We start from the raw sequence: 57,671 nt of genomic DNA, 5'->3' as shown, positions 1-57,671 counted from the left end.
TAAGGGTTTGGAGGTTATTGAGGCTAAGTGGCTATTTGATTTAGATTATGAACAGATAGATGTTGTAGTCCATCCCCAGAGTATAATCCATTCTTTGGTAGAGTATAAAGACCATTCAATACTTGCAGAACTGGGTCTGCCAGATATGAAGGTTCCGATTCAATATGCATTGACCTATCCCCAGAGAAATACTAATAATTTAGAGAGCCTTAATTTGGCTAAGGTTGGAGAGCTGACCTTTGAAGAGCCTAGAAAGGAATTATTCCCATGTTTAGACTATGCCTATGAGGCTGGGAAAAGGGGTGGAACGATGCCGGCGGTTTTAAATGCTGCTAATGAGGTTGCTGTTAGTAAGTTTTTAGCAGGAAAGATTAAATTTATAGATATTCCTAAGTTGATTAAGATGGTGATGTCTGCTCATGAGGTTGTAGATGATCCAACTTTAGATCAGATTATAGAAGCAGATACTTGGGCTAGAGTAGAGGCTCAGAAAGAAGGTGAGAAAGTTTGTTAACAACTATTGTTTCATTCATAATTGTTTTAGGAATTCTGGTCTTCTTCCATGAATTAGGGCATTTCATGGTAGCTAAATATGTAGGGGTTCAGGTAGAGGAATTTGCTATTGGAATGGGACCAAAACTTTTTGGCAAGCAATATGGAGAGACGTTATACTCTATTAGATTATTACCTTTAGGTGGCTATTGTAAGATGACAGGAGAGATGCCTGTTGATGATGACGAGGTTAAGCAAGAAGAGGTAGAACTTTATCAGAAGGCTTTTAGAGAAGAGAGATGTTTATTTCAAAAGAGTGTTTGGGAGAGGTTTTGGGTAATTTTTATGGGACCAGTTATGAACTTCCTATTGGCAGCACTCTTCTTTACTCTAATTTTTAGTATCTATGGTGTTGAAGTAAATACTTCGGATAGTACGGTAATAGGTCAAGTGTTCCCTGAGCAACCTGCTTATGAGGCTGGCTTAAGAGATGGGGATAAGATATTGGCTGTTAATAATCAAAAAGTAAGCAATTGGGAAGAGTTAGCTGGGATGATAAATAAGAATCCTAATCAAGAAATTACTCTACAGGTAGAGAGAGACGATCAAACCTTTGATTTAAATGTTGTTCCTAGACTTGATGAGAGTAGAGAAGTTGGTGTTATTGGAATTATTCCTGTCTATAATAGAAAGTCGGTTAATATCTTTGAAGCTATTTGGCTGGGTATTCAAAGAACTGGTATATATATATATGGTCTTATTTTGGGATTATGGAAGATGGTCACTGGTCAGATGGCTAGTGATGTTAGTGGACCAGTTAAGATAGCCCAGTTTGTTGGAGATGCAGCTCGTGCAGGTATGTTAAGATTAATGGAGTTTGCTGCATTAATTAGTATAAATTTAGGTATAATGAATTTATTACCTATACCTGCTTTAGATGGAGGTAGGCTGGTCTTTTTGGGGTGGGAATTAATCACAGGTAAACCTATTGACCCTGAAAAAGAGGGGATGGTTCATTTAGTAGGCTTTGTATTATTAATGGTTTTATTTGTTGTAATTATGATTAAAGATATAAGATCGATAATATAAGTTTAAGCCTGAGTTTAAGGTTGAGTTCAATTAATTTTTACTTAGGCTCGGGCTTATACTTAAACTTAAACTCAGTTGAGGTGATAGATATGGCTAAACAGAAGAATAGACGTGGTAGCAAATGGTTAGACCCTAATAGGGTTACAGGTCGGAGGGCAAAAAGGTATTGCAAATTATGTGGAACAGAGGCTACACAGGTTAGAATTCTAAAGAATGAAAATATCTGTGAGAATTGTGTGAAAGAATTGGAGAAGAAAAAAGGTGGCTATTATGCGTGTAAAGCATGTGGAAAGGTAGCCCCTAAGCAGGTGCAAGAGAACAAAGGGTATTGTAAAGATTGTGTCTGCCGTGCTTGCGGTAAAGCAGACCCTAAATTTGTACAAAAGCATGGTTTTTGTGAAACTTGCTTTGAAATTATGGGTACAAATTGTCGTAAATGCGGTAAAGAGGCTTATGCTCAAGTCCAGAGAAATGATGGACTTTGTGATAAATGTGCAGGGAAAGAGTGAAGAAGCTTAATAATGATTATTATTAGTCTCTTGCTTATTATTCCTCACTTGTTAATTTACTGTTTATCAAAGGAGGGGTACTATGTTTGATAGGCATGTAACTTTAGAATCTTTGATTACTGATAGTGTTGCTAAGAAACATCTTCCTAAAGCGGGTTATGCCCATGTGGTGGCAGCTACGGAATATGCTTTTGAGTTGGCAGTTAAAAGGAAGGTCTGTGTAGATTTGGCTACTAAAGCCACTTTATTACATGATATAGGGCATACTAATTGGGAAAGGCATGGTGAATGGGATTTTGAATCCTATAATGAATTCGATATTCATACCATTAAAGGTGCTGAACGAGCCCATGAGCTCTTAATTTTAAAGGGGGAAGACTTGGGCAAAGCTAGGGAGATAGCTTTGGCTATATTATTTCACAGTGGTTCTAGCCCTGTTAGTAAGAATGTAAAGTTAACCCCTTTACAGAAGTTGGTTTCTGATGCTGATGATATGGATGAACAAGAGGATGGAGCCCATCATAGAGTTAAGATTGATTTTGGAGAGGCTTTACAGAGAATTAGAAGACTAGATATGTTAGTACACCCTTATAGAAAAGACTGTAATGAGAATTGTGAAAATTGCGATAGCTTAAAGTAGGTGAATTGATAGTGAGAAGAGAGTCAAAAGCAGTAAAGATGGGAAATGTACAGATTGGCGGAGATGCACCTATCTCCGTCCAGTCTATGACAAATACAGATACAAGAAATGTAAAAGCAACTGTTGAGCAGATTAAAAGACTAGAAGAGGCAGGTTGTGAACTGGTTAGAGTAGCTATTCCAGACCAAGAGGCTGCATCTAAGGTCGGTGAAATTAAGAGTCAGATAAAAATACCTTTAATTGCTGATATACACTTTGATTATAGATTAGCTTTAGAGGTATTAGAACAAGGAATTGATGGTTTAAGAATCAATCCTGGAAATATTGGTAATGAAGAGAAGGTAAAATTGGTAGCTCAAAAGGCATTGGAGAAGAAGGTTCCAATTCGAGTAGGGGTAAACGCAGGCTCATTGGAGAGAGAATTGTTGAAAAAATATGGACATCCAACAGCCAAAGCAATGGTAGAGAGTGCTTTAAAGCATGTTCAGTTATTGGAGAAATATGGATTTGAGGATATTATCATCTCTTTAAAAGCCTCCAATGTCATGAAAACTTTAGAGGCTTATCAGTTGATAGCTACAGTGGTTGATTATCCTTTACATATTGGAATTACTGAGGCTGGAACTATCAAATCTGGTACTATTAAGTCTGCTGTAGGTATAGGAGCAATCTTAGCACAAGGTTTGGGGGATACTATTAGAGTCTCTTTGACAGGAGATCCTGTAGAGGAGATAGAGGTTGCTTATAGTATCCTTAAAGCTTTGAATTTAAGAAGGGGTGGGGTAAATATCATCTCTTGTCCAACCTGTGGACGAACTGAGATTAATTTGGTTGAAATTGCAAACCAAGTAGAAGAGAAGATTAAAGATTTAGATAAGGATATTGAAGTTGCTATTATGGGTTGTGTAGTTAATGGTCCAGGGGAGGCTCGTGAAGCTGATTTAGGAATTGCTGGAGGTAAGGATGTAGGACTGATCTTTAAAAAGGGAGAGGTTATTAAAAGAGTACCAGCAGAAGATTTAGTAGATGAACTGATGAAGGAGATAGAGAATTTAGATTAAATATTAAGTTTTAATTTTAAGTATAAGTCTAAGCGAAGATTAGACTAGTATTTTTATTGTTTATTTAGCCTTAGCCTTAGTACTAAAAATTTGATTAAAAGAATATATGGATATTCAACTACGTTGACAATAAAATATATACTTGATAAAATTTAAGTTAGTCTTATAGAATTTTAAGAGCTACTTAGGATAATAGAGGAGGATTTTTGTTATGAAGATGTCACAGATGTATATACCAACATTAAAGGAGACACCAGCTGATGCTGAGGTTATTAGCCATCAATTGATGCTAAGAGCTGGTTTGATGAGAAAATTAAGTTCAGGAATCTATACATATTTACCTTTAGGATATCGTGTTATTAGAAAGTTTGAGGATATTGTCCGAGAAGAGTTGAACAAGGCTGGAGCACAAGAGTTATTATTACCAGCTTTACAACCAGCAGAGTTGTGGGAAGAGTCTGGCAGGTTCCAAAATTATGGTCCAGAATTGATGAGATTAAAGGATAGACATGGCAGGGACTTTTGTTTAGGACCAACTCATGAAGAGGTAATCACGGATTTGGTACGTGATGAGGTAAGATCTTATAAAGAATTACCGCTAAATCTTTATCAAATTCAGAGTAAATATAGAGATGAAATTAGACCTCGCTTTGGAGTTTTACGAGGTCGAGAGTTTATTATGAAGGATGCTTATAGTTTTGATATCGATGAAGATGGTTTACAAGAGAGCTATCAGAAGATGTATGATGCTTATTGTAATATTTATAGTAGATGTGGTTTGGAATATAGGCCTGTAGAAGCAGATACTGGAGCAATTGGGGGAAGCGACTCCCATGAATTTATGGTATTAGCTGATGCTGGAGAGGATATTGTAGTCTATTGTGAAGACTGTAATTATGCAGCCAATTTAGAGTTGGCCAAATCTAAAAGTGATACGATTGAAATTGATGAAGAACTTAAAGAATTAGAAGTAATTGACACTCCAGCAATTACTACAATTGAAGAGTTGGTAGCAGAGTTAGATATACCGGCAGAAAAGATGATTAAAGCTGTATTATATCAAGGAAAAGATGAAATAATATTAGCATTAGTAAGAGGAGATTATCAAGTTAATGATATTAAGCTAGGAAATTTACTAGACATAGTTAATTTAGAGCTTATAAATGATGATGCTTATGAGGGTCTAGATACAGTTAAAGGCTTTACTGGTCCAGTTAACCTTGGTGATGTCAGAATTATTGCTGATGAATTGGTAATGGAAGTAGTAAATGGGGTAGCTGGAGCCAATCAAACTGATAAACATCATATCAATGTCAACCCTCAGCGTGACTTTAAAGTAGCAGAGGTTGCTGATATTCGAGAGGTGAAAGAAGGAGAGAAGTGTATCCATTGTGATGGACACTTGAGCTTAACTCCAGGTATTGAGGTTGGTCAAGTATTTAAGCTTGGTACCAAATATAGTGAGCCTTTGGGTGCAACCTTCTTAGATGAGAATGGTAAGAGTAAGCCAATGGTAATGGGATGTTATGGAATTGGAATTACTCGAACTGTGGCAGCAGCAATTGAACAGAACTATGATGAGGATGGAATTGTTTGGCCTAAAGCTTTAGCTCCTTTTTTAGTAGAAATTTTGGTTTTAGGGAAGAATAATGAAGTAAGTGAAAAAGCTGAACAAATTTATAATCAATTAACTTCAGAAGGAATAGATGTGTTATTAGATGATAGAAAAGAAAGAGCTGGTGTTAAATTTAATGATGCCGATTTAATTGGATGCCCAATTAGAATCACTATTGGAGGGCGTTCATTAAAAGAAGGAGCCTTAGAGGTTAAGCTTCGAAAAACTGGTGAAGAACTTAAAGTTGAAATCGATCAGTATTTATCTCAAATTAAAGAATTGATTGCCAAGTTGGATTAATCTTTTAGGAGGAAAATATTTGATGAAAATTACTGCTGTTATCCCAGCATATAATGAGGAAAAAACGATTAAAGAGGTAGCTACTATAGTTAATAGGCATAGATTAGTAGATGAAGTGATTGTTGTCAGTGATGGCTCAACAGATAATACTGTCAAAATAGCTACTAAAATAGGAGTCAAGGTGATTGACTTAACTACTAACAAAGGTAAGGGAGCAGCTATGAAGGCAGGGGTTGAGCAGAGCCAAGCTGATATTATCCTCTTCTTAGATGCCGATTTATTGGGGCTTAAGGAGGAGCATATTGATAAATTATTAATCCCTGTAATCAAAGGGGATGCTGAGACGACTATAGGTATCTTTGCAGAAGGTAGAATGTTTACTGATTTAGCTCAGAAGATAGCGCCTTTTTTATCGGGACAACGAGTAGTAAGGAGAAGAATATTGGATGATATTCCTGACTTGGATATGACCCGTTTTGGTGTGGAAATGGCCTTAACCCAGCATATCAAAGGTAATAATATTAGGCTAAAAGAGGTTGTGTTAGAGGATTTATCCCATGTGATGAAGGAAGAAAAAAGGGGATTTATCAAAGGCTTTATGTCAAGATTAAAGATGTATTGGGAGATATTAAAGAACTTATCTACCACTAGAAAGGTTAGATAATATTATTGTTGACAACTTATTATAATGATTAATTTATAATGTTGGTTATTAATAACCAACATTATAAATTTTTAGGGATGTGATAAGTCTGTGTCAGAAAAAGAGATTATATTGAGATTAGTTTTATCATGTATTTTAGGTGGAGCAATTGGTTTTGAGCGGGAAAGAAATGCTAGACCTGCTGGTTTTAGAACCAATATTTTAGTATCCTTAGGTTCAACTTTAGCTATGATAGTTTCTATTAGATTATTTTTAGAGTTTAATCATATACAGCCTGTAGATCCAGGCAGAATTGCCGCTCAAGTTATCAGTGGTGTTGGTTTTTTAGGGGCTGGTACAATAATTAGAGAAGGTTTTTCTGTAAAGGGTTTAACAACTTCAGCAGGGTTATGGGCTGTAGCTGGTATTGGCTTATCATTAGGAGCGGGGTTTTATTTAAGTGCTCTGGTGGCTACTTTATTGGTTATCCTAACTTTAACTCTATTAAGCAAAGTAGAGAAGACTATATCTAATGTCCATAGAAAGTATTTAATCAGAGTCAAAGCCTTTGATCAGCCAGGTCCTTTAGGGAAGGTTGGTTCTGTTTTAGGAGATAATGATATAATTATTAGGGATATAAGTATAGAGCACTGTTATAATGAACCGAATATATATATAAATTTTAGGGTTAAGAAGCCAAAACATATAGAGGTCAATTATTTATTTGTTCTGTTAACGGAGATATCGGGTATAATTGAGGTGCAGATTAAAGAGCTAGATTGAAGGGGAGATAAGGATGCCGAAAGTATTAATTAAGGCTGAAGATACTAATGTTTTTAAAAATAAATTAAAGGAAAGGTTGGATATTTCTGAAGGCTTATTAGAGACAATTAAGATTAGAAGAGTAGAAGTTGACCTCACAGACAATCATTGTAAAGTTGATCTTAAGGTTCCTGAAAGTATCGATTTAGACCCTATAGTTAAGGATATAGGCGATGAACTATTTGCTGAGGGTGAATTTCAATATACTCTCAATTATTATGATCCTGACTTGCCTCTAGAATTAATTTTAAAAAATTATTGGGAAGAGATAATACAGAGGGTAAGAGAACAAGTGCCTCAGACCAATGGCTGGTTATCTTTATGTCGTTGGAACTTACAAAGTGATGTTTTAACTGTTGAGGTTAAAAATAAAGTAGCTATTGAGGTTTTAAATAATAAGAAATGTGATAATATTTTGCAGGAGATTATTAGAGAAGAGTATGAAAAGAGAATCAAAGTTAACTTTGTATTAGGAGATTTTGAGCAAGAGTTATCAGAGATGGAAGATAAGATGGCTAAAGAGAAGGATGAATATATGAATAGTTTGATGCAAAGTATTAGTAACATTGAAAAGAGTAGTAACTCTAGTAATAATAACTCTAATAATTTCAATAATTCATCCTATAATTATAAATCTAGGTCTAAAAGTAGCAATGATCCTAATGTCTGGCTAGGTAGAAAATTTGATGGAGATCCTATGGCTATCTCTGAGATTGTTGGAGAGAATAATAATGTTATCTTACAAGGTAAGATATTTGAAATAGATATTAGAGAGCTAAAAAGTGGTAGAAATCTAGTAATCTTCTCAATTAGTGATCAAAGTGATTCGATTACTATTAAAGTTTTTGAAAATAAAGGTGATAACCTATCAGAGAAGATAAGTAAAGGAAAATGGGTCAAAGTAAGAGGTAGAGTACAACATGATAAGTATGATCAGGAGCTATCGATGATGGCTAACGATGTGATTCCAATTAATGTTGAAGGTAAGAAGGATGAGGCAGAAGAGAAACGGATTGAGCTTCATCTCCATACCAAGATGAGTGCTATGGATGCTATAGTCGATGTTAAAAGTGTTGTTAAGCGGGCTATTGAGTGGGGGCATCCTGCTATCGCTATTACTGATCATGGAGTTGTCCAGAGCTTTCCTGATGCCTATAATGCTGCTAAAGGTGAAGATATTAAGGTTATTTATGGCTTAGAGGCTTATCTAGTTGATGATGGTGAACCAATTATCATTAATCCAGTCGATAAGGCTTTAGATGATGAGACTTATGTGGTTTTTGACTTAGAGACAACTGGTTTTAATCCCCATAATAATGAGATTATAGAGGTTGGTGCAGTTAAAGTTAAGGGGGGAGAAATCACAGATATATATCAAAGCTTTGTCAATCCCGAAAGACAGATTCCGGCTCAGATTACAGAACTAACAGGGATTGATGATCAAATGGTAGCTGATGCCCCTAAATTAGCAGAGGTGATAGATGAATTTTTAGAGTTTATTGAGGGGACTACAATAGTTGCTCATAACCTCTCCTTTGATTTAAGCTTTATTGAGGACAAACTAAGAAGGTTAGGTAAGGCAGATTTAAGTAATCCAGCAATGGATACCTTAAATTTGGCTAGGGCGGTTGTTTCTGATTTGAAGAGTTATAAGTTGAATAAACTGGCTAATTACTTTAATAAGAATTTAGAAAATCACCACCGAGCTAGTGATGATGCTAAGGTAACAGCAGAGATATTGTTAGAATTAATTGAGCTAATGAAAGAAGAAGATATCTTTAATCTAACAGAGGTCAATCAATTAACCAGCGAAATTGATTATAAACGGATTTACCCACATCATACTACTATTTTGGTTAAGAATCAAAAAGGTCTTAAGAATCTTTATAAGCTTGTTTCTAAATCCCATATTGAGAACTTTTATAAGAAGCCTCGTATCTTAAAGAGTGATTTATTGGAAAAGAGAGAAGGATTAATTGTTGGTTCAGCCTGTGAGGCAGGGTTATTATATAAAGAGATTTTACGAGGAAAACCTGATAATGAGTTAGAAAAGTTAGCTAAGTTTTATGATTACTTAGAGATTCAACCAATAGGTAATAATAAATTCTTACTGGAGAAAGGTGAGGTAAATTCTTTAGAAGAATTACAAGATATTAATCGTAAGATCTATGAATTGGGCAACAAGTTAGGAAAACCAGTAATTGCTGCAGGTGATGTTCACTTCTTAGATCCAGAGGATAGTATCTATCGTCAGATCTTGATGGAAGGTCAAGGCTTTAGTGATGCAGCAGACCAAGCTCCTTTATATTTTAGAACGACCAATGAGATGTTAGCAGAGTTTGATTATTTTGGAGAAGACGTTGCTAAAGAACTAGTTATTGACAATCCTAAAAAGATAGCAGATCTGGTTGAAGAGGTGGAAATCATTCCTGATAAGCTATTTACTCCAACTATTGAAGGTGCTGATCAAGAGGTTAGAAAGATGGCTTATAATCGGGCTAAAGAATGGTATGGAGAGCAATTACCTGAGTTGGTAGAAAAGAGGCTGGAAAGAGAGTTGAACTCTATTATCGGTAATGGATATGCTGTTATCTATTTAACCTCGCAAAAGCTCGTTAAGAAGTCCTTGGATGATGGTTATCTGGTAGGTTCTCGTGGTTCTGTTGGTTCCTCCTTTGCAGCAACGATGACAGGAATTACTGAGGTTAATCCATTACCCCCCCATTACAGATGTTCAGAATGTAAATATTCGGAGTTTATTACAGATGGTTCAGTCGGGGTAGGGGCTGACTTAGAGGACAAGGACTGTCCTAAATGTGGAACACCATTGATTAAGGATGGCTTTGATATTCCTTTTGAAGTATTCTTAGGCTTTAAAGGTGATAAGGTACCAGATATCGACCTTAACTTCTCTGGAGAATATCAGCCAGAGGTTCATAAGTATACAGAGACCCTTTTTGGGAAAGACTATGTATATAGAGCAGGTACTATCTCTACCATAGCCGAGCGGACAGCCTATGGTTTTGTTAAAGGGCATGCTGAGGACAATGCTCTGATATTAAGAAAGGCTGAAATTAATCGATTGGCCTCTGGATGTACTGGGGTCAAAAGAACAACAGGTCAGCATCCAGGAGGTCAGATAGTTGTACCTAGTGATATGGAAATTTATGATTTCACTCCAATCCAAAAACCAGCTAATGATATGGATACTGATACCTTAACGACTCATTTTGATTTCCATTCTATTCATGATAATCTATTAAAGCTGGATATACTCGGTCACGATGATCCGACCAGTATTAGAATGTTACAGGATATCACAGGAGTTGATCCTAAGGATATTCCTTTAGATGATCCCAAAACTATGGCTATCTTCTCTAGTGTTGAGCCCTTAGGAGTGACAGAGGAGGAGATTGGAGTCAAGATAGGAACCTTGGGTATTCCTGAATTTGGTACTAGCTTTGTACGAGGGATGCTTCGTGAGACCCTGCCGACAACCTTTGCTGAATTGATCCGGATTAGTGGATTATCTCATGGTACTGATGTATGGCTGAACAATGCTCAAGACTTTATTAAGGCTGGAGTAGCTGAATTATCTGAAGTGATTTCAGTACGTGATGACATTATGAACTACTTAATTCATAAAGGAATAGATCCTTCCGATGCCTTTTGGATGATGGAGCATGTTCGTAAAGGTAGGGGATTGACTGAAAAAGAGGAGCAGGTGATGAAAGAACATAATGTTCCTGACTGGTATATTGAGTCTTGTAAACGAATTAAATATATGTTCCCAAAAGCTCATGCAGCTGCCTATGTAATGATGGCCTTTAGAATTGCTTATTGTAAAGTCCATTACCCTGAGGCTTTTTATAATACTTACTTTACAATCAAAGCCGATGACTTTGATGCCCAGATTGTATTACAGGGTAGGGAATTTGTTGAGAAGAAGATTCAAGAGATTAAAATGAAAGGTAATGATGCAACAGCTAAAGATAAGAATACACTGACTGTACTTGAAATTGTTGTTGAAGCTATGGCTAGAGGAATTAAATTTACCCAGGTAGATGTTTATAAATCTAAGGCTAAAGAGTTTGAAATTACTAAAGAGGGACTATTACCACCGTTTATCAGTTTACAAGGATTGGGACAGAGTGCAGCTGAGAACCTTGTTAAATCTAGAGAAGAAGGGGAGTTTACCTCTATCGAAGATTTAAGTAATAGAGCAGGTTTGAGTAAGACTGTAATTGAAGTTATGAAAGAACATGGTTCTTTAGATGGCTGGCCTGAAACCAATCAATTATCCCTCTTTGGGTAAAGTGGTTGCAAATTCATTGATAATATGCTAAAATGTAGTATGCATATTAATCGATAGTCACTAGGTAAAAGAGTGGGTTCTGACCCACTCTTTAGTTATGTAATAGTCTTGAATAGAATAAAATAAAATTATAATGAGAATATTTCTTCAAAAATTTTGGAAATATAAAGTGAAGCTTAACGAAGTATATTTTATATTTTTTAGAGGTTTGCTGATTACTGCTTACTTCTTAGTTGTCATTATTATCTGACTTTGCTTTAAGATAGAGTTAATTTTTGCAGTTAGATGATGATAAGGGATGCAGTTTATTGATAATAATTATTTTCGATTTGGAATAGATTACAATCACCAAATGCTAATTACTACTAATAAGTGTCTGCAAATTATATAAAGAGAGGGGATTTTTATGGGGAAAAAGACAGAAGATTTGATAGCAGAGGTGGCTGAACCTATTGTAGCAGCAAGAGGGTTAGAATTGGTAGATGTAGAGTATAATAAAGAAGGAGAAAATTGGATTTTAAGGGTGTTTATAGACAAAGAAGGTGGAGTATCCTTAGATGACTGCCAAGAGATAAGTAGGAGTTTAAGTGATAGCTTAGATGCTAATGATCCAATTGAAAATTCTTATCTATTAGAAGTTTCATCCCCAGGGATTGACCGACCTTTAAAGACTGAAAAAGATTTCAAGAGATTTACAGGTAAGTTAATAGATGTATCTACATATGCTCCAATTAATGGTCAAAGGAAGTTGACAGGAGAGTTATTAGGTTTAGAAGATGGTGAGATTAAGATAAAGATAGATGATCAAGAAGTGGCAATCCCAAGAGATAAGATTGCTCAAACTAGATTGGCGATTGAGTTTTAGGTACTATTAAGGAGGAATTTTAAAATGAATATTGAGTTAATTCAGGCATTAGAAGATATCGAAAAGGATAAGGGTATTCCTAAACTTACTTTATTAGATGCAATTGAAGCTGCCTTAAAATCAGCTTATAAGCGTGATTTTGGTGCTGCTGGTAATGTTGATGTTGAGATTGATCAAAGTACTGGAGAAGTAAACGTTTATTCTAAAAAGATTGTTGTAGAGGATGTGCTAAATCCAGAACAAGAGATCTTATTAGAAGATGCGATTAAAAAGAATCCAAATTACTCTATAGGAGACCAAATTGAGGTTGAGGTTACTCCAGGTAACTTTGGTAGAATAGCTGCACAAACGGCCAAACAGGTAGTTATTCAAAGGATTCGTGAAGCTGAACGGGATATTATCTTTGAAGAGTTTGTAAATCGAGAAGGGGATATCTTAACTGGTTTAGTTCAACGCCAGCATAAGAATAATGTTATTATTGATTTAGGTAAGACTGAAGCGGTCTTGATTCCAACTGAACAGATTCAAAATGAAAGATATCACCAAGGTGATAGAATCAAAGTCTATATTGTTGAAGTAAATCAGACTTCTAAAGGACCTAATATTTTAGTTTCTAGAACTCATCCTGGGCTATTAAAGAGATTATTTGAGCTAGAAGTTCCTGAAATACATGATGGTGTTGTTGAGATTAAATCAGTAGCCAGAGAGGCTGGACATCGTTCTAAGATAGCTGTACATTCTACTCAAGAGGATGTAGATCCAGTTGGAGCTTGTGTAGGTCCTAATGGGTCAAGGGTTAGAGCTATTGTGGATGAGCTAAGTGGTGAAAAGGTAGATATCGTGCAATGGAATGAAGAGCCTAAGAAGTTTATAGCTAATGCATTAAGTCCAGCAGAAGTCTTGAAGGTAGAAGTAAATGAAGAAGTCAATGTAGCTAAGGTTATTGTACCAGATTATCAACTGTCATTAGCAATTGGTAAAGAGGGGCAGAATGCTAGATTAGCTGCTAAGTTGACTGGATGGAAGATAGATATTAAAAGTGAATCACAACTTTCATAAATAGATAGTTTGTTTAGAGAGAATTAAAGTAAGAAAAACAGTAGATTTTATAATTATTTAGTTATTAGCTAGTGATTATATGAACTTTACTGTTCTAAGAATTTAATAGTGGAGGTGTCCGGTTAATGGGTATTAGAATTTATAAATTAGCTGAGCAATTGGAATTATCAAATAAGGAATTAATTAAGATGTTGCAGGATTTAGGTGTTGATGTAACAAGTCATATGAGTACAATCAATGAAGAGACTGCAGAGTTGATAATGGATATGGTTTTAGGTGAAGAAGAGGGTACACAAGAGGATGATAGTAAGGTACTTAAAGTAGAAGGAACTATGACTGTAAAGGAATTATCAGAAGAGATAGATGTTGATCCAAGTACTTTAATGGCTAAATTAATTGGATTAGGAATTATGGCTACTATCAATCAGGAATTGACTTCTGATCAACTTGAAGTAGTAGCAGCAGAGTATGGTTATGTAGTTGAAGAAGAGGAGGAGGAAGAAGAGGATAATCTTTTTGGTTTAGTAAATGATATAGAAGATAAGCAAAAGGATTTAAAATCAAGACCTCCTGTTATAACTGTAATGGGTCATGTTGACCATGGTAAGACAACTTTATTGGATGCTATCCGAAAAACGGAGGTAACTGCAAGTGAAGCTGGTGGGATTACTCAGCATATTGGTGCTTATCAGGTAAAGGTAAATGGACAGAAGATTACCTTCTTGGATACACCAGGTCATGAGGCCTTTACTTCTATGAGAGCTCGGGGAGCACAAGCAACAGATATAGCTATTCTAGTAGTTGCTGCAGATGATGGTATTATGCCACAGACTATCGAAGCTATTAACCATGCTAAATCAGCTGGAGTTCCAATTATAGTAGCTATTAATAAGATGGACCGCCCAAATGCACAACCAGATAGAGTTAAGCAAGAGTTAATGAATCATGGATTGATCCCTGAGGATTGGGGTGGAGATACAGTCTGTGTTCCAGTCTCTGCACTTAAAGGGGAAAATTTAGATGAACTATTAGAGATGATTGTATTAACAGCTGAAATGGAAGAGTTAAAGGCTAATCCAACTAGACCAGCTAACGGTATTATTGTTGAAGCAGAGTTGGATAGAGGTCGTGGTCCAGTAGCCACTATCTTAATTAAGAATGGTACCTTAAAAGTTGGAGATGCTATTGTAGCAGGATTAGCATCAGGTAGAGTTAGAGCAATGATCAATGATCAAGGTGAGAGAGTTGAAGAAGCAGGACCTGCTACACCAGTAGAGGTACTAGGACTATCGGACGTACCTAATGCGGGAGATCTGTTAGAAGTAGTAGAAGATGATCAAAGTGCAAGAGATATTGCTCAAAAGAGACAGAATAAGAGAAGAGAAGATGAGTTAAGTAGAAATACAACGGTTAACTTAGAAGATCTATTTAGCCAAATTCAACAAGGTGAAGTTAAAGAATTAAATATTGTTGTTAAGGCTGATGTACAGGGTTCTGTAGAGGCAGTTAAGCAGTCTCTACAAAAATTAAGTACTGATGAAGTTGAAGTTAAGATGCTTCATGGTGGTGTTGGAGGTATTACAGAAACTGATGTTATGTTAGCTGCTGCTTCTAATGCGATTATTATTGGATTTAATGTTCGTCCTGGTGTAAATGCACGTAAAGTTGCTGAAAAAGAGAATGTAGATATTAGGACTTATAGAGTTATCTATAAAGCAATTGATGATGTTAAGAGTGCCATGGAAGGATTATTAGATCCAGATTATAAAGAGGTAGTATTAGGTCAAGTAGAGGTAAGACAGACCTTTAAAGTACCTAAAATTGGAACTATTGCTGGTGCTTATGTAACTAATGGTACTGTTAACAGAAATGCAAAGGTAAGGTTACTTAGAGATGGAACTATTATTCACGAAGGTGAGATTGGTTCACTAAAGAGGTTCCAAGATGATGTTAAGGAAGTAGCCGAAGGATATGAATGTGGAATCGGTATAGAAGGGTATAATGATCTTAAAGAAGGCGACATTATGGAGATTTATGACTTTGAAGAAGTAAAAAGAACATTATAAGGACAGTGATGAGTGAGAAGTAATGAGTGAACAGCAAGAAAGCTGTTGCTACTCACTACTTACTACTCACTATTTACTAAACTGATAGGAGTTGATAGATATGTCTGGTCATCGTCCAGAGCGTCTTGCAGAATTGATTAAAAAAGAAGTAAGTGATTTATTACAAAAGGATATCAAGGATCCACGGATAGGGTTTGTTACTGTAACTGATGTTGAAGTATCTGGAGATTTAAGACATGCTAAGATCTTTATTAGTATTTTAAATGGGGATAAAGAGGAGACTATGGCAGGTTTAGAAGCTACTACAGGATTTGTTCGTAAAGAGCTAGGCAAGAGAATTAGATTACGCCATGTTCCTGAAGTTATCTTTAGATATGATACTACAATCGAAACAGGAACTAGAGTCTTTAAGATCTTAGAAGAGATAAATCATGATAAAAAAGATGGGATAGATGAGCTTGAAGAAGATTAATGAAATCATTAATTTAATTAGAAAGAATAATAAATTTCTAATTACAAGTCATGTCAGTCCAGATGGTGATAATTTGGGTTCAGTTACTGCATTAAAGTTAGCTTTAGAGCAGATGGGTAAAAAAGCAGTAATGATAATAGATGATACTCTGCCAAGCTCTTTCTCTTTTCTACCTGATATTGATAAAATTATTTCTTATGAAAGTGATATGGAGGTAGATTTTGATCTATGCTTCATATTGGATTGCAGTGATTTTAAACGGATTGCTAGAGTTGAAGAGCTCCTTGCTGATAAAACAATTATTAACATTGACCATCATGGTGATAACCCTTCTTTTGGTGATTATAACTTATTGGGTGATGTTGCAGCTACAGCAGAGCTAGTCTATCAATTAATATCGGAAATTGAAGAGATAAAGATGGACAAAGAAATTGCTACTGCTATAGCTACAGGGTTAATTACTGACACAGGATCTTTTCGTTATTCTAATACAACAGCTCAGACCCATCAGATTATGGCAGACCTGTTGACCTATAATGTCAACACAGCTAAGATCTGCAAAGAGGTTTTTGATACATACTCCTATGCAAGCTTAAAGTTAAAAGGTAAGGTATTAGAAAATCTTAAAGTTGATGATTCTGGGAAAGTAGCTTGGATAAAGGTTAGTCAAGATTTATTAAAAGACACTGGCTCTACTTTAGAGGATGCTGATGGATTGGTAGATTATCCAAGAAGCTTAGCTGGTGTAGAGATAGGGGTTTTATTTAAAGAGGTTGAAGATGGGACAGTTAGAGTTAGTTTAAGGTCTAACTATTATTTTTCTGTTGATAAGATAGCCCATCAATTTGGTGGTGGAGGTCATGCCAAGGCTGCAGGATGTACTATTAATGATACTCTAATTAAAGCAGAAGATGCTGTAATTTCTACAATTAAAAAAGAACTAAGTCAGGTGAACTAGGATGAAAGGAATTATCAATATTTTAAAACCTCCAGGGATGACATCCTTTGATGTTATCTTCTTTTGTAGAAAGCTTTTTGGGATCAAGAAGATTGGTCATGCTGGTACTTTAGATCCTGGAGCAGCAGGAGTCTTAACAATTTGTATAGGACGAGCTACTAAAGTCGTCCCCTTTTTAACAGAAACTCACAAAGTTTATCGAGCAGAGATGGAATTTGGTACTGAAACTACCACACTTGATGCTTTTGGTGAAGTTACTAATCGTGTTGAAGACTTTAGCATAAGTGAAGAAGAAATCAGAAATGTTTTAGAAGAGTTCAAGGGAGAGAGTGAGCAGATTCCACCAATGTATTCAGCTATCAGGCATAAAGGAAAGAGGCTTTATGAATTGGCACGGCAGGGTAAAAGGGTTGAACGAAAGCCTAGGAAGATCACTATTTATGATTTAGAGTTGATAGCTTTTGATGGTCAGAAATTGACCATAGATGTGGAATGTTCTAAAGGAACTTATATTAGAACTTTATGTGCTGATATTGGGAAGAGATTAGAAGCAGGTGCTTATATGTCCTTCTTAGTTAGAACTAAAGTAGGAGAGTTTTCTTTAGATAAAGCAGTAACTTTAGAGGAACTTGAATTCTTAGTGGCAAAGGATAGAGTGGAGGGAGTCCTTGAACCATTAGATAGAGCTTTAAAGCATTTAAAGATGATTCAGGTTAAAGCAGAATTTGATGAACCTATCAGTAATGGGGTATCTATAGAATGGGATAATTTATTAAATGGTTTAAGTCATAATGTAAAAGTTGGAGAGAGATTTAGAGTCTATAATTCTAAGGACGAGTTTATAGGTGTGTATGTCTATCATAATAAAGATATCTTTAAACCTGAAAGAATATTCGTTTAGATACTTAGATATAATTTGACAGTTTATCCTCAAATTTGATTTTAATTATCTCTTGAAAGAAGAGGTGTGCTAAATGGAGATATACTACAATCAAGCTAAAATTGGACCTACAGTAATGACTCTAGGAACCTTTGATGGAGTACATCTAGGCCATCAACAGATAATTAATCTAGCAGTAAAAAGAGCTAAAAAACTAGGTTATGATAGTTGTTTATTTACCTTCTTTCCCCATCCTCTAAAAGCTATATCTCCTGATAAAGCCCCTAAAGCTTTAACAAGCTGGAGTCAAAAAAAAAGACTTATTCAATCACTAGGGATAAATCAATTAATTGTACAGAATTTTGATGAAGAATTCTCCCAAATACCTTATCAACAATTTGTAGAAGAATACCTAGTGAAACGTTTTAAGGTCAAAGAGATTATTGTAGGGGAAGATTTTAGATGTGGGTCTGGAGGTCAAGGTACTCCAGCTAAGCTAAAAGAGTTGGGAGAAGAATTTGGATTTGAAGTAGAAGCTATTCCTAGTATAAAGCTTAATAATCGAGAAATAAGTAGTACCTATATTAGAAATCTGATTTTAGAGGGGAAGGTTTCCAAGGTTAAAGAGCAGCTAGGTAGAAACTTTACTTTAGATTGTAAAGTAGTTCAAGGTGATCAGCGAGGAAGAAAACTTGGTTTTCCTACAGCTAACTTAGACCCTTTAGCTGATTATGTTCTACCTCCTCTAGGGGTCTATGCTTGTCGAGTAAGGCTAGAAGGTAAGCTTTACGGTGGAGCAGTCCATTTAGGTCTTCTACCTACCTTTGATAAGAATAAATTTAGTATTGAAGTCCACATTCTAGACTTTAATCAGAATATATATGACCAATCTTTAGAATTGGAATTTATAAAGAGGATTAGGCCAGAAGAGAAATTCCCTACTGTAGAAGGGTTGGTAGCTAGAATGAAAGATGATGTTAGGATTACTAGAGAAATTTTAAATAAGCTAGATTAGGTAGAAGATGTTTTTTAGGATAATATGATAAAAGTTTTGATAAAGAAAGATATTTATTGATGGAATTCATAGAATTTATTAATCTAAAAAAATATTTAATATAGTTTACATTTTAGTCTTATTATGCTACAATATTATATGGAATTAACCATTAACTAGGTTGCTCGTTTCCCAGCGATTGACTTGGTAATTGGGGATTTGAAGAAAATAGGGGGTGAAAGTTAATGTTATCTGAAGCAAGAAAACAAGAAATCATTGATAAGTATGCTATCAACGAAGGTGATACTGGTTCAGCTCCAGTTCAAATTGCTATTTTAACAGCAAGAATTGGTGAACTTACTGAGCATTTAAAAGTACACAAAAAAGATCATAGTTCAAGACGTGGTCTATTAAAGATGGTTGGAAAAAGAAGAAGATTACTTAGATACCTAAAAAATAAAGATATCGAGCAATTCCGTAATTTAGTTGCAGATTTAGGTATTAGAGCAAAATAGTAGATTATTAAGAGCGGGAATACCCGCTCTTAACTTTTAATGATTGAGCAAATTTTGTCAATAAATCCATTTTCATAATTAAACAGGATTGTTACATAATATGAAATTTTATAGATAAGATACTTGATATTATTTGAGAAATAGGGATAAACTATAGATTACTATAATAATTTATTCTCTAGGTTACTCTAGTAAAGATAAAATTTAAATATATAAATCCCTGTGCTAATAGCAAAAACAATGAATTTAGCAATCTAATACCAGAAATGTTGCAATATATTCATAAAAAAAACTCTTTATCATTTAAATTTAGTTAGTACAAGGTGTATATATAATAGTTGATTTTAGTCTTCTTATTATTCTTTTATAATTATATTATTAAATACATAAGATAAGGATAGCTTAATATAGAAAGGAGTTAAGAATTTATGTCACATAAGTGGTCAATAGAGTTTGGAGGTCGAGATTTAACAATTGAGACTGGTAAACTAGCTGAAATGGCTAATGGTTCAGTTTTAGTAAGGTATGGAGAGACTGTAGTTTTAGTAACTGCAACTATGTCTGATCCTCGTCCTGGTATGAACTTTTTTCCTTTAATGATTAACTATGAGGAGAGATTATATGCTGTTGGAAAGATACCAGGAGGATTTATTAAGCGTGAGGGAAGACCAAGTGATGCAGCTACTTTAGCAGCCCGTTTGATTGATAGACCTTTACGCCCTTTATTCCCAAAAGGATTTAGAAATGATGTACAGGTTGTCGCTACTGTATTATCTTTAGATATGGATAATCCTGCTGATATTGCTGCAATGATAGGGGCTTCTGCTGCTTTATCTATCTCAGATATTCCATTTGATGGACCAATTGCTGGTGTTAAGGTAGGTTTGATTGACGGAGAATATATTATCAATCCAACTATAAAACAGTATGAATCTAGTGCTTTAGATTTAACTGTGGCAGGTACTGGAGATGCAGTAATGATGGTAGAGGCTGGAGCTAATGAGGTTTCAGAAGAGGATATGATTGAAGCAATAGATTTTGGACATCAAGAGGTTCAGAAGTTGGTTCAATTCCAAGAGAAGATTGTTGCTGAAATAGGTAAAGAGAAGGCAGAGGTAGAACTAGAGGTTGTAGATGATGAAGAGTTGGAAGCAGAGATTAGAGAATATGTAGGTGACAAATTAATTGAAGCCTTACAGAATAAAGATAAGAAGACACGTGGAAGTGAAAAGGATGCAGTCTATGATGAAGTAACAGAATACTTTAGAGATAAATATCAAGAAGCTGAAGATTTAGAGGAGATTATAAGTAAGGTAAAATCTTATTTAGATAAGATCTCTAAAGAGTCAATCAGAAGTCTAGTATTAAATCAGAGAATCAGAGTTGATGGTCGTAAGTTAGATGAAGTAAGACCTATCTGGTGTGAAGTAGGGATATTGCCTAGAGTTCATGGTTCTGGGGTATTTACTCGTGGACAGACCCAAGCTCTTACAGTAGCAACTTTGGGTGCTGTAGGTGATGAGCAGGTATTAGATGGATTAGAAGAGCAAGAATCAAAAAGATATATGCATCATTATAACTTCCCACCATATAGTGTTGGAGAGACAAGCCCCTTAAGGTCTCCTGGGCGAAGAGAGATTGGACATGGTGCTTTAGGTGAGAGAGCTCTTAGGCCGATGATTCCTTCTGCTGAAGAGTTTCCTTATACAATCAGAATGGTTTCTGAGGTATTATCTTCTAATGGTTCTACTTCTCAGGCAAGTATCTGTGGTTGTACTTTAGCTTTAATGGATGCAGGAGTACCAATTAAAGCACCAGTTGCAGGAATTGCAATGGGATTAATGAAAGAAGATGATAATGTAGCTGTCTTAACTGACATTCAAGGTCTAGAAGACTTTAATGGTGATATGGACTTTAAGGTAGCAGGAACTGAAGATGGAATTACTGCTTTACAGATGGATATGAAGATTAAAGGTGTTTCTAATGAGATTTTAAAGGAAGCTTTAGAGCAAGCTCGTATAGGTAGACTTCATATCTTAGGTGAAATGATGAAGACTATTTCTAAGCCTCGTGCTGAACTGTCACCATATGCTCCAAGTATTCTTACTATGAATATCGATCCTGAAAAGATTAAAGATGTTATCGGTAAAGGTGGTAAAACCATCAAGAGCATCGTCGATGAAACAGGAGTTAAGATCGATATTGAAGATGATGGAACTATCTTTATTGCTGCTGAAAATCAAGAAGCTGGTCAAAATGCAATAGATATGATTGAACAGCTGACCAAAGAAGTAGAGGTTGGAGAGATGTATCTAGGTGAGGTTAAACGTACAACAGGTTTTGGTGCCTTTGTAGAGGTTTTACCAGGTAAAGAAGGTCTAGTGCATATCTCTAAATTAGCAGAGGAACGTGTTGAGAAGGTAGAAGACATTCTTAAAACTGGAGATGAAGTACTAGTTAAGGTAATCGGTATCGATGATTTAGGTAGAATAAATCTATCTAGAAAGGATGCTTTAAATCAGAAAGATGAAGAGAATCAATAAATTAAAATAGATTATTGTTGATTTTAAGACATAAACTGGAGTTTTTTCTGGTTTATGTTTTTTAATATTTATTGAGAGATATTATGATACTTTGTTTCTTGGTAGTTTGGGATTAGATGGTTAGGCTGTTTAATCTAATTACCAACCACCTATCTACCCAATATCTAAATTGTCTCTTTATCTTAATAATGAAGACACTATTAACTTAGTATAAGAGAAAAATGCTAGAAAGTATTAAAATGAGGTGATATAATGAAATTTGGAGTACATACTTCAATTGCTGGAGGAATTGACCAAGCAGTAGTTAGAGCAGCCAAGCTAGATTGTGGAACTTTTCAGATATTCTCTACCAATCCTAGAGGTTGGAAGGCTAAAGAGATAAGTGATAAAGAAGCTCAAAGTTTTAAAGATGCATTGGCTAAATATAATTTAGAAACTGTAGTAGTTCATACCCCTTATTTGATCAATTTAGCCTCACCTAAAGAGCATATCTATAAGAAGTCAATTATTGCTCTAATTGCAGGGATAAAGCGAGCTGACCAGATAGGGGCTAAATATATGGTCTTACATCCTGGAAGCCATACAGGGGCAGGCATTGAGCAGGGCATAGAGAATATTGCTAAGGGCTTGCTGGAGGTAATAGCAAAAAGCAAACCAGCAGTAAATATTCTATTAGAGAATGTAGCAGGGGCAGGGACTGCAATTGGCAGGAATATTGAAGAGTTAGAGAGAATAATAAAGCAAACAAATAATCATAATAATTTAGGAATCTGTTATGATACCTGCCATGGTTTTGCAGCAGGCTATGATATTAGACAGAAAGAAGAGGTAGATAGATTATTGGAGGAAATTGATTGCCGTATTGGTCTTGATAGGCTGGGGGTAATCCATGCCAATGATTCGATTGGTGATTTGGGCTCAAATAAAGATCGCCATCATCATATCGGTGAGGGGCAAATTGGATTAGCAGGTTTTAGAAATTTAGTCAATCATCCTAAGTTAAAGGACAAAGCCTTTATCTTGGAGACCCCTGTTGATGAGCAGAAGAATGATCAAGATAATTTAGCTACTATTAAAAGTTTAGTAGAATAAGGAGCTTTGATATGAATCAAAAAGAGTATTTACAAGAGGTAAGCGATTTTTTTGCACCAGGGAATAGATTAGATTCCTATTTTGACAAATATGAATATCGGCCTGAGCAACAGGAGATGTCAGTTAAGATTGCTGAAGTCTTCTCTAAAAAAGAACATTTGCTGGTAGAGGCAGGGACTGGTACTGGAAAGTCTTTGGCTTATTTAGTACCAAGTATCTTAATGGCTTTAAAGGAAGAAGAGAAGGTGATAATCTCTACTAATACGATCAATTTACAGGAACAATTAATTAAAAAAGATATACCTTTATTACAAGAAATTTTTAACTTGGACTTTAAGGCGGTATTGGTTAAAGGGAGAAAAAACTATATCTGTATTAGAAGGCTGGTGCAGTTTGGGAAATCAGCTCAGCTAGATAATCAAGGTTATAATACCTTATCTAAGGTACATAATTGGGTCTTAGAAACAGAAACAGGTTGTCGATCTGATTTGGATTTTAGAGTTGACTATAATATTTGGGATAATATCTCTTCTGAGAGTGATCTCTGTCTAAGAGCAGCTTGTCCCTATTATGAGCAATGCCATTTCATCTTTGCCCGTGATGAAGCTCAGGAAGCAGATATTTTAGTAGTAAATCACCATATATTATTTGCAGATTTATCTTTACGCCAAGAAAGAGGCTTAGAAGGGGAAAATGCTGTACTTCCTCCTTATAAGCAGGTAATTTTTGATGAAGCCCATAATATAGAAGAGGTAGCCACTAGTTATTTAGGTTTTAGGGTCAATAGAAGAGGAGTTATTAAACTTGTAGAATCCCTGTATAATTTTGATCAACAGACAGGTATTTTGCTACAGACTAGAGCTGCAATAAGTTCTTTAAAGAGGAATGTTAAGCAGAATCTTCAACAGAATATAGATAATAAATTAGTACCTTTAGTTAGAAAGGTAAATGATTTAAGCCATAGCCTATTCAATAATCTAATTAAATTTATAGATAATAAGACTAAGGGAAGAGATAGAAAGTTAAGGCTGTTAGAATCTATTAGAGCAGAAGATTATTGGCAAGATAATTTGATGATTGAGTTTGAGAACCTATTAATTAATCTAAATGATTTAGGTAAGAATCTAAGTGAGTTACTAGAGGATGTAATTTCTTATGAGGATGAGATAGATGAGATAGATGCAGTCAAGCTAGAATTGAAGGCTAAGGTTGAGTCGATTTTAAAGGTAGGTGCTGATATTGCTGAGTTAGTCAATTTTCCTGAAGAGGACTATGTTTATTGGCTAGAAGGATATGATGAAGATTGTAGTTTACATTCTGCTCCGATAAATATAGCTCAACAGTTACAGGATAACCTCTTAGGGAAGATGGACTCAGTTGTGCTAACCTCCGCTACCTTAACAGTGGATAAATCCTTTGAATTTATCAAAGATAATCTGGGATTGATAGAGGAGGATGTAGAGACTTTGGAGGTTGGAAGCCCCTTTGACTATAGAAACCAACTATGCTTAGGGGTTGCTAAGGATCTACCCCAACCAAACCACCCTGCCTTTATAGATGCTGTAATTGCCAGTGTTAAAGAGATTATTCAAGCTACTAAAGGAAGAACTTTGGTTCTTTTTACTTCCTATGGAATGCTGAATAAGGTTTATAATTCACTAGAAACCCAATTAGATAGTTTAGAAGTTAATAATATCTATTGTCAAGGCATGAAGTCCCGCCAATACTTGGTTGAAGAGTTTAAAAATAAAAAGAAGGCTGTATTATTAGGAACATCAAGTTTTTGGGAAGGAGTAGATATTCCTGGTGAAGAATTAAGCTGTGTGGTTATTGCTAAACTTCCTTTTGTAGTTCCCAGTGAACCTGTAATCTCTGCCAAGCTAGAGAAATTGGAAGCGGCATCTCAAAATTCATTTATGAAGTATATGGTACCAAAGGCTGTAATCAAATTTAAGCAGGGCTTTGGTAGGCTGATTAGAACTAAAGAGGATAAAGGATGGATTGTAATTTTAGATAATAGGGTGATTACTAAACGCTATGGGAAGATATTCTTAAAGTCTCTACCTAGTGGATGTAATATATTAACAGATAATTTAAATTCTTTAACTGATAAGATTAGAGCATCTATCTAATTTTAATAGGGATTAGTGACCAGCTTTACTTTATTTAACAAGAAGGTTTTAGAGTATAGATGTAGAAGTTTAATAATTAGTGTATAATTATGTATAAAGAAAAATTGCCTGTTATACTAATAGCTATAGTAGAAAGATAATTATGATTAATTAAATCTTATTAGCTACAAAATGTGGTTTAGAGGGAGGCATGTACTAAAAGATGAGAGCAAAGGTTATTATGTTTTTATGTCTTATGTTAGTTTTTTTGATTGGAGGAGAGGTTGTTTTAGCAGCACCAACCTTCAAAGTAGAGCTGGTTTATACTGTTGCCCAGGGTGATGCTTTAATCAATATAGCTAAGAAATTTGGTGTAACTGTCAATGAAATTAGAGAGGCTAATAATCTTACTAAGAATCAGTTCATTAGAGTTGGGGATAAGTTAATAGTCCCTGAAAATTATAATTTAAATCTCTATGATGAGGTTAAGGATGATGTTGAATTTGTGCTTTATAAGAGAAAGGACGAGCTTAAGGAATATAAACTAGATTCTAATCGGCAGTATACAGTCAAGATAGAGGATAATAAGAGAAAGAAGATTGATGTGAGGCACTTAAGAACCCTAGATTATTATATTAAACAGGGAGACAACCTTTATGATTTGGCTCGAGAATTTAATACTAGTATTGATGTGCTTAAAGCATTAAATGGTCTTAATAACTCTATTATCCGCTTGGGTGACAGAATTAAGTTGCCGATTAATAATCTCACACCTAAAGAGGTCTTATATCATACTATTAGTGATGAAGAGTTTGAATTATTGGCTAGGTTAATCTATGGTGAAGCCCGTGGTGAGCCTTATATTGGTCAAGTAGCTGTAGGGGCAGTGGTCTTAAATCGAGTAATAGATTCTTATTTCCCTAATACAATAAGAGATGTTATTTATCAGCCTAAGCAGTTCAGTCCAGTAGCTAATGGACAGATTAATTTAAGACCAAATAGAACGGCGTATAGAGCAGCTAGAGCAGCTCTAAAAGGGGAAGACCCAACAAGGGGAGCTAGTTACTTCTATAACCCTCGGACTGCCAAATATCAATGGTGGTTTAAAACTCGTGAAACTATTGTTCAGATTGGAGATCATGTTTTTGCTAGATAAATAAAAAGGTCAGAGCCCTAGGGTTCTGACCTTTTTATATGCCGTTCTTTATTTTAATTCTTTAAACCAAGGATATCTATCAAATAATTTTTCAAAGCCAATTGCTAAGTAGAACTTTTTATCTGTAGCTACATAGGCAACAGTAGCTCCTAATTTACCACATCTTCTAATTCCTTCTAAGACAGCTGCTTTGCCAAGCCCCATCATGCGATAGTCTGGGTCAGTGGCTACTGGTTCAACATAGCCTACTTGATTAACTGGGTCATACCACATTCCACAGTAGGATACAAACTCTCCAGTAGGAGCTTCGACTATAATATTTAAGTCTTTTCTATAGTTAGGTGCAGATTGCATCAGCTTACGACCTGTTAAATCTGGGTTAGGTTCACCTTGATGGTCAAAACCCCTCCACAGCACTCTATTGACCTTATCCAAATCATTATCATCAGCCAAACTCTTTAGTTTAAATCCTTCTGGTAGACTAATCTCTGGAAAGATTTCAGGGATTTGATACTGGGACATAGCTTCTAGATACTGGTCTCCTTTTTCAAAGCCCATAGATTCAGCAATAGCTTCAAATTCAGTATCGTTATCTTTGATATAAACACTTATATAGGGCTTACCTTTATCTGATATTCCTGTTAAGTTCTTTTGAGCATATTCTAGTATTTCAGCCTTTAATTTATGGTACTCAGGATTGATATGGACATAAACCGTTCCTAAATGATGTTCAAAATTTGCTACGCCAACAATTTTGCCTTCATCTTCCCAAATCCCAATTTTATCAAGATATTTATTTAATCCCTTTTCAAATAAATAAGGATGATGGAACATATATTCCCAGCGTGTCTGCATCCAATTGATAATTTCTTTACCTGGCTGATAAGTTTCAATTAAAAAATTTCCAACTAAATTATAATCTTCTTCATGATTATAAGGTCTAAGCTTAATCGTCATATTTATAACCTCCTGATTATGGTCATTCAATTTTATAATTTCAATCTCTCTTCCCTAATTTATTAAGTTGTTATAGAACAGAAAAAGACTGTAAATAGGCTACACCTACTTACAGTCTAAAATTAATACTTTTCTATGTGAATATGACAAATTAAGGTCAATATCTTAGCCATATAATCAAAAAGTAAAGTTTTAATTTTAGTTCTATAAGATGAGCCCTGCTACTTGTTACTCAAAAGAAGTGCATGACAAATAAACCTAATAAATTAGGTGTTTCAAAAACTTCTCTTGAATTAATTTTCAGTTATGAAAATCAATTAGCAAGTAGTAATAATCATCTTATAGAACCTCCCTTAACTTTTATATTCCAATTATATCATAATATAGTTAATTGAATCAAAGATAATTTACAGGATAGTTTATAAATAAGAAAGATTAATACTCCAATCTAAACTTAAACATAATAATAGATGAAATAGATTTCAAATCAAAAGAATAAGTGGGGTGGTTATAGTTAATGGAAAAAAATATATTGCAAGAGATAACGAAAAAACCAGTATCATCTCAACAGATTACTAAGGATATATTCTTAGTACAGTTTCCTTTAGTTAATGCCATTTTAGTTGGAGACCCTCAGGCTGAGAGTGGTGAATGGGCTTTAATTGGTGCAGGTATGGCACACACTGCCAAAGCTATTATTAAGGAAGCAGAGAGCTACTTTGGCAAAGGTAGTCAACCTACAGCTATCATTTTGACCCATGGTCACTTTGATCATGTGGGAGCTATAATTGAACTTACTAATCAATGGAATTCACCTATTTATGCCCATCAATTAGAGCTACCATATCTAAAAGGAGAAAGGGATTATCCGCCTGCTGACCCTAATGTCAGTGAGGGGTTAATAGCACAGATATCGCCTACTTTTCCTAACCAGAGTATTGACTTAGGTGATCGTGTTCAAGCATTACCTGCTGATGGGGGAATACCAGGAATGTTTGGCTGGCGCTGGGTTCATACACCAGGTCATACCCCAGGGCATGTATCTTTATTTAGGGATGAGGATAGAATTTTAATAGCTGGAGATGCAATCACTACTTTAAAGCAGGACTCTGCGGAAGCTGTTTTAAATAAGGAGAAAGAACTTAATGGTCCTCCTGCTTATTTTACTACCGATTGGGATTCAGCTAAGAACTCAGTAAAGACTATTAAAGACTTAAATCCAGAGATGTTGATTTCAAGCCATGGATTACCTATAAAAGGGAAGAAGCTAAGGGAGCAATTGGAGAACTTAGTAGTAAATTTTGATGAGATAGCAGTGCCACAAGAAGGGGTTTATGTTTAAGATAATCAGCCGGTTTTAGAATTAAATTCAAATATGGTGTTATAGGAGACTATTGAGATGCTTTAGTTCTCTGGAATCAGGAGTTGGAAATTAGTTAAAAAGACAGGTTCCAGATTTCAGAGAACTGCTTTCAAAAGCATTGCAATATCCATCTTTATAGTTCCTACATTAATCTAAATAGTTCTTCTTTCACTTAAATATACTCCAAATAAGATTAAAATCCCACCACCAATCATAACACCATTTATCTCTTCAGCTAGAAACAGAGATGAGGAGATCATCGTTATTAAAGGAACTAAATAGATAAAAGTACTGGTTTTTGTAGCACCAATTAATTTAATTGCTTGTGACCACATGATAAAAGCCAATATTGAAGCTAATAAGGATAAAAATAAAAAGCTACTCAAAATATTTAGCTGCCATAATTTTGCCATCTCAAATCTGACATTATTATAAAATACAATTGGTATCATTGTGATTAGACCATAAAAGAAGATTTTTCTGATTACAAGCAACTGCTTTAATTTATTATCTGTCTTCTTCAAAAGACTAGAGTATATTGAGAATATTATAGCAGCTATAAGTGCCAAGATATCGCCTAGAGGATTTAAATTTAAAATATACTTTCCATTAAAGATTACAAGAAAGATACCTAAGATTGAAAATATAAACCCATACAATAAATGCTTATGAAAGGGCTCATCTTCATGCATGAAATGTGCAATAGTTGCGGTAAATATCGGTATTGATGAAACGATCAATCCTACATTTGAAGCTTGAGTATATTTTAAGGCTATATTCTCTAATAAATAATAAGCAGTTACTCCTAAAAACCCCAAAGTTAAAAAGAGAAGCTCTTCTTTTAAATTTATATCAAAATTAAATTTAGGGTAGATAATACATAATATCAGATAAGCTAGGGTGAACCTATAGAATAAAATTTCATAAGGGGTCAGGTTCTTTAAGAGATTTTTGGTGAAGATATATGTTGTTGCCCAAATAAAAACTGTAAAGAATGCTAATAGATAACCTTCAATACTATTCCTGTTCATATGTATCGCTCCTTTTTTTCTTATCTTATTATTTTAAAAGGGAATAGTATTGTAAAAAGTTGCTCTTTATAGATTTTCTCTATAATCATTGGGAGTTGTTCCTGAAAATTTTTTAAATTCATTAGTAAGGTGACTTTGATCATAATAGCCTAAGTTAACTGCAATTTTAGCGAGATCCTTTCCTTCTTTAAGCTCTCTTTTAGCAAAATTAAACCTTAAATTTCTTTGATATGTTAGAGGTGATATCTTATATATTTTCTTAAAATTTCTGATTAAATGATACTTGCTTATCCCTGAAATATCTGATAATTCATCCAAAGTTATTTTTTGATTAAAGTTATGGTCAATATATACTTTTAATTTTTTTATTTTATCTCTCTTTAATGAATTTAACTCAAGGCTTTTAAACTTTATATTATCAATTAAATATTTTTTTAGAAATTCTATTAAAAATAGTTCTTTTGTGCTATGATTGAGGCTATCTTCTAGAGAAGAAAAGTAGCTTTTTATTTCTGTAAATTTATCTTGTTTTAATTTAGAATATAATAATATATTTCTGTTTAGCTTGAGTTCAAAGATCTTATAAAACCAATCATAGTCAATATAGACCATGGTAAATTTCCAGCTATTGATATCAATGGGATTACAATTATGAATCAATCTCGGAGGAATTATAATTAAATCCTGTTTACTAAAGTTATAACTTACTCCTTCAAACTCTACTAAGGTAGTACCTTCTTCAATTAAGCCAATTGATAGTTCTTGATGAAAATGCTCTCTTTCTGCGTGAAGAGTATTGGAGCACCTCTTCATTTCAAACTTATCAAATTTGTGATCAAAGTAATAAGAGACTATTGGAATCACCTCTTTAATTTAGTTATTATCTTCGTTAATATTTATAAGTTCTAAGACTTCAATGATGAATCTATATCCATCTAAAATCAGACTAGCTATAAGTACTAATAAAAAGAAAATCATAAACTCTCTCATATCACCGAAATTAGGAATAATTATTTCAGCAACAGTATAAGCAAAATAAAAAATAATCAGAAAAATTAATGATATATTTCCAACCCTTCTCTTTAATTTGATTTTATCGATCAAACTTTTTTTTAGAAGATTCAGTGGATTTATTCATTTTGTCCCTCCTTAGATATTTTAATTAAAATTATATTTATTTGTCTGTCATCATAGTATTTATGCAGTTTTAAACTTATTCAATATATTATTATTAATAAATATACTATTGTTAAGATGGCTCTGCTAAATATAGCTAAGAGATGTGTGCTAATATCCTTTTATTTCAATGAGCTCCATCCAATCTCCTCTATCAGTTAAAGTCTGTTTTTTACTCGTTACCAGTCATTCATTACTTATCACAGTCTTTTGTCAAAAGTATATTTATACCACTAAATTCAATAAAAATCCAACAAATTCCTTTGATAAACTCAGCTTACATATATTATAATTATAAAAGTGAGATAAATATATCAAAGGGGGGTGTAATGATTGAAGAATGGGATTATAATGGCGATTGTTGTTGCTATGGTATTACTTATAGGTTCTTCGATTATTGCTGAGGCGTACACATTAGGGTCAAGAACATTAATGTTTGGTAAGGTTGGAGAAGATGTCAAGGACTTACAGATTAAATTAAATCAATGGGGCTATAATGTAGGTGCTCCCGATGGTATTTATGGAAAGGGAACAGAGAAAGCTGTAATTAAATTTCAAAAAGATCAGGGGTTAGTCATAGACGGTATTGCAGGAAGGGGTACAATTGATAAATTAAAAGCAGAGAAGTATATTAAATACTCTGTCAAAGCAGGGGATAATCTTTCAAAGATTGCTAATAAATTTAATACTACAGTTTGGAAGATTAAAGTTAATAATAACCTGTATACTGATGTTATTTATGTAGGTGAAAAGTTAAATATTCCACAAGCAGGTCCAAATACAACTTCTGCTTATACTTTTCAAAGTAGGTCTAATTATAGATTACAGGTAACAGCACAGGAGTTGGATTGGTTAACAAGGGCTGTGTACTCTGAAGCAAGAGGTGAGCCTTATAAAGGGCAGGTTGCTGTGGCAGCTGTTATCTTAAATAGAGTTTTACATCCGAGATTTCCAAATACGATTAAAGATGTAATCTTTGAACCTTGGGCCTTTACAGCGGTGCATGATGGTCAATTCTGGCTAGAGCCTAAGGGAACTGCTAGACAAGCTGTGATAGATGCCTTAAAGGGTTGGGACCCAACGGGAGGAGCTACTTTTTATTATAATCCAGTTAAAGTAACCTCTTATTGGATTTACACTAGACCTGTAATTACTCAGATTGGAAGACATTATTTTGCAACTTAATATATATAGAAAAGCCTTTCTCTAAATTTAGAGAAAGGCTTTTCTATATATATTAAGTTATACTATTTGAATTTTAATATAAATAGTGATGATTAATGGAAATATTGCGACACTTTTTACTTTAAAAAGTTAGCAAAATTATTAAAATACTTTTCGGGAAAGCTTACGAGCTTTTTTCCCGAGTGACTTTTGTCATTGCCACAAAAGTCACCAAAAGGTCTAGAAGAAAATTACAACTTACTACGCAATCAATATCTATTGAAGTGATGAAATCTAAGAGTTCTACTTCAAAGATTATATTGTTATTATTTTTTCTTTAGAATATTTGCTTCGTTTAAACAAAAATTTTCTTCAGTTTTAAAGACCCTAACTGTCAACCATCCCTACGAGTCTAAAAGACAAGACTCTTCGTGCAAACCACTGTACACTGAAGTAAAAGGGTTCTAATATCTATTAATTATATCAGTTTCTATGTGAGCACTAGAGGTTAGGGAGTATTAATAAACAGCTTTTTTGAATATAGATACATATAGATTTTTTAAATAGAGAGAATTACTTTAAATTTAACAAATTAATTTTATGATGGGGTGGATTTAATTGAGCTTAGTATTGAATATTTTAATTGGTATTGGCTTAAGTGCAGCTTCGGGTTTTAGGGTCTTTATTCCCTTATTGATAATGAGTATTTCAGCTTTATCAGGTGATTTGATCTTGGCTGAAAACTTTGAATGGATAGGGAGTTATTCGGCGTTATCTATATTTATAGTAGCAACGATAATAGAGGCTGCTGCTTATTATCTTCCTGCAATAGATGAATTTTTGGAGAAGGTTTCTAAGCCAACAACAATGGTGGCGGGGACTATTATTATGTCCTCTTTTGTTGTAGATTTAAGCCCTATGTTGGGTTGGGTGCTAGCAATTATTGCTGGAGGAGGAACTTCAGCAATTGTAAATCAACAGAGATTAGAGAGTAAAAGAAACTCTATTAGTGCTAATAATATGAATTTAAAGGGAGTCTTATTTAGTACTAGAGAGACCTGTAGTGCAGCTTCAATATCGTTGTTAATGATGCTTGCTCCAATTACTTCGTTTATAGTTATCCTTGTTCTGTTTTTTTTCTTAATTAGGCAGATTTTTTGGGCTTTAAATGGAAAAAGTTAAGTCAGATTCTATCTGACTTAACTTAGTTTAAGGGGGTATCAAAGTATAGATCACCATTATTAAAACTTTTACCTTCTATTAATACCTGTACTTGATTAATCTCTGGTAGTTGAGTCAAGGAGTAGATGATAGAGTTAATCTTTAATAGTTCACCATCACCACCTGAATTGATTGATATCAAATCTTTATTAAAATTAACATAAGCGATATTATCTTTGATTTCAAGATTTAACAATTTGGTCGATTGAGGAATCAATCTTAAGTGCTCTTTGATCTGGGGGCCTGCTAATAAGCTGTCAATAATCTTGGTAGCTACCTCTTCAACTTTAGACCTACCTGTTGACTTACTTACCTTTAAGCTGTTGAGTTGAATCTCTTCTCTAGCTAAATCTTCTATTCCTTTTTGATTATAGGTGCCATAATACAAGTTAATCTGATTTTTAGAATTAATAGTCATATTAGGGTTATTCTCTTCTGCTAGAGCTGAGCTTAGGTTATTATTAAAGTAATCTATAATTCCTTCCCCAATAGCTTGAGCGATCTTATCCTGTTCTTTTGAATTAGAGATTCTCTTTCTATCTTTAGAATTGCTGATAAATCCTACTTCAACAATCACAGCGGGAACAGGGCTTTTGCGGAGCACATAATAAGGTCCTTCTTTAATCTTTCGATAATTTTCTGGTTGAATCTCTATTAATTTCTTCTGAATAAAATCTGCTAGTTTTTTGCTCTCTTCTGAATTAGCCTTATAAAAGGTCTGCCCTCCAAAGGATTGAGAGCCAGGAAAGCTGTTGACATGAATACTTATTAGCAGGTCGGCTTTACTCTCTTTAACTACTTTAACCCGATGAACAATATCCTTATTCCTATCCTTTTGATAGAGTTCATCAGTATCTCTAGTCATTATTACATTAATGTTACCCCGTCCAGTAAAGAAGTTCTCTAATTTTTTTGCGATAGCTAAATTGATATCCTTTTCTAGAATATTTCCATGGTTTGTTCCAGCATCGATCCCCCCATGACCAGCATCAATTACTATAGTCTTATCAATCTTTGACATTACGGTAGTACTCTTTACTGTAAAAGTAAGAAAGAAGCTCAGTAAAAAGATGGCTAGGATAGCTAAAGTGATCTTTAGTGGAGTAATAAAGAATACTTTTATTTTTTTCATATAACAACCTCCTTTATCTAGGGATTGCTTATAAAAGTATATTAGATAAAGGTAATAATATTCAGAGAAAAATATTCCACCTTGATTCCTTTCATAATAGTTTTTAGTTATTACATATATTTATAGTAGTCTATAATTATAGTTCATCTGCAACTTTGGCGAAAATATCTATATTCTAGTCTGAGTCTAAGTTTAAGTCTGAGGTTGAGTTGAACTTAACCTTAAACTTAAGCTTAATCTTGCAGAGAAGGAGGAGATTAATAAATGGATATAAGGTTGACTAAGAAGGATTTACTGGTCTTCTGTGTGGTGTTAAGTGTGACCTTCTTTTTATTGGGTCTATTTGTCAGTGATACTTTCAATAATCCTGCAATTAGAGTCAGTTCTAATAAACTGGTTCCAATTTATAAGGTGGGTACTAAAGAAAAGAAGATAGCAATTACCTTAGATGGAATGTGGGGTGCTAAGAATACTCCCCGTTTATTAGAAATTTTTAGGAAGAATGGTGTCAAGATTACCTTCTTTTTCGGTGGCAATTGGTTAGAAGAGTATCCCCATCTAGTCAAGGAAATAGCTGCTAATGGTCATGAAGTGGGTAATCACAGTTATACCCATCCCCATATGGCTTCTTTAAGTGCAAGCCAGATTGAAGAGGAGCTAAATCGGACTGGTGAGTTGATTAAGAATTTAACGGGTAAGCAGCCGACAGTATTTCGTCCACCCTTTGGTGAGTATAGTAATCAAGTAATTAAGAGTTGTGAGAAGCTAGGTTATTATCCAATACAGTGGAGTATAGATTCTTTAGATTGGAAGGATGTCAGTGCTGATTTTATAGTTAAGCGTGTCCTTGATAATCTAAGCCCTGGTGATATAGTCTTGATGCACAATAATGCTAAGAATACTCCAGAAGCTTTGACTAGGCTCTTGCCAGAGTTAAAGCAGAGAGGCTATAAGGTTGTACCAGTCTCTGAATTGATTTATAAGGATAACTATTATATTGAAACACATACAGGAATTCAAAAGCAGAGAGGAGCTGAATAGAGATGTCTAGAAGAAAGGTTAGAATATTCTATTTACCTTTAAATAGAGATGTAATCTTAGGCTTTGTTGGATTGATAATCCTATTAAGCTTTGGATTTATTCATTTTGATAATTCTAATAATATAAATGAGCAGACTGTATTTAGTCAACAGAATAAAGCGATTTATAATGGTCCTGAAGATAAGCAAGCTATGGCTTTAACGATTAATGTGGCTTGGGGGGAAGAGTTTTTACCATCAATGTTAGATACTTTGGATAAGTACAATGTCAAGGCTACCTTCTTTTTTGTAGGAAGATGGGTAGAGAAATTTCCTGAGAAGATAAAGGAGATTCATGAGCGCGGCCATGAATTAGGGAATCATGGTTTTAGACATCTACATCCTAAGCAACTGGATAAAGAACGATTGATTAAACTGATTAAAGATAATGAGAAGCTTATCAATAAGACTACCGGTTATCAGACTGATTTGTTTGCTCCGCCCTATGGTGAGGTTGATGATAGAGTAGCTCAAGTGGCAGCAGAGATCGGTTATAAGACGATTATGTGGAGTGCTGATACGATTGATTGGCAAAGACCAGCAGCTGAGGTGATTATCAAGCGGGTGATTGATAAAGCAAGTAATGGTGGAATTGTTCTGATGCATCCTACTAAGCCAACAGCAGAGGCTCTACCCCAGATAATTGAAAAGTTACAGAGTAAAGGATATAAGCTAGTAACTGTCTCTGAGTTGTTGGAGTAAGGGGAGTATATAATTATGGATAAGAAGGAGGGAACTTTACATCATCTACAGAAGGGGATAATAATCTTAAGTATAATAATCTTAGTTGTTATCCTGCTCTTAGGACTCGTTGCTGAAGTAGATAGATTTATTAGAGTTATCTGGGGGGTAGAAAAGGGGGTTATTTGGCAAAAGCAAGAGTTGAGTGGATATTTGAAAAAAGAAGTTGAGTCTTTAATTTATTATTATTCCAAAGATCACATAGTATATCCCGTGGCTGCTACTATTGACCCTAAGAGCGGAAAGATTCTTTCAGAGGTTAATGGTGAGATTATAGATATTACAGCTAACTTAGAGAGTATCTTCAATGCTGAAGAGAATACAGAGTTAAAAGCAATTAAATATAGGATTAATCCCAATCTTTATCAGGAAGACTTGGAGAAGATAACTAAAGTTATTGGTACTTATAAGACCATTATAACTGGAAGAAAAGAGAGAAGGGAGAATATTAGGATAGCTGCTGAGTTTATCAATAATCAGATAATTTTAGCTGGAGATATATTCTCTTTTAATGAAGTTGTAGGCCCTAGAACTAAGAAGAGAGGATTTAAGGAGGCGCCTGAGATTATTAATGGTGAGTTGAGTTTAGGGGTAGGTGGAGGAATCTGTCAGGTTTCTAGTACCCTATTTAATGCGCTAAAAGCCGATCGGTTTCAAATTATAGAACGACATACCCATTCTAGAGATATAAGTTATGTTCCTGATGGTAAGGATGCCACTGTGGCTTGGGAGTATTTGGACTTTAAATTTAAGAATAACTTTGCTAAGCCTATTATTATTAAAGTAGAGATAGTAGGAAATCAACTAATAATTAAGATTTTAGGTAGTAGTGAGTTGAATTGACAAGGGATAATTGAGAAGGTACAATTTAGTGAAGAGGGATAGGAGTTAGATAGTTAGAATTACAGAATCTACTTATCTAGCCGTCTAACCACCTATCCACCAACTAACAATTAAGTCGGGAGGAGTAAATAATGAAGGTTCAGATTAAACGAGTAAATGATGAAGCTATTATACCTAAATATCAGCATGGTGCTGTTGAGGATGCAGGGATGGATTTGCACTCTGTTGAAGCAGGTGTTATCAAAGCGGGGGAGTATAAAATCTTCAAAACTGGAATTGCTATCAGTCTACCTAGTGGCTATATGGGCAAGGTAGCACCTAGAAGTGGACTAGCTTTAAAACATGGGATCACTGTTTTAAATGCTGAGGGTTAATATTAAATAATGTTTTAAATTTAAAAAGAAGATTAAATTTCCAATTTTTAGCCCTCATAAAATCGCAGAATTAAGCGGGAAAGCCCTGTGACAAGGGTAACCCGAACCGAAGGCTGAATTTAAAAGTACAGTCAGGGGCAGAGCATAGGTGGTGAAACTTAAAATAAATAAGAATATAATCCGCCCACGAGGCTGCGACTCTTTGAAAAAGAGAAAAGATATGCCGAGCTTACAGGTAACTGTAAGAACTGAAGGATAAAAAGCCTTTAGGATAACAATACTGACCATTGATCCAGGATATCGAGGAGAGATTGGAATCGTCTTGATTAATCATGGAAAGGAAGACTTTAAGGTCAATCAAGGTGATAGAATAGCCCAATTAATCATAGAGAAGTATGAAAGTGTAGAGTGGGAAGAGGTAGAAGAGCTATCTGAGAGCCAACGTGGTGAAGGTGGCTATGGGCATACAGGAGTTTAGTCTAAGTTAAAGTTTAAGTCTAAACTAAAAAGTAATAAATAAAGGAGGGCACAGTAATTGTGCTCTTTTTATTATGGTATAATTAATATTTTATTCTAGTATCAGCATAAATATAAAGTAGGTTATTTTTTGTTTGTCACATAAGGGGATATTGCGACACTTTAGTAATCAGTGACAAGTGACGGGTAACGAGTAAGAAGTAAGAAGCTCTACTCATCACTTGTTACTCGTCACTAAAATAAAGGAGGGATATTATGAATCTAAGTGAGTTAGAAGGAAAAGAGATAATCAATATCTATGATGGTAATAGAGTTGGGATGATAGCAGGTTCTGATTTAATCTTCAATCCTAGAAGTGGGGAGTTGGAGTCGATTTTGATTCCTCAATATAGCGGGATATTAAGCATATTCAGCTCAGAGAAGTATCTATCTATTCCTTGGGATTCTGTAATCAAGATAGGCGAACAGGTAATCATAGTAGATTTAAACTCTGACAATTACGAGCAATACTTTACCCAATTTGAATATTAACAACTGCTCTGGATAGACTATAATTGTAGTACCAAATTACAAAAAGGAGGTTAGTTATGCCTCGATTTAGTATAGGAGATGAGCTAGATATGGATAATAACAAAGTTGTAGGATTATTTCACCATGAAGAGGAAGCTAAAAAGGCAGTAGAGGCTATTAAAGAGTTGGGGATTGATGAAAGTAAAATCTCTTTAGTAGTCAAGCGAAATCAAGATGATATGGAAGCTGGAGAGCTTGGAGAATTGGAAGATAAACAAGGTGAGGGGTATGAAAAAGAGAATCTAGAGAATAATCAAGAAGTTGATACTGAAGCAGCAGATTTGGCAGTTGATAGCCAGAATCTAGTCAATGCTGGTGCCACTGATGGAGCACTAGTAATAGATTCTTTAGCTAATGCTGGAACAGGAGATGGTGGATATGGTGAGGAGGATATGGAAGCAGGAGAGTTAGGTCAAGAAGATACTGAAGAAAATCAGGACCAGGAAGAAGCAGATATGGAAGCTGGTCAATTAGGTGTGGCAGGAGAAGCTGTAGAGAAGGGGCAGGATTTAGTAGATGGTACTGAAGTTGATAATTATGGTGAAGGTAATGATATAGAAGCAGATTATATGGGAACAGAAGGTCAAAATCTAGTAGATGGTGCTGCCCTTGGTGGTGCTTTAGGTGGAGCAGCAGGATTATTAGCTGGAGCTGGATTATTGGCAATTCCAGGATTAGGACCAGTTTTAGCTGCAGGACCAATAGCAGCAGGGTTGGCAGGATTAGCAGCTGGTGGAGTAGCAGGTGGACTGATTGATTATGGAATTGATCAGCAAGCTGGTGAGAGATATGGTGCAGAGGTAGAGCAAGGAAAGGTTTTGGTAGCAGTAGAGGATGATGATGAAGAGAGATTAAATGATGTTGCTGCTAAGTTAAAGGAATTTGGAGCTTATGATATAGCCAATCATTAGAGCTATCTATTTCTATCAATTAATACTCTTAAGCTAATTTAGAAAATATAATAAATTAACTTGACAAATGGAATAAAATATTAGAAAATATTATTGAATTACTGGACTTAATAATTTTCAAATTGTTAGTTTATAAGTGAATATAATATTAGGATTAAGATTGAGGTGCAGGAATCATCAGTAGTTATGGGGAGCTAGCCAGTGATGAACCATAATAAAAGGGGTTACTGCCGAAATCTAGTTTGGCTTGGCTAGCCAATTAGGTTGGGTCTGTATTTAATAGATACAGAACTGTCACTAGTCTTTCTAGTGGGGTGCTATCTTATCGCTATTTTATCTTGATAAAGCGATTGGGTAGTACTACCAATCGCTTTTATTTATGTTATACTAAATAATAAGGAGTAGGAAGTAAGAGTATAGGGTATAGATATTTGGTAATAATTATTATTAAATTTTTTACTCGTTACTCGTCACCTGTTACTCATTACTGAAATTGAAGGAGTGAGAGAATGAAGAAGATAATCGTAACTGGAGCTAATGGTAAGATGGGGCAAGAGGTTATTAGAATGATTAGTGAGCAAGAGGACTTTGAACTGGTAGGAGCTGTTGATGTTAGTAATGTTGGAGATGATATCCACCAACTTTTAGGAATAGATGCTCCTGCCGTTGAGATAAGTGATGATTTAGCACTAACTCTAGAGAAGACTGATGCCAATGTATTGGTCGACTTCACTAATGTAACGGTAGTTATGGACAATGTTAAAGTAGCTATGGAGAAAGAAATAGATGTAGTAGTTGGTGCTACTGGTATTACTGAGGTTGATTTAGATAGAATTAAAGAGATGAACCAAGGAGCTACTAATAAGGTAATTATTGCACCTAACTTTGCCATTGGAGCAATTTTAATGATGCAATTTGCTAAGCAAGCTGCTAAGTTTATGGATCATGTTGAGATTATAGAGTTACACCATGACCGTAAAATCGATGCTCCATCGGGAACAGCAATTAAGACGGCTGAATTAATCGGTGAGAACCTATCTAAAGATAAGAATGAGATAGAGCAGATTGAAAAGATTTCTGGAGCACGTGGTGGAGAGCATGATAATATCCATATTCATAGTGTTCGTCTGCCAGGATTAGTAGCTCACCAAGAGGTTATCTTTGGTGGCTTAGGTCAGACTCTAACTATTAGACATGATTCAATCAATCGCAAGTCCTTTATGCCTGGAGTTGAGCTAGCTATTAGAAAGTTAGAGGAGATTGAAGGGGTAGTTTATGGACTTGATAATGTAATTGATTTATAAGACTAAGATTGAGTTCAAGCTTAAGATTAAGATTAAGCCTAAGTGATTTTTAGTTCTTAATTAAACTTAGTGTTAAACTCAAACTAAAATAATTAATTCCCCATAGACAAGCACACTTAAGTACCCTAAACATATAATGTTATTGATTAATTTAAGAAAGGGGGATAAATATTGAATACTGAAACTTTAGTTAATCAGAAGATTGCTCTATTAGGTGGAGATGATCGTGAAATAGAGTTGATATCTATCTTATTAGATCAAGAAGCAGCTTTACAGATAATCGGTCAACCTCCTGGGATTGACTCTGAGAGTATAGAAGTGGTTGCTTCGCTAGAAGAGATTGATGATGATGTAATAGCAGTAATAGCTCCCATGACAGGAACTGATGAGAAGCTTCAAGTTAAGAAGACCTTTACTAATAAAGAAGTAATCTTAACTGAAGAATTCTTCTCAAGTTTAAAAGCTGGAACTAAGTTCTTTATCGGTTTTGCTAAGCCAGAGATTAAAGACTGGACGCACAAGCATGGGATAGAGTTGACAGAGTTGGCTGCCTTAGATGAAGTAGCGATTTTAAATGCAATTCCAACAGCAGAAGGTGCTATTGAAATTGCAATGGGTGAGATGCCAATTACTTTACATAGTAATAATTCCTTCGTTTTAGGCTTAGGTAGAGTTGGTTTTAGCCTAGCTAGAATGTTAAAAGGGATGGGAAGCAAGGTTTATGGTGTAGCACGTAAGCACAAGGACTTTGCTAGAGCTTTAGATATGGGATTTGAACAGGTTGCTTTTAAGGATTTAGAGCAAGAGATATCTAAAGCAGACTTTATCTTTAATACCGTTCCAGTTTTAATATTAGATGAAGAGCTATTACAACATGTTAAAAAGGATGCTATTATTATCGATTTAGCCTCTTATCCTGGGGGTACAGACTTTGAAGCAGCTAAGAGACTAGGTCTTAAGGCGGAGTTGGCTTTGGGTCTTCCAGGGAAGGTTGCTCCTAAGAGTGCAGGACAGATTTTAGGTAAGGTTATCCCTCGAATAATATTAAATGAAGGGTAAGAAGTGAAGAGTGAAAAGTTGAGAACAAAGAACAAATAATAAAGAACAGAGGATAGTGAAGAGATATTAAATTTAAGAAGCGGTAGTTATTAAGATATTTAAAATAGCTAATTGTTTTTAATTGTAACTAATCACTATTCACTGGTCACTATTCACTGCTCTTATAGGAGGTGCTTATCTATGGGAATTGATTTTACAGGAAAGAAGATTGGATTTGCTTTGACAGGTTCTCATTGTACATTAGATAAAGTGATGCCTGTAATGGAAGAATTGGTAGATGAGGGGGCTGAACTTACCCCTATCTTATCAGAAGCGGTATTGACCCATGAAACACGCTTTGGTACTCCTGAGAAATGGAGAAGCCAAGTTATAGATATAACAGGAAATGAACCTATTACTACTATTCCAGAGGCTGAGCCTATTGGTCCTCAGAATCTATTTGATATACTTGTTGTAGCACCCTGTACTGGGAATACTACAGCTAAACTTGCCAATGCTATTACTGATACTGCTGTTGTAATGGCAATCAAAGCTCAGCTTAGAAATGAAAGACCTGTTGTTTTAGCGATTGCTACCAATGATGGACTGGGTAATAATGCTAAGAACATAGGTTATTTAATCAATACTCCAAATCTTTATTTTGTTCCTTTTGGTCAAGATGCACCAGAGGGCAAGCCAAATTCATTGGTATCTAGGATGGATTTGGTAGTGGATACAGTTGAATATGCTTTAAATGGTAAACAGCTGCAACCAGTTGTCATTGAACATAAAGGAGTTTAAATTCAGTTAACAGTTATGAGTGATGGGTGAAGAGTAAAGACAAAAGATCAATAAAGCAGAAGTATGAAGAAAGCTTTTACTCATCACTGCTCACTCGTTGCTGCATAACAAAGAGTGGGGTGGAGATTGTGAAGAGGATAGTAGTGGTTGGTGCAAATGGTAATATGGGAAGAACTGTAGTCAAGATGATTGCTCAAAAGCAAGATTTTGAATTGGTAGGAGCAGTTGATGTCACTAGAGTTGGAGAGGACATTCATCAGATTCTCGGGTTAGATGCTCCAACTATTAGAATAGATAAAGATTTATCTTCATTATTAGAAGCTGTTAAGCCAGATTTGGCGATTGATTTTACTACTCCTGAGGTGGTAGCTGATAATATTCAGATAGTAGTTGAACAAGATATAGATATGATAGTTGGGACAACTGGTATCTCTGAAGAAGAGCTGATTGAGATAAGAAAGTTAACTCAAGGAAAGAATTCGATTATTATGGCACCAAACTTTGCTATTGGTGCAGTATTAATGATGCAATTTGCTAAAAAGGCAGTAAAGTTTATGAAGGATGTAGAGATCATAGAGTTACATCATAATCGTAAGGCAGAGTCACCTTCGGGAACTGCTGTGAAGACGGCTGAATTAATTGGTGAGATCTTATCTGAGGATAAAGATGATGTTGAAGAGCTTGAGAAGATAACAGGGGTACGTGGCGGAGAAATGAATGGAGTTAATATCCATAGTGTACGCCTACCTGGATTTGTTTCACATCAAGAGGTTATCTTTGGGGGATTAGGGCAGACGCTAACTATACGTTTTGATTCAATCAGTCGAGAATCCTTTATGCCAGGCTTAGAGCTGGCAATTAACAGAATCGATGAAATTGAAGGTGTGGTTTATGGTGTTGAAAATTTAATTGATATTTAAAATACAGTGACGAGTGATGAGTGACAAGTATTATATTAGACAAAAATTCTTAATTTTATCATTTATAGCTTTAATTTTATGTTATAATTATAGATGTTCAATCTTAGAGTGAAACTTTATAAAAAATAAAAAACTTAAAATTATTTTCATACCTCACTCTAAAGTTTGGATGAGTAATTCAATAGGTATAATAATATAAAATGATACAGACAAGCACTACTCCAAGTGGTAGTACATATACTGTTAGTGATTTAACCTAAAACAGTTTTTACCAAAGGAGGTGCATGTGCTTGTCTATCGACTTTACTGGTAAGAAGATTGGATTTGCTTTAACTGGTTCTCATTGTACTTTAGCTAAGGTGTTACCGGCTATAGAAGATTTAGTAGAAAGAAAAGCAGAGGTCTTTCCTATTTTATCAGAGAGTGTGCTAAGGGATAAAACTCGCTTTGGTACCCCTCAAAAATGGAAAGAGCAGGTGATTAAGACCACAGGCAATCAACCAATAACAACTATCCCAGAGGCTGAACCAATTGGACCACAAGGGTTATTAGATGTAGTAGTTGTAGCTCCTTGCACAGGTAATACATTGGCTAAAATAGCAAATGGTATTACAGATACAGTAGTAACAATGGCTGTTAAAGCACATTTGAGAAATCAAAGACCAGTAGTTTTAGCAATTGCGACTAATGATGGTTTGGGTAATAATGCTCAAAATATTGGGTTATTAATGAATACTTCAAATATTTATTTAGCCCCTTTAGGGCAGGATAAACCTGTTGCTAAGCCTAATTCTTTAGTAGCAAGGATGGATTTAATTGTAGATTGTATTGAGTATGCAGTAGCAGGTAAGCAGATACAACCTGTATTTATTGAGTACAGAGGAATATAGTTTAGCTGTCAGCTAATAGCTAGTGGCTGACAGCTATAAATTAAAATAATTTGGGAGGTAGTGAGTATGAAGAAGTATAATGTAGCGGTAGTAGGTGCAACTGGAGCAGTAGGTAGAGAGATGTTGAGTATTTTAGAAGAGAGAGAATTTCCTTTTGATAATTTAAAGCTTTTAGCAAGTGAGCGTTCTGCAGGTAAGAAGATGACCTGTAAGGGTAAGGAGTATACTGTAGAAGCAACTACTCCAGAATCTTTTGAAGGTGTAGATATTGCATTATTTAGTGCAGGGGCTGGTGCTAGTAAGAAGTTTGCTCCAGAGGCTGCTAAAAGGGGTGCAGTTGTAGTAGATAATAGTAGCCAATGGAGAATGGACCCAGAGGTTCCTTTAGTAGTCCCAGAGGTAAACCCAGAGGATATCTTCAAACATAAAGGAATCATTGCTAATCCAAACTGTTCTACAATTCAAATGGTAGCAGCTTTAAAGCCTATTTATGATAAAGTAGGAATTGAAAGAATTGTAGTATCTACTTATCAAGCAGTATCTGGAACTGGAAAAGCAGCTATTGATGAGTTAAGAGAGCAGGCTAAAGCTATTTTAGCTGATGAAGAGGTCAAGTCAGAAGTATATCCTTATCAGATTGCTTTTAATGTATTGCCACATATTGATATTTTCTTTGATGATGGCTATACTAAAGAGGAAATTAAGATGGTTAACGAGACTAAGAAGATTATGGGTGATGACAGCATTAAAGTGACTGCTACAGCAGCAAGAGTTCCTGTTGTTTATGGTCATGCTGAATCACTTAATATAGAGACTAAAGAGAAATTGACAGTCTCAGAGGCTAAAGAATTGTTAGATAATGCTCCTGGGGTAAGTGTAGTTGATAAACCAGAAGAGTTAGCTTATCCAATGCAAATAGATGTTGAGAATAATGATGATGTATTAGTCGGTAGAATTAGAGAGGACAATACTATTGAAAAGGGACTAAATCTATGGATTGTGGCTAATAATTTAAGAAAAGGAGCTGCTTTAAATACGATTCAAATTGCTGAGAGGCTGGTTCAAGGATAAAATGGGGTGAGCTAATGCCTAATATAGTAGTACAGAAGTTTGGTGGTTCCTCAGTGGCCACCGCTGAAAGAAGGGAGCAGGTAATCGATAAGATTATCAATGCTATCAATCAGGGATATAAGCCTGTCATAGTTGTTTCGGCTATTGGTAGAAAAGGTGCTCCCTATGCTACTGATACTTTGATTAATTTTGCTCAGGATGTATATGAGGCGATAGATCCTAGAGCAAAGGACTTATTAATGTCTTGTGGTGAAGTCATTTCTACAGTAATTATCACCCAAGCATTAAGAAGAAGAGGGTATGATGCTGAGCCTTTAACAGGGGCTCAAGCTAGTATCATCACTGATGAGAACTTTGGAGATACCAGAATTAAAGAGATTAATGCTAGACGGATATTAGATATACTTGAAGATAATAAAATTCCTGTAGTAGCAGGATTTCAAGGGGTCTCTGAAAGTGGAGAGATAACTACCTTAGGTCGTGGAGGTTCTGATACGACTGCATGTGCTTTAGGTGCTGCTTTACATGCAGAGATGGTTGAAATTTATACTGATGTTGAAGGTGTGATGACTGCTGACCCAAGGATTGTACCAAATGCTAAGACCTTAAAGCATGTGACATATAATGAGGTCTGTGAGCTAGCTTATCAAGGTGCTAGGGTACTCCATCCTCGGGCTGCTGAGATAGCTATGAGGGAGAGGGTGCCAGTGATTGTTCGTTCTACTTTTAGTGATGCCCAAGGAACAGTGATATCAGATGCGTTTAAGCAGGATGATATAGAGATTAAAGGTGATAGACCAGTTAGTGGTGTAACAAGTCGCTCTAATATGGCATTATTTAAAATTCTACCTCAACAAGAGGTGGAAGAGCATATTCTGTTAGAGAGTGCTAGTGTTTTAGGTTGTTTTAGAGAACTGGCTAGTGAAGGGATAAGTGTTGATTTTATCAATGTGCGACCTGATTTGATCACTTTTATGGTTAATAAAGATGTAGTGGAAGAAGCCTGTGGTTTATTAACAGCTCAGGAATATAAATATGAGGTCTTTCAGGATTTTGCTAAGATATCTGTAGTTGGGGCTGGAATGACTGGAGTACCGGGAATTATGGCTAGGGTAGTAGATGCTTTAACAGAAGCTGGAATTGCAATTTATCAGACCACAGATTCCCATACTACTATCTCCTGTTTGATTAAGATAGAGGATGAAAGCAAAGGATTACAGGCTTTACATGATAAATTTTCTTTAGGTGATTAAGGATTGGAGGTGCTCAAATGAGCTTTGGTGAAGTATTGACAGCAATGGTGACTCCTTTTAATGAGGATTTAACGATAAATTATGAAAAAGCAATAGACTTGGCAAACTACTTAGTAGATAATGGTTCTGATGGGTTGGTAGTTTTGGGTACTACTGGTGAAGTTCCTACTTTAAGTGGTGAAGAGAAGATTAAGTTATTAGAAGTGATAGTGGAGTCAGTAGGTAATAAAGCACAGATAATCGCTGGAACAGGGTCATATTCTACTCAAGCAAGTATTGACTTTACTAAAAAGGCTGAAGAGATTGGAGTAGATGGTGTTATGTTAGTAACTCCATACTATAATAAACCACCACAAGAGGGATTATATAAGCACTTTAAGATGGTTGCTGGAGAAACTGACCTACCAGTTATGCTCTATAATGTCCCTGGAAGGACCAGTAGAAATATTGAACCTGAAACTATTGCTAAATTAGCAGAGATTGATAATATCGTTGCTGTTAAGGAAGCAAGTGGTAACCTTGACCAAGCAATTAAGATTAGGAGTCTAACTGATGATAGCTTCAAAATCTATAGTGGTGATGATAGTTTGACCTTACCTATTCTCTCTATCGGAGGAGAGGGTGTGGTAAGTGTAGCATCTCATTTAGTTGGTAATGAGCTTAAAGCGATGATTGCTGATTTTAAAGCTGGTAAGATCAAAGAAGCAGCACAGCAGAATGCCAGGTTAAATAAATTATTCAGTACTATGTTTATCAGTACAAATCCTATTCCTGTCAAAGTGGCTTTAAATTTAGTAGGTAAAGAGGTTGGGGGCTTAAGACCACCATTAGTAGGTCTTAATGATGATTTAGAAAAGAGACTAAAAAGTGTTTTAGCGGAGTACAATTTACTAGATTAATAGAATATATAAATTAAAGAAAAGAGAAATGGTTGAAATCAACCATTTCTCTTTTTTTATTGAAAAACCCAAACTTTACTTGTATTTGTAAGTGAAATAATTTATAATAAAAAGTAGAGTAATTAGAACGGGATTTATATTTTCTTTTTTATTTGGTTAGGAAAAAGAAGAAAGCGGACTAGCATTAACTGTATTTTACTTTATAATTTTATCATCGGGTTGCTTTATAGGTAATTTAATTCTGATTATTAATTTCAGGGGATTTCATAATTTAAAGAAGGAATAACGAGATGATTATTTAAAGTTTTTTAATTTTTATTGAGCACTGATCACTTGTTATTCATGATTATATGGAATTGACTGATTAAAATTTAATTAATAAATAAATATTCATATGTAATCTATATTTTCTTATTTATAAGATGCGAAGACGGGATAAGTGAATATAAGAGAAAAAGAAAATGAATGAAAGTTAATATTGCGGAGGTGTTTGTTAAAGGAATGTCAAACAATAGAATAGGAGAAGTTACAGTAATTCCTTTAGGGGGACTAGGGGAAATCGGTAAAAATATGATGGTGGTTGAAGCCAATGGTGAGATTTTGATAGTAGATGCTGGTGTAAAGTTTCCTGAGGATGAACTTTATGGAGTCGATTTGGTAATCCCAGATATCTCTTATCTGATTAGAAATAAGGATAGAGTTAAGGGGATAGTACTGACTCATGGTCATGAAGATCATATAGGGGCTTTACCGTATGTATTAAAGGAGTTAAATGTTCCAGTTTATGGAACTAAACTGACCTTAGGATTGTTAAGTGGAAAGTTAAAATCCCACAACATGTTAGGAAATACTTATTTAAGGCATGTATATCCTGGTCATTCGGTACAAGTTGCTTCATTTAAGGTTGAATTTATTAGGGTAAACCATAGTATTGCTGATTCTTGTGCATTGGCTATCCATACTCCTGCTGGACCTTTGGTCTATGCAAGTGACTTTAAATTTGACCAGACCCCAATTGATGGAAAGATGGCTGATATTCATAAGTTGGCTGACTTAGGCAGTAAAGGGGTATTGGCACTATTTTCTGATAGTACCAATGTAGAGCGTGAAGGCTTTACTATGTCTGAGAAGGAAGTCGGTAAGACGATCGATGAGAGCTTTAGTGAAGCTGAGAAGAAGCTATTTATCGCTAGTTTTGCTTCAAATATCCATCGTATTCAGCAGGTTTTTGATTCAGCTGTAAAATATGGACGTAAGGTTGCCTTAAGTGGGCGTAGTATGGTTAATAATGTTCACATAGCCTTGGACTTAGGTTATTTGCAGGTTCCTGAAGGGCTAATAATAGATTTAAAAGATGTTAGTAGTCTTCCTGAGGATAAGGTAGTACTATTGATGACTGGAAGTCAAGGGGAACGTATGGCTGCTTTGACTAGAATGGCAAGAGGAGACCATCACCAGATTAGTGTAGAGGATGGCGACACTATCGTTGTCTCTGCTACAGCTATTCCTGGTAATGCCAGAGCTGTTGGTAGAACGATTAATCAATTATTTAAACGTGGAGCCAATGTTATCTATGAGGCTCTATCAGGGGTTCATGTCTCTGGTCATGCTAGTCAAGAAGAGCTGAAGTTGATGTTAAATCTAACTAAGCCAAGATACTTCTTCCCAGTTCATGGAGAGTATCGCCACCTACATTTACATGCAAAACTTGCTCAACGTGTAGGAATCCCTAAGGAGAATATCTTTATTCCTGATTTAGGTGACAAGATTACCTTGACTCCTGAAAAAGGCTATCAAAGTGGTAGTGTAGAGTCAGGAAGAGTTCTAATAGATGGTTTAGGAGTTGGTGATGTAGGTAGTGTAGTGCTACGTGATAGAAAGTTACTCTCTGAAAATGGTGTACTAATGGTAGTTGTAACGATCAATAAAAGAGGTAAAATAATGGCTGGTCCTGATATTATTTCCCGTGGTTTTGTTTATATTAGAGAGTCAGGAGATCTAATTAATGAAGCTACCCGCCAAGTAGAATGTGCCTTATCAGAGTGTGAAGAGCACAATATTACTGAATGGTCAGTTTTAAAATCTAAGATTAGAAGTTCTTTAGATGATTTCTTATATAGTAGAACTAGAAGAAGACCGATGATATTACCGATTATTATGGAAGTATAATTTATATAAAAAGAGCTAGCTTTTTAAGCTAGCTCTTTTTATATTTTTGTCCATTAACTAGAAAGTCAATAATCAATATATTATGTAACATTTTCCCATGATATGGAATATATTGATTATATACTGAAAGGAGGGGCAAAGTATGAGTAAAGATCTCCATTGTCAATGTAATGACCCACACTGTCCAAGAAAGTTGTGTAATAAATTTGCAAATATACTTGATAGTTCAATTATTACCTCACAAGCAGATTTATGTGTTGTAACACGTGTACGAGATATTAGTCCTACAATTTTAGGTATTCCAACTAGAAGTCCTCTTGTAATTAATGCATTATTCTCCTTTGAATTAATTGAGGGAGGAGATGAGGCACTTAACTTAGGGGAAACTGTAATTTTGCAAGAAGAGATTAATCCCTTTATAAGTGTCCTTAGAGCTTTAGGACTTCAAGTTACAGCACTGCATAATCATTGGTTATTCGATAACCCAAGATTATTTTATATTCATTTCCACTTATATCAGTTAGGTCTGCTGTAAGGGATTTGATATTATTTAGTTTATTAGTTACTTTTATCTGATTTAACTTATGTTCTATTCTTGAGATATTTCTTTTGGCTTCATCAATATTTTTTTAAGGAGATTGAAGGCTTCTGTAATATTTTTTAACTCTGTTTCTTCTAGTTTTAATTTATCTTCTAGGTCAGCAATTTTTTCAGATGTTTTTAAGGCTGATTCTTCTTCATTTTTATTTAGATATTCTATTGCTTTCTTCTCATATTGACTATTTTACATAATAATGTTTAAAAAAACAATAAATTACCTAAAGATAATATGTAAAAATTAATATCAATTTATTCTTAACTAGAATTAGATTTAATTTTTAAGATTGAATGGGAATAGATATTTTTAAGTTATATTCTAAAGTTTGATATTAGAATATATTAATTCTGATATGTATAGAAATAGACAGCTAAAAATAAATACCATTTTTTAAAGAATGAGAACAAGTATACAAAAAGTAAATTGAATCATACTAACTAATAAGAATTGATAGATAACCAAAAATCTATGTAAGAAGAGGAGTGTGAAAAAGTTTGGGTAAAATAATAACAAATCAAGGAATGCCTCAACCTAAAATTCCTGATGGAATGCCAAAAATAAATCCTAACTTACCACAAAAATCACCTAATAAAGCAGGAAAAGTCAAGAATCAGATGCAAGCCTTGAAGCAATTTGGTCAAAATAATATGCCGCCTAAGGTAAAAAGTGATATCCATACCTTGACTATTGTAGGGCAAATTGAGGGTCATGCTGTCTTATCACCTAAGAATAAGACCACTAAATATGAACATTTGATTCCTCAATTGGTAGCTATTGAACAGGCTAAGGAGATTAAAGGTTTACTAGTAATTTTAAATACTGTAGGTGGAGATATCGAGGCTGGATTAGCTATCTCTGAGATGCTATCAAGTATGTCTAAGCCTGTAGTATCTTTAGTATTAGGTGGAGGGCATAGTATTGGAGTGCCAATTGCAGCTGCCGCCGATTACTCATTTATTGCTGAGACTGCAACGATGATTGTTCATCCAATTCGTCTGACAGGAATGGTGATTGGTGTACCTCAAACCTATGATTATTTAGATAAGATGCAAGAGAGAATCATTAGATTTGTAGCTAGCCATTCTACTATTGGTCAAGAGCGTTTTAAAGAGTTAATGTTTGAGACTGGAGAGCTTGTAAGGGATGTAGGTACCGTTTTAGTAGGTGATCAGGCTGTTAAAGAAGGAATTATCAATGAAGTAGGCGGTTTAGGTCATGCTATGCAGAAACTACGTACGCTAATCAATGAACAATTCCCACAAGAAGAGCAAGAGGATGACTGTGAATGTAGTTCTGAAGAGATAGCTGAAGGTAACTGTGGTTGCTACTCTTCACAAGCAGAATTTCAACCTAGACAGAGCGTTATTGAAGCATTAGAAGGGGATGATGACTAATGCATTATTCGATCTTTGTAGATGGCTTATGGCTTGATGAAGACACTGAAGAGATGGCAGAGACTATGGAGTTAGATTATAATGGAGTCACTATGGAGATTAAGGTTACCGATATTAATGCAGGTGAGATAGTTAGAGTTATCAGTTCAAACCCTAATGATTATCTTAATACTCAATATCAACCAGGGACTAAAATCGAATTCCATCCAACCTTTGGTTAAGATAACAGTATATAATATTATCATCTAGCAACCCTTTAGATTATTTTTATTTCAGAGAAGATTAAGGAGGGCTTAAATCCTCTTAATCTTCTTATTTAACATTAAGCTATAGATATTTAATTACAAAATGGAATTTAATAGATGTAAAGCGGTAGTTTAAGACTAAGTATAAGTCTGAGTGAAAGTATAGTTTACTCAATCTTAACTCTAACCTTGGGCTCAAAATGGCTTAATTTAAGGTCGATTATATGCTTGAAATTATAATATCAAGTTGAAAATAACGGAGCTTAGGGCGAGTTAAGGAATAAAAGGTTAAAAGAAAGAGATAATATAGTGTATGGAGTAGGAGAATTTTTAAATATAGAAGAAGTGGTGGTAAAATGATTTATGGGATAACCTTTCTTTTGATTATAACAGTCTATTTACAGGTGAATAAATTGATTGAGCAGGAAGAGCTAAGAGAACTGAAGTTCTATTTAATTATTATGGCTATAGCAATTCTTTATAGTTATGGAACTTTATTAGAGTGGAATCTGCCTAGACCTGGGAGCATAATCACAAAAATATATCAACCTATTTCAAATTATATCTTTATCAAACAAAAATAACAGCAGTTTGGATGAGTGAAATTATACATAGGAAATTAGATGACTTATAGTTGTTTTAATATTAAAAATCTGCTTTAAGTTTTGAAGGTTTCTAAAATAGATTCAGTTATTTATAAATTTATTATAAAGTTTTGCTATAAAGGTCCCATATTTGATTTTGAAAAAAGGATTATTGTAAATTAATTGTTTAATGACTGGTAGCTTTAAGAAGGACAATAATTTGTCTAAATCTTTATTGGAAAAGCTATTTAGTATTTTTCTAAATTCATTGATTTTTAACATATCCCTAGCAATAGGTGCTACTAATTTATTATAGTCGAGATTATTGACAATAGCTCGAGCAGCTAAAATACCACTTTCAATAGCTTTAATCTGTCCAAAGCCTATTAAGCTATCGGTAAATCCTGCTGTATTTCCTGTAAAATAAAGATTATCTAGTTGATGAGTAGAAAGAAAGCCACATTCAAAGCTAGCATCTCTAGTCTCAATTATTTTATAATTGAGGTCTTCTCTATATAAGAAATTCTCCCAATAATAGTCTATTTCATGGAAGGTGATGTTATTAACTGCAAGGTTTAAGGTTGCTTCTTTTGGGCGAGTAGGGATAAGGTATCCAAATCCATCTTTGGCATAGTCTTTGTTTAGCCACATTAAGACAGATTGAGTATCAAAGTTACCTACAATTGTGGCAGATCTGATCTGTGCAGAGAAGGTATTTGTCCATAAATTTAAATCTTTAGCTATGAGATTACTACCTGTAGCTACTATAATATAATCAAAAGCTTCTTTTATATCATTGATGTCAACAAAGCTATTAAATTCAATGGGAAGAGCAACTTTAGAAAAGAGTTGATTGGCAAGTGATCCTTCTTCTCTCATTCGATTTACAATATAGCCTAAATTACCCTTGATAACTGCTTTGTTTTGCGGACTAGACATAATAAGTTTTTTTAATTGAAAGGTTGGTGATATATTCAAACCATAGTTCTTTTTAAGATAGCAAAAAGGATCTGACATAAAGTGATTAAAGATATGAAGAGTTGCAGAGGTAAATAAGACAGGATTTCCAATATGTGATTTTTTCTCGAAGATAACAGGGGTAATATTATGCCGCTTAAATTCAAAGGCGGCAGCTAGACCAGAAATGCCAGCACCAATAATTGCAACCTTCATCTTAATATCATCCTCCTTTAAAAGGGTTATAGGAATAATATTTGCATATTTGAGGGAAAATATTTATTAATCACACTAAAAATTCAGAGGTGAGATCATGCAAAAGATTTCTCAAGAATATGTTTTAGCTATTTTCTTTACGAAAGCATTGAATAAAGAGAAGCTGCTTATAGAGAAATATAAGGCTTACTACCCAAACTTTAAAGATCAAGAGACAAAAGATATGTTAAAGGAATTTAATAAAAGTGCTCAAAAACATGTAAATATTATGAAAGACAAGATGATTAAGCTAGGTATTAAGTAAAATATGAGGTGATTTCAATGAAAGAAGCAGATATGCTAAAGGACATACTCCAATATAGGATTAATAATCAAATTTTTTATAATAGAAATATTATTGATATTAGAAATCCAGAGGTAAGAGCAGTGCTTACCCAGTTAAGGGATGATGAGATGAGGTCTATTGTAAAGCTACAACAGAAGATAGAGAAGCTTGAAGCACCTTCAGGCATCATTTCAAAGGTCTTTCCTAGTCAGCCTAACTTTTGAGTAGATCCAGGTTAAATATAAAATTACAGATGATATGAGTTTAGATGCTAAGTTTAGTAATTGGGAGGAACTTATATGGAATGGATTATTATCTTTATTGCTAGCTGGATATTATTTCTACTACTTATTGATTGGACAGAGCTAAAGGTGAATATTTGGTCTGGAATAATGGCGGTTGTTTTACAGCTAGCCATAGATGCTCAAGCTATTAGCCATAGTTGGTATAAAATTAATCGTGGAGTCTTATGGATATTTGGTTCCTCGCTCTTCTTTGTTATGGGACCGGTACTAGTCATTGGAGTTCTTCTAGCTCAATATCATCCTATAAAGCGATGGATGCGAATAGTAAATGTATTTGTACTTGCTGCTTTATTTTCTATCTATGAGCTATTAGTTTTAGCAAGAAAGGCTCTTGTCTATACTGATTGGCATCATCCTGAGAGTCTAGTTGTGAATCTTTCTGCTATGATTATTTTGAGTTGGTTTAGCATTGTAGTACTAGATAAAAAAGGAGAGTCCAATTGATGAGTATAATTTTCTATATCTTTTTAGTTATTATAGTTGGTATATTTGTATTAATATGGTTTAAAATATTAGATAAATTTGGGGGATAGAGGATGAGGGTTGCTATTATTGGGGCAGGTAAAGCAGGTCTTGCCTGCGCCCATGAACTGGAAAGATATAATATAAAACCTATAATCTATGAAAGAAGTAGTCATATTGGAGAACAATGGGCTCATGTAATTGCTAATATGGAAATAGTGGATCGCCCTATAAAAGATACTATAGCTTATTTAGATAATAGCTTTGGGATCAAGCTTAAGCCCTTAAATACCCTTAATAATGTAGTTCATATAGCCCCTAATAAGAGAACAACTATAACAGGAAATTTAGGTTATTTTCATAAGTCAGATGCTGATAAGGACTCTGTATTATATCAATTATACTCACAGTTAAAAAGTACTAAAGTATTATTTAATGAAGTAGGAGATTATGAACGCCTTTCTAAGGAGTATGATTATGTTGTCATATGTACAGGAAACCCTAATTACACTAAAGAGCTAGGCTGCTGGCAGGAGTGGATCAATGCTTATGTTAGAGGAGCTACGATAGTAGGGGATTTTGATTCAAATACTTTAATTGCATGGCTGAATACAGACTATTGTAAAAATGGTTATGCTTATCTGACTCCTTTTAGTGAAAAAAAGGCTTCCTTGAATCTCATAACTACAGATGTGAATGAAGAAGAGGTTGACCATTACTGGCAAGTTTTTTTAGCTAGGGCAAATATAAAGTATAAGATTCTTGAGGAGTATAAATTGAAGCACAATTTAGGAGTGGCTTATCCTAGAATTTATAAAAATATCATTTTAGCTGGTAATTCAGCAGGAGGAGCAGATCCTTTTTTGGGCTTTGGAATGTTAAATGCTATAATTATGGGGGTGTCAGCAGCCAGAACAATTGCCAAAGGGTGGGATTATGAAGAACAGATAAAGTCTGTTATCCAGAGAAATTTTGAACTAAAAAAATTTAGAGAGGCTTTCAATAAATTAGATAATAAAGATTATGATAATATTATCTCGATTATAGGGATGCCAGTCATTAAGCAATTACTCTATTATAGTCCTCTTAATATTACTAAAGTAGGATCTATGGCTGTAAGATTAATAGCAAAATTAAAATCTAATCCTTAAGCTAGTATATAGATGTCCAACATTAAAGTGAAATAAAAACAAAATCAAAAGATAGTTAGCCACTAATTACACGAATAGTCACGAATAATAGGTAACTTAATAAATCAAACAAGTTTTTAATTCGTGAAGATTAGTGAGATTCGTGGCAAAAATAATTTTTAAATTCCATTCTAGAGTTGTTTATCTATAGCTACTATAGTTTTTAGCTAATTAAATATAATCAAAATCAAATTAAGTATATGATCTGTTGCTTACTAATCCTTTAGTTTATATAACTTAAAATACTAGATAAATTTGGGGGCTAAAAGATGAAGGTTGCCATTATTGGAGCAGGTAAAGCAGGACTTTCTTGTGCCCATGAATTAGAACAATATGGTATAAAACCTGTAATTTATGAGAAAAACGGTTATATTGGAGAGCTGGGCCCATGTTATTGCAAGTATGGAAATAATGGAAACCGCCCTATAAAAAACCCTATGCTTTATTTAAAAAATAATTTCGGTATTAAGATTAAGCCTTTAAATAAACTTACTAAAGTAGTGCATAAAGCACCACACAAGACAACAACTATTAAAGGTAGTTTAGGTTATCTTTATAAGTCTGACCGAGATGAAGATTCTGTAAAATATCAATTGTATTCACAGTTAAAGAATACCAAAGTAGTATTTAATCAAGTTGGAGATTATGAACTTCTTGCTAAGAAATACGATCATGTTGTTATAAGTACAGGAAACCCTAACTATACTAAACAACTTGGATGCTGGCAAGAGTTGGTTAATTCTTATGTAAGAGGAGCTACTGTTATAGGAGAGTTTGATCCAAGAGCCCTAATAGTATGGTTAGATAAAGAATATTGTAAAAATGGATATGCTTACTTAACGCCCTTTAATGATAAAAAGGCTTCTTTAACACTTATAACTACAGATGTTAATGAGAAGGAGATTGACCACTACTGGGAGATTTTTCTAGATAGGGCGAATATAAATTACAAGATAATCGAGGAGTATAAATTAAAGCATAATTTAGGAATAGCCTATCCTAAGGTTTATAAAAATATGATCTTTGCTGGTGCTTCAGCAGGAGGCTTGGATCCTTTCCTTGGTTTTGGACTGATAAATGCTATAGATATGGGGGTAGCAGCTGCTAGAACCATTATTAAGGGGTGGAGTTATGAGAAGCAGATAAAAGATATTATTAAGAGAAATTTTGAATTAAAGAAATTTAGAGAAGCTTATAATAAGTTGGATAATAAAGATTTGGATAACCTTATCTCTGTAATTGGTTTACCAGGCATCAGACACTTAACTTATTATAGCCCTCTTAACATTACTCAAATAGGGTCTTTGGCTATAAAATTGATGGAGAAGATAAAGTCTATTAATGAGAAGAAATGATATGAACTAATGCTCCCTATTGGGCTGATAAAATAAATGAGATAGTGGGCTCATAATTTTATGGATATCTAATCAGAATAACAGATTAATCTGTTATTCTTTTTTCTAGATATCTATAGAATAAATATACCCATAGATAAGTTAAAACATAGGTTAGTGGTGACCAAGGGAACATTCTCCATCCTGTAAAGACAACTGTTTTGGTTAGTAAACTTAAATATTCAAAGATAAGCATTGCTATAATCCATAGACCTGTGTAAATCAATATTGGCTTTATTTTTTTTGGTAGAAAGAGAGTATAGATAATATTTAATATAGGGTAAACGAAAATGCCTGCTAAAAGTATATACAAAATTGATTGGTTGTTCTTAATATAATAATACAGGTCGAAATACTCTCCTAAAAGTATTTCGTAGAGCAGGGAATAAGCTATAGTAGTTATACCGATAATTATATTGG

At 34.6% G+C, this 57,671-nt stretch carries 53 protein-coding genes, 1 pseudogene and 1 riboswitch (1 of these 55 cut by a window edge); of the genes and pseudogenes, 49 read left to right on the top strand and 5 right to left on the bottom strand.

Annotated elements, in window-relative coordinates:
• The 21 genes from BX659_RS03415 to BX659_RS03315 form a co-directional block, all read left to right on the top strand.
• Positions 1–514 carry the 3' portion of a 1-deoxy-D-xylulose-5-phosphate reductoisomerase gene (locus tag BX659_RS03415; RefSeq protein ID WP_097016424.1) on the top strand. The gene continues 644 nt to the left of window position 1, outside the view, so only the last 514 of its 1,158 coding nucleotides appear in the window; its start codon lies off the left edge, out of view; its stop codon occupies positions 512–514.
• Positions 508–1,581 (top strand): RIP metalloprotease RseP, encoded by a 1,074-nt coding sequence (gene rseP / locus BX659_RS03410; RefSeq protein ID WP_097016423.1) that lies wholly within the window; start codon positions 508–510, stop codon positions 1,579–1,581. The genes BX659_RS03415 and rseP overlap by 7 nt, the downstream gene beginning before the upstream one ends.
• Before the next feature lie 89 nt (positions 1,582–1,670).
• Entirely contained in the window at positions 1,671–2,090 is a 420-nt protein-coding gene (locus BX659_RS03405) for a hypothetical protein (protein ID WP_097016422.1), read from the top strand.
• A gap of 82 nt (positions 2,091–2,172) precedes the next feature.
• Positions 2,173–2,730, top strand: coding sequence for an HD domain-containing protein (locus tag BX659_RS03400; protein ID WP_097016421.1), 558 nt, complete (start codon positions 2,173–2,175; stop codon positions 2,728–2,730).
• Between the two features lie 8 nt (positions 2,731–2,738).
• Positions 2,739–3,791 (top strand): flavodoxin-dependent (E)-4-hydroxy-3-methylbut-2-enyl-diphosphate synthase, encoded by a 1,053-nt coding sequence (gene ispG / locus BX659_RS03395; RefSeq protein ID WP_097016480.1) that lies wholly within the window; start codon positions 2,739–2,741, stop codon positions 3,789–3,791.
• 211 nt (positions 3,792–4,002) lie between these two features.
• On the top strand, positions 4,003–5,706 hold the full coding sequence (locus BX659_RS03390; protein WP_097016420.1) for a proline--tRNA ligase: 1,704 nt from the start codon (positions 4,003–4,005) through the stop codon (positions 5,704–5,706).
• A 22-nt stretch (positions 5,707–5,728) separates the two neighbouring features.
• Positions 5,729–6,370: a glycosyltransferase family 2 protein gene (locus BX659_RS03385; protein ID WP_097016419.1), complete on the top strand. Its 642-nt coding sequence runs from the start codon at positions 5,729–5,731 to the stop codon at positions 6,368–6,370.
• 90 nt (positions 6,371–6,460) lie between these two features.
• Complete coding sequence (locus tag BX659_RS03380; protein WP_097016418.1) at positions 6,461–7,132, top strand: MgtC/SapB family protein; 672 nt, start codon at positions 6,461–6,463, stop codon at positions 7,130–7,132.
• A gap of 13 nt (positions 7,133–7,145) precedes the next feature.
• Positions 7,146–11,486 carry a PolC-type DNA polymerase III gene (locus BX659_RS03375; protein WP_097016417.1) on the top strand — a complete coding sequence of 1,447 codons (4,341 nt, stop codon included), beginning with the start codon at positions 7,146–7,148 and terminating at the stop codon, positions 11,484–11,486.
• 406 nt (positions 11,487–11,892) lie between these two features.
• Positions 11,893–12,351, top strand: coding sequence for a ribosome maturation factor RimP (gene rimP, locus BX659_RS03370; protein WP_097016416.1), 459 nt, complete (start codon positions 11,893–11,895; stop codon positions 12,349–12,351).
• 24 nt (positions 12,352–12,375) lie between these two features.
• A complete protein-coding gene (nusA, locus tag BX659_RS03365; protein WP_097016415.1) occupies positions 12,376–13,410 on the top strand; it encodes a transcription termination factor NusA in 1,035 nt (344 codons plus the stop codon).
• A gap of 125 nt (positions 13,411–13,535) precedes the next feature.
• Positions 13,536–15,476 (top strand): translation initiation factor IF-2, encoded by a 1,941-nt coding sequence (gene infB, locus BX659_RS03360; RefSeq protein WP_097016414.1) that lies wholly within the window; start codon positions 13,536–13,538, stop codon positions 15,474–15,476.
• 100 nt (positions 15,477–15,576) lie between these two features.
• Positions 15,577–15,948: a 30S ribosome-binding factor RbfA gene (rbfA, locus tag BX659_RS03355; protein WP_097016413.1), complete on the top strand. Its 372-nt coding sequence runs from the start codon at positions 15,577–15,579 to the stop codon at positions 15,946–15,948.
• The gene (locus tag BX659_RS03350; protein ID WP_097016412.1) at positions 15,929–16,906 is read left to right on the top strand and encodes a DHH family phosphoesterase; all 978 of its coding nucleotides are present in this window, start codon (positions 15,929–15,931) and stop codon (positions 16,904–16,906) included. Before rbfA ends, BX659_RS03350 begins: the two co-directional genes overlap by 20 nt.
• A gap of 1 nt (position 16,907) precedes the next feature.
• Complete coding sequence (truB, locus tag BX659_RS03345; protein ID WP_097016411.1) at positions 16,908–17,807, top strand: tRNA pseudouridine(55) synthase TruB; 900 nt, start codon at positions 16,908–16,910, stop codon at positions 17,805–17,807.
• A 73-nt stretch (positions 17,808–17,880) separates the two neighbouring features.
• Entirely contained in the window at positions 17,881–18,801 is a 921-nt protein-coding gene (locus BX659_RS03340; protein WP_097016410.1) for a bifunctional riboflavin kinase/FAD synthetase, read from the top strand.
• 224 nt (positions 18,802–19,025) lie between these two features.
• Positions 19,026–19,295 carry a 30S ribosomal protein S15 gene (gene rpsO, locus BX659_RS03335; protein ID WP_097016409.1) on the top strand — a complete coding sequence of 90 codons (270 nt, stop codon included), beginning with the start codon at positions 19,026–19,028 and terminating at the stop codon, positions 19,293–19,295.
• Positions 19,296–19,723: 428 nt separating this feature from the next.
• The gene (gene pnp, locus BX659_RS03330; RefSeq protein WP_097016408.1) at positions 19,724–21,838 is read left to right on the top strand and encodes a polyribonucleotide nucleotidyltransferase; all 2,115 of its coding nucleotides are present in this window, start codon (positions 19,724–19,726) and stop codon (positions 21,836–21,838) included.
• A 252-nt stretch (positions 21,839–22,090) separates the two neighbouring features.
• Positions 22,091–22,930 carry a deoxyribonuclease IV gene (locus tag BX659_RS03325; protein WP_097016407.1) on the top strand — a complete coding sequence of 280 codons (840 nt, stop codon included), beginning with the start codon at positions 22,091–22,093 and terminating at the stop codon, positions 22,928–22,930.
• Between the two features lie 11 nt (positions 22,931–22,941).
• Positions 22,942–25,062 carry an ATP-dependent DNA helicase gene (locus BX659_RS03320; RefSeq protein WP_097016406.1) on the top strand — a complete coding sequence of 707 codons (2,121 nt, stop codon included), beginning with the start codon at positions 22,942–22,944 and terminating at the stop codon, positions 25,060–25,062.
• A 202-nt stretch (positions 25,063–25,264) separates the two neighbouring features.
• Positions 25,265–26,197, top strand: a complete 933-nt coding sequence (locus tag BX659_RS03315; protein WP_097016405.1) for a cell wall hydrolase — start codon at positions 25,265–25,267, stop codon at positions 26,195–26,197.
• Between the two features lie 48 nt (positions 26,198–26,245).
• Here BX659_RS03315 and BX659_RS03310 read toward each other — a convergent pair whose 3' ends face one another.
• Positions 26,246–27,154 carry a GNAT family N-acetyltransferase gene (locus BX659_RS03310; RefSeq protein ID WP_097016404.1) on the bottom strand — a complete coding sequence of 303 codons (909 nt, stop codon included), beginning with the start codon at positions 27,152–27,154 and terminating at the stop codon, positions 26,246–26,248.
• A 517-nt stretch (positions 27,155–27,671) separates the two neighbouring features.
• Between BX659_RS03310 and BX659_RS03305 the strand changes: the two genes are divergently transcribed.
• A complete protein-coding gene (locus tag BX659_RS03305; protein ID WP_097016403.1) occupies positions 27,672–28,496 on the top strand; it encodes an MBL fold metallo-hydrolase in 825 nt (274 codons plus the stop codon).
• A 173-nt stretch (positions 28,497–28,669) separates the two neighbouring features.
• Here the strand turns inward: BX659_RS03305 and BX659_RS03300 are convergent, their stop codons facing one another.
• Positions 28,670–29,548: a DMT family transporter gene (locus BX659_RS03300; RefSeq protein ID WP_097016402.1), complete on the bottom strand. Its 879-nt coding sequence runs from the start codon at positions 29,546–29,548 to the stop codon at positions 28,670–28,672.
• 66 nt (positions 29,549–29,614) lie between these two features.
• Entirely contained in the window at positions 29,615–30,412 is a 798-nt protein-coding gene (locus BX659_RS03295) for an AraC family transcriptional regulator (RefSeq protein ID WP_181186406.1), read from the bottom strand.
• Positions 30,413–31,057: 645 nt separating this feature from the next.
• On the opposite strand from BX659_RS03295, the gene sleB reads away from it, so the two are divergent.
• Both sleB and BX659_RS03285 read left to right on the top strand, forming a co-directional pair.
• Positions 31,058–31,909: a spore cortex-lytic enzyme gene (sleB, locus tag BX659_RS03290; RefSeq protein WP_097016400.1), complete on the top strand. Its 852-nt coding sequence runs from the start codon at positions 31,058–31,060 to the stop codon at positions 31,907–31,909.
• Between the two features lie 597 nt (positions 31,910–32,506).
• Positions 32,507–33,070, top strand: coding sequence for a DUF4126 domain-containing protein (locus tag BX659_RS03285; RefSeq protein ID WP_097016399.1), 564 nt, complete (start codon positions 32,507–32,509; stop codon positions 33,068–33,070).
• A gap of 22 nt (positions 33,071–33,092) precedes the next feature.
• Here the strand turns inward: BX659_RS03285 and BX659_RS03280 are convergent, their stop codons facing one another.
• On the bottom strand, positions 33,093–34,241 hold the full coding sequence (locus BX659_RS03280; protein WP_097016398.1) for an N-acetylmuramoyl-L-alanine amidase: 1,149 nt from the start codon (positions 34,239–34,241) through the stop codon (positions 33,093–33,095).
• A 264-nt stretch (positions 34,242–34,505) separates the two neighbouring features.
• Between BX659_RS03280 and BX659_RS03275 the strand changes: the two genes are divergently transcribed.
• From BX659_RS03275 to BX659_RS03180, 20 genes and pseudogenes are all read left to right on the top strand, one after another.
• Positions 34,506–35,282 carry a polysaccharide deacetylase family protein gene (locus BX659_RS03275; protein ID WP_097016397.1) on the top strand — a complete coding sequence of 259 codons (777 nt, stop codon included), beginning with the start codon at positions 34,506–34,508 and terminating at the stop codon, positions 35,280–35,282.
• A 2-nt stretch (positions 35,283–35,284) separates the two neighbouring features.
• Complete coding sequence (locus BX659_RS03270) at positions 35,285–36,022, top strand: polysaccharide deacetylase family protein (RefSeq protein WP_097016396.1); 738 nt, start codon at positions 35,285–35,287, stop codon at positions 36,020–36,022.
• 15 nt (positions 36,023–36,037) lie between these two features.
• Positions 36,038–36,904 (top strand): VanW family protein, encoded by an 867-nt coding sequence (locus tag BX659_RS03265; RefSeq protein ID WP_097016395.1) that lies wholly within the window; start codon positions 36,038–36,040, stop codon positions 36,902–36,904.
• A gap of 131 nt (positions 36,905–37,035) precedes the next feature.
• Entirely contained in the window at positions 37,036–37,278 is a 243-nt protein-coding gene (locus BX659_RS03260; RefSeq protein ID WP_097016394.1) for a dUTP diphosphatase, read from the top strand.
• Positions 37,279–37,561: 283 nt separating this feature from the next.
• A pseudogene (locus tag BX659_RS03255) lies at positions 37,562–37,756 on the top strand (dUTP diphosphatase); the annotation flags it as partial.
• Between the two features lie 254 nt (positions 37,757–38,010).
• A complete protein-coding gene (locus tag BX659_RS03250) occupies positions 38,011–38,286 on the top strand; it encodes a YlmC/YmxH family sporulation protein (protein ID WP_097016393.1) in 276 nt (91 codons plus the stop codon).
• 56 nt (positions 38,287–38,342) lie between these two features.
• Positions 38,343–39,236 carry a hypothetical protein gene (locus BX659_RS18930; protein ID WP_181186405.1) on the top strand — a complete coding sequence of 298 codons (894 nt, stop codon included), beginning with the start codon at positions 38,343–38,345 and terminating at the stop codon, positions 39,234–39,236.
• A 152-nt stretch (positions 39,237–39,388) separates the two neighbouring features.
• Positions 39,389–39,564, top strand: a riboswitch (Lysine riboswitch).
• A gap of 181 nt (positions 39,565–39,745) precedes the next feature.
• Positions 39,746–40,540, top strand: a complete 795-nt coding sequence (gene dapB, locus BX659_RS03240; RefSeq protein WP_097016392.1) for a 4-hydroxy-tetrahydrodipicolinate reductase — start codon at positions 39,746–39,748, stop codon at positions 40,538–40,540.
• Between the two features lie 171 nt (positions 40,541–40,711).
• Complete coding sequence (dpsA, locus tag BX659_RS03235) at positions 40,712–41,599, top strand: dipicolinate synthase subunit DpsA (protein WP_097016391.1); 888 nt, start codon at positions 40,712–40,714, stop codon at positions 41,597–41,599.
• Between the two features lie 186 nt (positions 41,600–41,785).
• The gene (locus BX659_RS03230) at positions 41,786–42,379 is read left to right on the top strand and encodes a dipicolinate synthase subunit B (RefSeq protein WP_172431803.1); all 594 of its coding nucleotides are present in this window, start codon (positions 41,786–41,788) and stop codon (positions 42,377–42,379) included.
• 128 nt (positions 42,380–42,507) lie between these two features.
• The gene (gene dapB, locus BX659_RS03225; RefSeq protein ID WP_097016389.1) at positions 42,508–43,299 is read left to right on the top strand and encodes a 4-hydroxy-tetrahydrodipicolinate reductase; all 792 of its coding nucleotides are present in this window, start codon (positions 42,508–42,510) and stop codon (positions 43,297–43,299) included.
• Between the two features lie 296 nt (positions 43,300–43,595).
• Positions 43,596–44,189, top strand: coding sequence for a dipicolinate synthase subunit B (locus BX659_RS03220; protein WP_172431802.1), 594 nt, complete (start codon positions 43,596–43,598; stop codon positions 44,187–44,189).
• Positions 44,190–44,255: 66 nt separating this feature from the next.
• Entirely contained in the window at positions 44,256–45,260 is a 1,005-nt protein-coding gene (locus BX659_RS03215) for an aspartate-semialdehyde dehydrogenase (RefSeq protein WP_097016387.1), read from the top strand.
• A 14-nt stretch (positions 45,261–45,274) separates the two neighbouring features.
• Positions 45,275–46,513, top strand: coding sequence for an aspartate kinase (gene dapG / locus BX659_RS03210; protein WP_097016386.1), 1,239 nt, complete (start codon positions 45,275–45,277; stop codon positions 46,511–46,513).
• A 17-nt stretch (positions 46,514–46,530) separates the two neighbouring features.
• Positions 46,531–47,412 (top strand): 4-hydroxy-tetrahydrodipicolinate synthase, encoded by an 882-nt coding sequence (dapA, locus tag BX659_RS03205; RefSeq protein WP_097016385.1) that lies wholly within the window; start codon positions 46,531–46,533, stop codon positions 47,410–47,412.
• Between the two features lie 501 nt (positions 47,413–47,913).
• A complete protein-coding gene (locus BX659_RS03200; protein WP_097016479.1) occupies positions 47,914–49,581 on the top strand; it encodes a ribonuclease J in 1,668 nt (555 codons plus the stop codon).
• 142 nt (positions 49,582–49,723) lie between these two features.
• Entirely contained in the window at positions 49,724–50,116 is a 393-nt protein-coding gene (locus BX659_RS03195; protein WP_097016384.1) for a DUF1259 domain-containing protein, read from the top strand.
• 584 nt (positions 50,117–50,700) lie between these two features.
• The gene (locus BX659_RS03190) at positions 50,701–51,573 is read left to right on the top strand and encodes a ClpP family protease (RefSeq protein WP_097016478.1); all 873 of its coding nucleotides are present in this window, start codon (positions 50,701–50,703) and stop codon (positions 51,571–51,573) included.
• Positions 51,573–51,794, top strand: a complete 222-nt coding sequence (locus BX659_RS03185; protein WP_097016383.1) for a YlzJ-like family protein — start codon at positions 51,573–51,575, stop codon at positions 51,792–51,794. Before BX659_RS03190 ends, BX659_RS03185 begins: the two co-directional genes overlap by 1 nt.
• Before the next feature lie 380 nt (positions 51,795–52,174).
• A complete protein-coding gene (locus BX659_RS03180) occupies positions 52,175–52,402 on the top strand; it encodes a hypothetical protein (protein WP_097016382.1) in 228 nt (75 codons plus the stop codon).
• A 102-nt stretch (positions 52,403–52,504) separates the two neighbouring features.
• Here BX659_RS03180 and BX659_RS03175 read toward each other — a convergent pair whose 3' ends face one another.
• A complete protein-coding gene (locus tag BX659_RS03175; protein ID WP_097016381.1) occupies positions 52,505–53,575 on the bottom strand; it encodes an NAD(P)/FAD-dependent oxidoreductase in 1,071 nt (356 codons plus the stop codon).
• Positions 53,576–53,672: 97 nt separating this feature from the next.
• Here BX659_RS03175 and BX659_RS03170 point away from each other — a divergent pair, with 97 nt between their 5' ends.
• From BX659_RS03170 to BX659_RS03150, 5 genes are all read left to right on the top strand, one after another.
• A complete protein-coding gene (locus BX659_RS03170) occupies positions 53,673–53,879 on the top strand; it encodes a hypothetical protein (protein ID WP_097016380.1) in 207 nt (68 codons plus the stop codon).
• A 17-nt stretch (positions 53,880–53,896) separates the two neighbouring features.
• The gene (locus BX659_RS03165) at positions 53,897–54,124 is read left to right on the top strand and encodes a hypothetical protein (RefSeq protein WP_097016379.1); all 228 of its coding nucleotides are present in this window, start codon (positions 53,897–53,899) and stop codon (positions 54,122–54,124) included.
• Between the two features lie 75 nt (positions 54,125–54,199).
• A complete protein-coding gene (locus tag BX659_RS03160) occupies positions 54,200–54,649 on the top strand; it encodes a hypothetical protein (RefSeq protein ID WP_097016378.1) in 450 nt (149 codons plus the stop codon).
• 92 nt (positions 54,650–54,741) lie between these two features.
• Positions 54,742–55,818: an NAD(P)/FAD-dependent oxidoreductase gene (locus tag BX659_RS03155; RefSeq protein WP_097016377.1), complete on the top strand. Its 1,077-nt coding sequence runs from the start codon at positions 54,742–54,744 to the stop codon at positions 55,816–55,818.
• 308 nt (positions 55,819–56,126) lie between these two features.
• Complete coding sequence (locus tag BX659_RS03150) at positions 56,127–57,212, top strand: NAD(P)/FAD-dependent oxidoreductase (RefSeq protein WP_097016376.1); 1,086 nt, start codon at positions 56,127–56,129, stop codon at positions 57,210–57,212.
• Positions 57,213–57,671 lie beyond the last annotated feature (459 nt).

Source organism: Orenia metallireducens (assembly GCF_003001995.1).
Lineage (GTDB): Bacteria > Bacillota > Halanaerobiia > Halobacteroidales > Halobacteroidaceae > Orenia > Orenia metallireducens_B.
Note: the sequence above shows the minus strand (reverse complement) of the source record. Positions and strands in the feature narration are given on the sequence as shown.

Coding starts and splice junctions, on each gene's coding strand:
- BX659_RS03190 (WP_097016478.1), top strand. CDS start 50,701: ATGCCTCAACCTAAAATTCCTGATGGAATGCCAAAAATAAATCCTAAC.
- rbfA (WP_097016413.1), top strand. CDS start 15,577: ATGTCTGGTCATCGTCCAGAGCGTCTTGCAGAATTGATTAAAAAAGAA.
- BX659_RS03260 (WP_097016394.1), top strand. CDS start 37,036: ATGAAGGTTCAGATTAAACGAGTAAATGATGAAGCTATTATACCTAAA.
- BX659_RS03200 (WP_097016479.1), top strand. CDS start 47,914: ATGTCAAACAATAGAATAGGAGAAGTTACAGTAATTCCTTTAGGGGGA.
- pnp (WP_097016408.1), top strand. CDS start 19,724: ATGTCACATAAGTGGTCAATAGAGTTTGGAGGTCGAGATTTAACAATT.
- BX659_RS03340 (WP_097016410.1), top strand. CDS start 17,881: ATGGAGATATACTACAATCAAGCTAAAATTGGACCTACAGTAATGACT.
- BX659_RS03155 (WP_097016377.1), top strand. CDS start 54,742: ATGAGGGTTGCTATTATTGGGGCAGGTAAAGCAGGTCTTGCCTGCGCC.
- dapG (WP_097016386.1), top strand. CDS start 45,275: ATGCCTAATATAGTAGTACAGAAGTTTGGTGGTTCCTCAGTGGCCACC.
- BX659_RS03175 (WP_097016381.1), bottom strand. CDS start 53,575: ATGAAGGTTGCAATTATTGGTGCTGGCATTTCTGGTCTAGCTGCCGCC.
- BX659_RS03385 (WP_097016419.1), top strand. CDS start 5,729: ATGAAAATTACTGCTGTTATCCCAGCATATAATGAGGAAAAAACGATT.
- BX659_RS03320 (WP_097016406.1), top strand. CDS start 22,942: ATGAATCAAAAAGAGTATTTACAAGAGGTAAGCGATTTTTTTGCACCA.
- BX659_RS03270 (WP_097016396.1), top strand. CDS start 35,285: ATGTCTAGAAGAAAGGTTAGAATATTCTATTTACCTTTAAATAGAGAT.
- dapB (WP_097016392.1), top strand. CDS start 39,746: ATGAAGAAGATAATCGTAACTGGAGCTAATGGTAAGATGGGGCAAGAG.
- BX659_RS03310 (WP_097016404.1), bottom strand. CDS start 27,154: ATGACGATTAAGCTTAGACCTTATAATCATGAAGAAGATTATAATTTA.
- BX659_RS03325 (WP_097016407.1), top strand. CDS start 22,091: ATGAAATTTGGAGTACATACTTCAATTGCTGGAGGAATTGACCAAGCA.
- BX659_RS03400 (WP_097016421.1), top strand. CDS start 2,173: ATGTTTGATAGGCATGTAACTTTAGAATCTTTGATTACTGATAGTGTT.
- BX659_RS03250 (WP_097016393.1), top strand. CDS start 38,011: ATGAATCTAAGTGAGTTAGAAGGAAAAGAGATAATCAATATCTATGAT.
- BX659_RS03280 (WP_097016398.1), bottom strand. CDS start 34,241: ATGAAAAAAATAAAAGTATTCTTTATTACTCCACTAAAGATCACTTTA.
- BX659_RS03170 (WP_097016380.1), top strand. CDS start 53,673: ATGCAAAAGATTTCTCAAGAATATGTTTTAGCTATTTTCTTTACGAAA.
- BX659_RS03315 (WP_097016405.1), top strand. CDS start 25,265: ATGAGAGCAAAGGTTATTATGTTTTTATGTCTTATGTTAGTTTTTTTG.
- BX659_RS03350 (WP_097016412.1), top strand. CDS start 15,929: ATGAGCTTGAAGAAGATTAATGAAATCATTAATTTAATTAGAAAGAAT.
- BX659_RS03160 (WP_097016378.1), top strand. CDS start 54,200: ATGGAATGGATTATTATCTTTATTGCTAGCTGGATATTATTTCTACTA.
- BX659_RS03150 (WP_097016376.1), top strand. CDS start 56,127: ATGAAGGTTGCCATTATTGGAGCAGGTAAAGCAGGACTTTCTTGTGCC.
- BX659_RS18930 (WP_181186405.1), top strand. CDS start 38,343: ATGCCTCGATTTAGTATAGGAGATGAGCTAGATATGGATAATAACAAA.
- rimP (WP_097016416.1), top strand. CDS start 11,893: ATGGGGAAAAAGACAGAAGATTTGATAGCAGAGGTGGCTGAACCTATT.
- truB (WP_097016411.1), top strand. CDS start 16,908: ATGAAAGGAATTATCAATATTTTAAAACCTCCAGGGATGACATCCTTT.
- BX659_RS03300 (WP_097016402.1), bottom strand. CDS start 29,548: ATGAACAGGAATAGTATTGAAGGTTATCTATTAGCATTCTTTACAGTT.
- dapA (WP_097016385.1), top strand. CDS start 46,531: ATGAGCTTTGGTGAAGTATTGACAGCAATGGTGACTCCTTTTAATGAG.
- BX659_RS03390 (WP_097016420.1), top strand. CDS start 4,003: ATGAAGATGTCACAGATGTATATACCAACATTAAAGGAGACACCAGCT.
- nusA (WP_097016415.1), top strand. CDS start 12,376: ATGAATATTGAGTTAATTCAGGCATTAGAAGATATCGAAAAGGATAAG.
- BX659_RS03375 (WP_097016417.1), top strand. CDS start 7,146: ATGCCGAAAGTATTAATTAAGGCTGAAGATACTAATGTTTTTAAAAAT.
- BX659_RS03405 (WP_097016422.1), top strand. CDS start 1,671: ATGGCTAAACAGAAGAATAGACGTGGTAGCAAATGGTTAGACCCTAAT.
- infB (WP_097016414.1), top strand. CDS start 13,536: ATGGGTATTAGAATTTATAAATTAGCTGAGCAATTGGAATTATCAAAT.
- BX659_RS03185 (WP_097016383.1), top strand. CDS start 51,573: ATGCATTATTCGATCTTTGTAGATGGCTTATGGCTTGATGAAGACACT.
- BX659_RS03215 (WP_097016387.1), top strand. CDS start 44,256: ATGAAGAAGTATAATGTAGCGGTAGTAGGTGCAACTGGAGCAGTAGGT.
- BX659_RS03195 (WP_097016384.1), top strand. CDS start 49,724: ATGAGTAAAGATCTCCATTGTCAATGTAATGACCCACACTGTCCAAGA.
- BX659_RS03180 (WP_097016382.1), top strand. CDS start 52,175: ATGATTTATGGGATAACCTTTCTTTTGATTATAACAGTCTATTTACAG.
- BX659_RS03275 (WP_097016397.1), top strand. CDS start 34,506: ATGGATATAAGGTTGACTAAGAAGGATTTACTGGTCTTCTGTGTGGTG.
- BX659_RS03165 (WP_097016379.1), top strand. CDS start 53,897: ATGAAAGAAGCAGATATGCTAAAGGACATACTCCAATATAGGATTAAT.
- BX659_RS03265 (WP_097016395.1), top strand. CDS start 36,038: ATGGATAAGAAGGAGGGAACTTTACATCATCTACAGAAGGGGATAATA.
- BX659_RS03305 (WP_097016403.1), top strand. CDS start 27,672: ATGGAAAAAAATATATTGCAAGAGATAACGAAAAAACCAGTATCATCT.
- rpsO (WP_097016409.1), top strand. CDS start 19,026: ATGTTATCTGAAGCAAGAAAACAAGAAATCATTGATAAGTATGCTATC.